At 42.6% G+C, this 48337-nt stretch carries 28 protein-coding genes and 1 pseudogene; 6 read left to right on the top strand and 23 right to left on the bottom strand.

All coding sequences use genetic code 11. The features are described 5' to 3' along the window. Positions 1-128 precede the first annotated feature (128 nt). The 6 genes from ACYVAA_RS11050 to gnd form a co-directional block, all read right to left on the bottom strand. Positions 129-1181 carry a hypothetical protein gene (locus ACYVAA_RS11050; RefSeq protein ID WP_460541550.1) on the bottom strand — a complete coding sequence of 351 codons (1053 nt, stop codon included), beginning with the start codon at positions 1179-1181 and terminating at the stop codon, positions 129-131. A 78-nt stretch (positions 1182-1259) separates the two neighbouring features. Then, on the bottom strand, positions 1260-2948 hold the full coding sequence (locus ACYVAA_RS11045) for a RagB/SusD family nutrient uptake outer membrane protein (RefSeq protein WP_460541548.1): 1689 nt from the start codon (positions 2946-2948) through the stop codon (positions 1260-1262). Between the two features lie 10 nt (positions 2949-2958). Then, the gene (locus tag ACYVAA_RS11040) at positions 2959-6327 is read right to left on the bottom strand and encodes a SusC/RagA family TonB-linked outer membrane protein (RefSeq protein ID WP_460541546.1); all 3369 of its coding nucleotides are present in this window, start codon (positions 6325-6327) and stop codon (positions 2959-2961) included. 163 nt (positions 6328-6490) lie between these two features. Then, positions 6491-7525 carry a FecR family protein gene (locus tag ACYVAA_RS11035; protein WP_460541544.1) on the bottom strand — a complete coding sequence of 345 codons (1035 nt, stop codon included), beginning with the start codon at positions 7523-7525 and terminating at the stop codon, positions 6491-6493. Positions 7526-7750: 225 nt separating this feature from the next. Continuing rightward, positions 7751-8359, bottom strand: coding sequence for an RNA polymerase sigma factor (locus ACYVAA_RS11030; RefSeq protein ID WP_460541542.1), 609 nt, complete (start codon positions 8357-8359; stop codon positions 7751-7753). Positions 8360-8842: 483 nt separating this feature from the next. Further along, entirely contained in the window at positions 8843-10297 is a 1455-nt protein-coding gene (gene gnd / locus ACYVAA_RS11025) for an NADP(+)-dependent, decarboxylating phosphogluconate dehydrogenase (protein WP_460541540.1), read from the bottom strand. A 1063-nt stretch (positions 10298-11360) separates the two neighbouring features. On the opposite strand from gnd, the gene ACYVAA_RS11020 reads away from it, so the two are divergent. Further along, a complete protein-coding gene (locus ACYVAA_RS11020) occupies positions 11361-12206 on the top strand; it encodes a sulfurtransferase (protein WP_460541538.1) in 846 nt (281 codons plus the stop codon). Between the two features lie 2 nt (positions 12207-12208). Further along, positions 12209-12412 (top strand): hypothetical protein, encoded by a 204-nt coding sequence (locus ACYVAA_RS11015; protein WP_460541536.1) that lies wholly within the window; start codon positions 12209-12211, stop codon positions 12410-12412. A 210-nt stretch (positions 12413-12622) separates the two neighbouring features. On the opposite strand, the gene ACYVAA_RS11010 is transcribed toward ACYVAA_RS11015, so the two are convergent. Beyond that, the gene (locus tag ACYVAA_RS11010) at positions 12623-14983 is read right to left on the bottom strand and encodes a TonB-dependent receptor (protein WP_460541534.1); all 2361 of its coding nucleotides are present in this window, start codon (positions 14981-14983) and stop codon (positions 12623-12625) included. A 362-nt stretch (positions 14984-15345) separates the two neighbouring features. Between ACYVAA_RS11010 and ACYVAA_RS11005 the strand changes: the two genes are divergently transcribed. Beyond that, positions 15346-19302, top strand: a complete 3957-nt coding sequence (locus ACYVAA_RS11005) for a PAS domain-containing hybrid sensor histidine kinase/response regulator (protein ID WP_460541532.1) — start codon at positions 15346-15348, stop codon at positions 19300-19302. A gap of 6 nt (positions 19303-19308) precedes the next feature. Here ACYVAA_RS11005 and ACYVAA_RS11000 read toward each other — a convergent pair whose 3' ends face one another. Then, positions 19309-20406, bottom strand: a complete 1098-nt coding sequence (locus ACYVAA_RS11000) for a mannose-1-phosphate guanylyltransferase (protein ID WP_460541529.1) — start codon at positions 20404-20406, stop codon at positions 19309-19311. Between the two features lie 411 nt (positions 20407-20817). Here ACYVAA_RS11000 and ACYVAA_RS10995 point away from each other — a divergent pair, with 411 nt between their 5' ends. Further along, complete coding sequence (locus ACYVAA_RS10995; protein ID WP_460541527.1) at positions 20818-22167, top strand: sigma-54-dependent transcriptional regulator; 1350 nt, start codon at positions 20818-20820, stop codon at positions 22165-22167. A gap of 93 nt (positions 22168-22260) precedes the next feature. Continuing rightward, positions 22261-22605 (top strand): Hpt domain-containing protein, encoded by a 345-nt coding sequence (locus tag ACYVAA_RS10990; protein ID WP_460541525.1) that lies wholly within the window; start codon positions 22261-22263, stop codon positions 22603-22605. Positions 22606-22704: 99 nt separating this feature from the next. On the opposite strand, the gene ACYVAA_RS10985 is transcribed toward ACYVAA_RS10990, so the two are convergent. The 5 genes from ACYVAA_RS10985 to ACYVAA_RS10965 all read right to left on the bottom strand — a co-directional run bounded on the left by ACYVAA_RS10985 (position 22705) and on the right by ACYVAA_RS10965 (position 26644). After that, positions 22705-23493 (bottom strand): YoaK family protein, encoded by a 789-nt coding sequence (locus tag ACYVAA_RS10985; RefSeq protein WP_460541523.1) that lies wholly within the window; start codon positions 23491-23493, stop codon positions 22705-22707. Then, positions 23493-23969: a hypothetical protein gene (locus tag ACYVAA_RS10980; RefSeq protein ID WP_460541521.1), complete on the bottom strand. Its 477-nt coding sequence runs from the start codon at positions 23967-23969 to the stop codon at positions 23493-23495. Before ACYVAA_RS10980 ends, ACYVAA_RS10985 begins: the two co-directional genes overlap by 1 nt. An 11-nt stretch (positions 23970-23980) precedes the next feature. Further along, the gene (locus ACYVAA_RS10975) at positions 23981-24484 is read right to left on the bottom strand and encodes a hypothetical protein (RefSeq protein WP_460541519.1); all 504 of its coding nucleotides are present in this window, start codon (positions 24482-24484) and stop codon (positions 23981-23983) included. A 91-nt stretch (positions 24485-24575) separates the two neighbouring features. Further along, entirely contained in the window at positions 24576-25952 is a 1377-nt protein-coding gene (locus ACYVAA_RS10970; RefSeq protein ID WP_460541517.1) for a sensor histidine kinase, read from the bottom strand. Continuing rightward, positions 25949-26644 carry a response regulator transcription factor gene (locus ACYVAA_RS10965; protein ID WP_460541515.1) on the bottom strand — a complete coding sequence of 232 codons (696 nt, stop codon included), beginning with the start codon at positions 26642-26644 and terminating at the stop codon, positions 25949-25951. Before ACYVAA_RS10965 ends, ACYVAA_RS10970 begins: the two co-directional genes overlap by 4 nt. Positions 26645-27021: 377 nt before the next feature. Between ACYVAA_RS10965 and ACYVAA_RS10960 the strand changes: the two genes are divergently transcribed. Then, positions 27022-27393, top strand: coding sequence for a hypothetical protein (locus ACYVAA_RS10960; protein ID WP_460541513.1), 372 nt, complete (start codon positions 27022-27024; stop codon positions 27391-27393). Between the two features lie 45 nt (positions 27394-27438). Here the strand turns inward: ACYVAA_RS10960 and ACYVAA_RS10955 are convergent, their stop codons facing one another. From ACYVAA_RS10955 to ACYVAA_RS10910, 10 genes and pseudogenes are all read right to left on the bottom strand, one after another. Continuing rightward, positions 27439-28917, bottom strand: coding sequence for an arylsulfatase (locus ACYVAA_RS10955; protein ID WP_460541511.1), 1479 nt, complete (start codon positions 28915-28917; stop codon positions 27439-27441). A 192-nt stretch (positions 28918-29109) separates the two neighbouring features. Then, positions 29110-30528: a sulfatase gene (locus ACYVAA_RS10950; protein ID WP_460541509.1), complete on the bottom strand. Its 1419-nt coding sequence runs from the start codon at positions 30526-30528 to the stop codon at positions 29110-29112. Positions 30529-30611: 83 nt separating this feature from the next. Beyond that, a complete protein-coding gene (locus ACYVAA_RS10945; protein WP_460541507.1) occupies positions 30612-31400 on the bottom strand; it encodes a gluconate 5-dehydrogenase in 789 nt (262 codons plus the stop codon). 58 nt (positions 31401-31458) lie between these two features. Next, positions 31459-34419, bottom strand: a pseudogene (locus tag ACYVAA_RS10940) (polysaccharide lyase family 8 super-sandwich domain-containing protein). Positions 34420-34579: 160 nt separating this feature from the next. Beyond that, positions 34580-35296, bottom strand: coding sequence for a hypothetical protein (locus ACYVAA_RS10935; protein WP_460541505.1), 717 nt, complete (start codon positions 35294-35296; stop codon positions 34580-34582). Between the two features lie 36 nt (positions 35297-35332). Further along, complete coding sequence (locus tag ACYVAA_RS10930; protein WP_460541503.1) at positions 35333-36823, bottom strand: sulfatase family protein; 1491 nt, start codon at positions 36821-36823, stop codon at positions 35333-35335. Positions 36824-36831: 8 nt separating this feature from the next. Then, positions 36832-38115, bottom strand: coding sequence for a glycoside hydrolase family protein (locus tag ACYVAA_RS10925; RefSeq protein ID WP_460541501.1), 1284 nt, complete (start codon positions 38113-38115; stop codon positions 36832-36834). A gap of 250 nt (positions 38116-38365) precedes the next feature. Then, positions 38366-39877, bottom strand: a complete 1512-nt coding sequence (locus tag ACYVAA_RS10920) for a RagB/SusD family nutrient uptake outer membrane protein (RefSeq protein WP_460541499.1) — start codon at positions 39875-39877, stop codon at positions 38366-38368. A 16-nt stretch (positions 39878-39893) separates the two neighbouring features. Continuing rightward, positions 39894-42884, bottom strand: a complete 2991-nt coding sequence (locus ACYVAA_RS10915; protein WP_460541497.1) for a SusC/RagA family TonB-linked outer membrane protein — start codon at positions 42882-42884, stop codon at positions 39894-39896. Between the two features lie 850 nt (positions 42885-43734). Further along, complete coding sequence (locus ACYVAA_RS10910; protein ID WP_460541495.1) at positions 43735-47625, bottom strand: chondroitinase family polysaccharide lyase; 3891 nt, start codon at positions 47623-47625, stop codon at positions 43735-43737. Positions 47626-48337 lie beyond the last annotated feature (712 nt).

Here is a 48337-nt window from a genome sequence, read left to right as displayed (position 1 = left end):
CTTTGGGTCAGCAGGATATTGCTTCCAATTATCGGCTGAAATGCAATTGCCCTCAGAACCCAGTAAAAAGGCTCCTGAACTCATTCCAAGAGTCTTTAAGAAATTTCTTCTTTTATTATTTCCTTTTTTCATTTATTGTCAAATTTTAAATTCAGTTTTTCGATTAGCCTGTATTCTTCAAGCTTCCATTCCTCTCTTATGGTAGTGAGATACTCTATAAGTTGTTCTAGAGTCGTAGGATTGAGGGATTCTTTGTTTTGAATAAGAATGGGATATACTTTAACTTTATTGATATCCTCCCCATTTTTCAAGAAAGAGATAAGCGTACCCAGATTTTCAGTACTGATCTCTACCTCCATTAGCCAATCCAGGACGGCATTCTTCACTGGTGTACCAAGGCTCAAAAAATGTGAAAAAACAGTGGCCACACCCAGGTCCTGACTCCAAAACGTCTTTCCCAAACGTTCTACCGCTTTTACCCCTAAGTAGTCATTTTCACTGAAAACCAACTTCAGCACCTCTTCCTTCTCTCTGTTGGAAAGAGGAGTACGTTGGGCAAGAAAAAACCGGTGATAATTTTCATTATCAGATCTAAGCATGGTCACCACAAGATCTTCGTCCAGCATACCCTGTGTGTATTGCTTCAATTGTTCTTTTATACCACCATTGACCACATGCCATAGGGCATAGCTAGTATAGACAGCACCACTTACCACTTCGGAGTGAAACGTTTTGTTGGTAGCACCTGTCATACCATTAACTTCCCTGGAATAAACCAGCTTAGTGGTATCAACTAAATCGGTCATTTTATAGTCCTGAAGAATAGAAGCATCATTTTGAATGATTGTCTTAAGCTTCCTATGATCCAAGGAATCAAAAGCTTGATGGTCGAACTTTGTCAATGGATTATGGGGAAATTCTTCGTAATCCTTGAAATTCCCAAGAAGGTCCCACTTCACGATTAAATCCATTGGGTTACATAAATCCTCCAAGCATATAGGCATGTGAAATTTAGCCCAATAATACGCTGGCTCTCCTTTAGTAGAATGCTTAAGATGAACAGTTGCCGCATATCCATCATAAAACTCGTACTCAAAAATAGGATTGGGATCATTTGACCTCGCGTTGCCTGCTAAAATGTCCATCAATAGAAAGGCAAATAAGCTGATTGAATTTGTCATAATTCGCAGCAAGAATACTCCCAACAGCGACTCATTTGCTGTTGGGAGTTGTACAATACATTATTGGTCAATCAGTAATTAATAACCTGAATTTTGGCTAAGGTTATTGTTAATCAAAACCTCCTTCGTCGGAACCGGCCATAAATATTGTTTGCTTGCATCGAATTGCCTATTGGTCAATTGTTTGATAAGCCCTTGATCAGCCATTGAGGAAAAATCAGGAATCCCATTTTCATCTATTTCGGGAGTTTCAGGAAAAAACCAGAGCCCTTTATCCACGATCTTTTCTTTTAGATCAGTAAGATCCAATAATCCATAGTCGGGCTTGTTCAAAGCTACTTCAGCTATTCTCCAGCGAATTAAGTCCATATAGCGCAAGCCCTCAAAAGCAAACTCCATCCTTCTTTCCATCCGAAGTATACTTCTTAATTCATCCTGGGACTTCATTTCTACAACAGGATAAGCGGAGACATTGTCAGGAGAAACCTTATAGGCCCGAGCTCTCACTTGATTCATTGCGTCAAGTACAGACTCATCAATCTCATTCAATTCAATGGCGGATTCGGCATACATCAACAGAACGTCCGCATACCTTATGACAATCGCGCTATTTTCAGCCCTAAAATCATCCACCCAGGTTTGGTCGATCCCCTTTTTCCAAATCAATCCATTGAAGGACGCATATTGCTGGTTGCCTTTCGTATCATTATTAGTCTGATAAGCCCCTGTATTGAAATTATAAACAGCAACAGAATCAGGGTGAGGCTGATACATCACCCCCAAAAACTCACTTTGGAACGGTACAATGGTATAACCGCATCGTGGATCCCTATTTTTAAAGGGCTGGTGTGGGTCAAATAAGCTAGATTCATCTACAGGCAGTCCGTCTGTACACAAGTAGGAAGCCAATAAATCCCAAGAAGGGTCGTATGCAGCATATCCTCCATTGTTTCTGGGAAGATATCCTCTTACGCTTAAGTCAAAATTCAATGCTGTAGATCTTGGAATGGAGAAAATAATCTCAGAAGCTGTGCGATTCTCCGCCAAAAACAAATCCCCATAATCAGCAAACAAGTCATAGACCTCCAAGTCAATACAACCCTTTGCTGCTTCTTTGGCTATTTCATAATCACCGTTATACAGAGCAGCACGTGCTTTAAAGGCCAATGCAGCCCCTTTGGTGCCCCTCTTAATTTCATCATTGGAGTAGGAAATCGGCAAGTGTTCGATAGCAAAATCAAAATCTTCATAAACCGCTGCCATCACTTCCTCCCTATCTGTTCTTTTAAGATGATATGCCTCACTCAATTCAATGATATTTTGATAAAAAACAACGTCACCAAAATGAGCAACCAACTTAGCATACAGATAAGCACGGGCAAATCTTGCCTCGGCAATATACTGATTCAATGATTCCTGGGATAAACCAATATCTGAAACTTCTAGGTTATGGATAATGGTATTGGCCCTCGTAATACCTTTATAAGAATTGGCCCACAATCCCTCGACCGTGCCCCATTCACCATTAATGGTAGCAGAGGTAATCGCCGTTAAAGTTTCACGATAGGTCCAATCGTCAGTCCAGTCCACTTGGTCATTCCCCCAAAACACCGGTTTGTAGAGATCATTGATGGACATATTGATTTCTATTTCATTATTGTACCAGTTATCAGTGGAACCTTCTGACAACGGGGATAAATCAAGCTCATTACAGGATAATGTTCCTATCATCACACTTGCAAAAAGGATATATATCAAGTTCTTCATCACCTCATTTTTAAAATTGAACATTCAGCCCCAGTAAAATCTGGGTAGTAATTGGATAACCTGTAGGTGCTACTTCCGGATCCCACCCATTCGGGTAGTTACTGATGGTCCAGAAATCCGAAGCACTCACATAAGTACTGAGACCTGACAGGCCTGTTTTAGATAGTAAGGTTTCCGGTAGGCTGTACCTGAGGGTAATATTCTTGATTCTGAAATATGCACCATTAAACAGCCAGTAATCTGACATCGTTAAATTTGAACTGTCATTAACTCTTGTCAATCTGGGATACCTCACCTCTAGGTTTTCTTGCTCACTGTTGTATTGACTCCAATAATTCCCATCAAGTATAGCAGGGATGTTTCCCCAATTGTTGGTAAGGGAAGTCACCATGATCGGGTCAATTCGTGAATTTTGTTTTCCTATACCTTGAAATGCCATGTTCAGGGAAAAGTTTTTATACCCAGCGGTTAGGTTTCCGCCATAATTGTACCTGGGCAAGGATCCCCCCAAAAGAACCCGGTCGTATTCAGGCGAAATATTACCATCTGGCACCCCATTGGGGCCACTGATATCCAGATATTTCACATCTCCTGGTTTGACAGTGGAATTAATGGTTGCGCTGTTATCTACCTCTTCCTGGGTCTGAAAAAGTCCATCTGACAAGTATCCGTACCACTCATTATATTCACTCCCTTCTTTTACGATTTGGCTTCCTAAAAACTGGGTTCCCTTTAGATCCCCCATAGTCGATTTTACATCCGACACATTAAAGGATATTCCATACTCAAACTCTCCTATCCTATCCCTCCATGAAGCTTGAAACTCCCAGCCTTTACTATTCATAAAGCCCGCATTTTGGTCAGGATTAGTATAACCCAGATAATCAGGGATCTCCAAAGCCAACAGCATGTCCTTAGTGGCCTTATAAAAATAATCTGCTGTCATTTGCAACTTGTCCTCCAAAAAATTAAAATCAACGCCTATATCATAAGATTCGGTAGTCTCCCAAGTGATGTTGCGAATAGCATATGCTGCTTGAGCTGCTGTGATCTCCGACACTACATTATTCCCTTTGATAAATAGGGCATTGCCAAATCCTATACTTGCCTGATAAGGATAATTTCCTATCCGCTCGTTACCCAACTTACCATAGGACACCCTTAATTTCAAGAAGGAAAGCACCTTATTATTTGCCAAAAAATCTTCATTGGAGACTACCCATCCTGCAGAAACTGAGGGGAAATTGCCCCATCTGTAATCTCTGTAAAAACGAGAGGAACCATCCCTTCGAAAATTCGCCTGCAAAAAGTACTTGCTTCCATAATTGTAAAGCACCCTTCCAAAAAAAGAGCGATAGGTACTTTCTGAGGCTCCACCGCCATTGTTTCTATATTCCAATGGCCCTTGATCCAAATAGGGAAAGGACGTCAGAAGATATTGATCCCTGGATGCAGTCAAGTAGTCACTTTTACTATAGTAATTTTCAAACCCGCCCAAAAGATCAAAGGAATGGGAACCAAATGACTTGTTATAATTGGCCAAAACTTGCCCCGTATATCTTTCCCCTTCATTCCTTGACTCCATTAGGTAAGTTGTTTCCGTTCCTTCCACATAACCTTCAAATTGTTGAGGATCATTCGCTGAATAATAGGGCACTTGTTTTCTGAAAAACTTCCCTTTATCATACCTTAAATTTGGGGAAAATACACCACTCAATTTAAGTCCTTCAATCGGAGTATAATCCAGTGCTAACCGGCCTCCTAAAGCGGTAAATTTATCTTCATCAAATCCCCCATACTTCATTTGTGCGTAAATGTTGGTTCCTGATTTTCCACTGGCGATCCTGTCGTCCTCCCAAAGGGCCGCATACACTGGAGAGGAAATTAACATTATATAGATTGGATCCACTGTTGGCTGAAGGGAACTTGATACCTTATAGTTTATATCTATCATTGCACTCAACTTATCACTGATTGTGATATTATTGTTGATCCTTGCTGTTACACGGTCATAATCCCGGCCATCGTATAAGGCGCCGATTTTATCATATCCAAAAGAAGCATTGGTCTGGATATTTTTGGATCCTCCTCGAATGTTCAAGGCATGGCTCTGTCTAGGAGCATTATTGTTCATAATCAACCCCACCCAATCGGTATTGGGATACATATTGGGATTATCACGGTGCAATTGGTCATAATTATCGATGACATCCTTGGGATAAACGGAATACTCATTGTCGTTTCCATTGTCATTCCAACGCAATTCGTTGGTCATTTCCATGTAACGTTTGACCCCCACATTTGCTGGAAGAGCCGTTGGCTTTTCCACCCCATAATTAAAATCATAAGTCATGCTAAAGGATCCTTCTTCAGCCCGCTTGGTAGTAATAAGTATCACTCCGGCTGCTGCTCTGGAGCCATAAATAGAAGCAGAGGCAGCATCTTTCAAAACGGACATGCTTTCTATGTCTCCAGGGTTAATGTCATTGATATTATCGATAGGCACTCCATCTACAATTACCAGTGGACTGCTATCACCAATAGTGGTAATCCCTCGGATTTTGATATCAGCTGTACTTCCCGGCGCATTGTTGCTTCTTGTAACAGTAACACCAGGAACTGCTCCTTGTAGGGCTTGGGAAACCTGTACGGTTTTTCTGGAGGTAATGTCTTCCCCGTCTATAGCTGCCACAGCTCCCGTTAAATCTGCTTTCTTCTGTGTACCATAACCAACCACTACTACCTCATCCAATTGTTTGGCATCTTCCTTCAAGCTTATCTTCAGGAAACTCTGGTTTCCAACCTCCACCTCTTGAGACAAGAAACCGACAAAGGAGACGATCAAGGTGTTACCTTCGGAAACATCCAATGAGAATTTACCATCGATATCCGCTGCAACCCCTACTGTGGTTCCTTTTACCAAAATAGTTGCACCCGGTATAGGTTCCCCATGTTCATTGACCACCTCGCCCCTAACAACTTCTTTTGGGGAAATTGCTTTAACAGCGGTGCTTTTTCCTGTTTTTTTGATATCAATGTCATGATTGATTTGGCGAAATGAGACCGACACCTGACGGGCAATTTGCATCAGGAATCCTTCTATGGTATCATTTGTTTTGCTAAAAGTAACCTTTTGGTGCTCATCCAAATCATTTCGGTCGTAGGCAAATTGAAAGGGAGTTTGGGCCTCTACCTTGTTTAAAAAATCTTCCAGGGACATGGTCTGATCCGGGAGGGTTATACTGATTTCATCTATGCTCTTAAACTGGGCATTCACCTCACCGGCAAAAACCAAATTCAGAAACACCAATTGAACCAAAAACCCATAAATAAAGAACTTGGACAACATATATATTGTCTTTTGTAGTTTTAATTTCATAATTTTATGGTGTTAGATTTTAATAATTTAATGGAAGTGATCTTTTCCAATTGCTCCCCATTCCCCAATGTGGCATTTGGATAAACATCACTTTAGGACCTACCAAAGAATGTTTTGGTAGGTTCTTTTTTAAGATGTGTCTGCTATCATTTTATTCATTAGATTAAAATTTAATTATTACACTTTTCCCTTTTATTTCAAATTCAAAATCTTCTATATAGGCCATTCGTTTTAAAACCCTTTCCAAACCTGTATTTTCAAATGATATGTCTATATTCCATTCTCTGCTTGGTGCCCCCAACACTTCTATCTCCACTCCGTACCATTTCTCTAATGAGTTCATGACATCGATAAAGCTCGCCTCTTTAAAAATCAAAACTCCTTTCTTCCAACCTGTAATCTCTCTGACCTCAAATGGACCAATGATCGTCTCCTGGCTTCCAGGTGAATAATCAAGCAGCTGTCCCGGAGTCAGGTTGTTTTTGGCCTTGGTCAACAGATTCTCTACCTCTACTTTACCTGTTATCAGTGCTATTTGGAGGTTTTCTTTTTTATAATTGTTTATATTAAAAGAGGTACCCAACGCCGTAGTTACCAGCTCCGAAGATTGTACTCTAAAGGGCTTTTGTGGATCATGGGCTACTTCAAAAAAACCTTCACCTTCTAAAACCACCCTTCTTTCATCGCCTAAAAACTGCTCTGGATATGAGAGCTCACTTCCACTGTTTAGCCAAACCACTGATCCATCAGGAAGCTTAAAGGTCATCCTTTCACCTTTATCAGCCACTTTATGAATAGGAGAATTTATTGCTTCGGGAATAATCAGTTTGGTAGCTGTTCCATAAAGAAAAGCTAAAAGCACACAAATGGAAATAATAGCCGCCACCCTATAATATTGACCAAACCATTGGGTGTTTTTCGAAACAAATTCCCCATCCGATAGCTTACCTTGAGTCTTATTTTCACTTACCCTATCTTCCTGAAGAATGTTATTGAGGACTTCATCCTTAAAATCAAATTCAGGCCGTTTTTCTTCTACCCGAATTCCTAAAATTATTTCTCGGGCCATTTTTAAATTGGGAACTTTTGATGGATTAGCCTTGATCCAAGTAGACCAATACAATTCCAGATCTTCATCCGGATCCTTTACCCATCTCACAAACTCGGGATTAGTTAAAAATTCTAATAGTTGATTCATTTAATAAATTTTCGACCCTATATCTGTATAAGACCTACAGGCTCTAAATGACATCACTATTTTTAATCTTTTTTGAGAAAAATATTTTTTTTTTGGAAAACAGGCTGTAAAAGATATACTTAGAAGGCGTGAATGCCGGTAAGTAGTCTATTTTAGCTATTCGAAAAAACACTCAATCGGTACTCCGTCAAAAAATAACAAGGGCAAGTTGGGACTGGAGGCCTGCTAGATAATATCCTTCAAAAATTTAATCGCTTTATACAATAAATTTCTCGCAGATTTAATATTGGACAAGCCCATTATCTGCCTGATTTGTTCATAATTTAGCCCCTCGTAGTAAAAGTAAAATATCACTTCTTTTTTTCTAGCATTTAACTGACTTAGAGCTCTGTTTAATTTTTCAATTTGCTCCAAATCAAGCTGCCTGTCTATCATTAACTTTTCTTGGGAATAGGAAACGGTAAAAGAGTAATCGTCCTTTAATTCAAGTATTTTATTGTACCATTTCTTGTGCTCTTTTAGAATTCTCCTTTTGAGGGATTTATAGAGGTAGAATTTAATGTTTGTTGTATCGCCAAGCTTACTTCGAGACTTTCTTAAATCTATAAACAATTCTTGGACAGCATCTTTCACCAAATTTTCATTTGAGCTAAACATCAGCCCATATTGTATCAAAGCATCAAAGTATTTTTTGTAAATAAAAATAAATGCGGACTCATTTCCTTCTTTAAACGATCTCCATAAAGTCAAATCATCTATTGGTTGATTTCGACCGTTTGAGACAAACTGTTCATTAACTTCAAATGAAAATGCTTTAGTTTTTTCTATCCCCATCTTGTCCATTCATTTTTAAGCCAATATTGCTTTTTCATTATATTCCCTATCTAAAATTTATTTTGGCTTTCTCCGAAACAACCTTAAAGATTATACTCAGCAGTTTAGAAAATATCAAAATTTAGAATAGAATACGGTACTTTTATAAGAGAATCTACAATTAAGTAATTACTTTTTTCAAAATCAAAACAATTCAAAACTTTACATCATCATAAAGAAAATTTAAAGAAATAAAAGAGTTATAAATCCTATGTTATTATTCCATTTAAGTGGCCTCCGATAAATAATATCCTAGACCTCCTTCCAATCCCATCAAAGGATTATTTGGAACTTAAATGGGAACAATGGTTTAACTGTTTTTAATTCTCCCCAAAACTAATCGGTGAATGAAATGCGAAGCCTAATAACAAATAGATTTTCAATTGAGCAATAACATAAAAAGCCGCTAAACGCGGCTTTTTATGTTATTGTATGACAGATGGATCAGCTATTATAGGCTGTTGACACCGTATCGGCACCTTCTCCGGTCCAGTTGGTATGGAAAAACTCTCCCCTGGCCTTGTCCACTCTTTCGTAGGTGTGCGCACCGAAGTAGTCGCGCTGGGCCTGAAGCAAGTTGGCCGGCAGCCTTTTACTTCTGAAGCCATCAAAATAGGCCAAGGCCGAACTTAAAGAAGGGACAGGAATACCATTGGTAATGGCCGTGGCGCAAACATTCCTCCAACCTTTCTGTGCTCCCTGAACTTTTTCTTTAAAGAAGGAATCCAACAGTAAATGGGGCAGCTTAGGATCTTTGTCAAATGCCTTTTTGATATCCCCCAAGAAGGCAGAACGGATGATACAGCCACCTCTCCACATCAAGGCTATATCGCCATAGTTCAGGTCCCAGTTATAGGCTTTCGATGCTTCCATCAACAAGTTATAGCCTTGGGCATAGGAAATGATCTTTGCCCCGTAAACGGCCATCTTCAAATCTTCCAGCATGGCCGCTTTGTCGCCATCAAAGCTGATCGCTGGTGCATCAAATACCTGTGAAGCTTTCTCTCTCAGTTCAAGCTGGGCACTCAGAAAACGGGAAAACACGGATTCAGCAATCAGGGTCAAGGGCACGCCCAAGTGCATCGCTCCTATCCCTGTCCACTTGCCGGTACCTTTCTGACCCGCTGTATCCAGGATTTTTTCCACCATTGGCTCACCATCCTCATCTTTATAGGCCATGATATCTGCAGTGATTTCAATCAGGTAACTGTCCAGCTCCTCATTGTTCCATTTTTTAAAGGTCTCATGCATTTCATCATAGCTCATGCCAAGCACATCCTTCATAAACTGGTAGGCTTCCGTGATGATCTGCATATCTCCATATTCGATGCCGTTATGGATCATTTTTACATAATGACCGGCACCGTCGCTTCCTACCCAGTCACAGCAGGGAGCACCGCCATCCACCTTGGCGGCTATAGATTGGAAGATATTCTTTACATGTGGCCAAGCATCTTTACTGCCTCCTGGCATCATGGAAGGGCCTCTCAAGGCACCGATCTCTCCTCCTGACACGCCAGTGCCGATAAACTTGAACCCTTTGCTCTCTACATACTCCGTTCTACGGATAGTATCTTCAAAGTTGGAATTTCCTCCATCGATAATGATATCTCCTTCTTCCAGGTGCGGAAGAAGCTGCTCAATAAAATCATCCACCGGATCGCCTGCCTTTACCAGCATCATCACCTTTCGGGGGCTTTCCAAGGAATCTACCAGCTCCTTGATGGAATGGGCGCCGATAAAATTCTTTCCTGCTCCCCTGCCATTGATAAATTTATCCACTTTTTCAGTGGTCCGATTATATACTGCCACGGTAAAGCCTTTGCTTTCCATATTGAGCACCAGGTTTTCACCCATTACTGCCAGACCGATCAATCCGATGTCCGCAACTTTTGTCATGATAATCTAATTTTATTAGGTAGTTGTTAATTGGCCACCCAAAAAAAGTGGCTAAAAGCTAATTTTACTCGAACAAAACTACTCATTAACACAAATAATCACTAGCATCCTTTGACAATATTTAATTTTGCCATTATAACCACTGACAGTCCCAGGATATTGCCTGCCCCATTTAAGAGCAACTGGTTAAGCTTTGAGTATAAAGCCTGATCTTTCCTTGTTTATTTTTTTCACAGGCAAAGCTATGGGACTGATGCGTTTGCGAAGAATCAAAAAAATTTATCTGTGTATCCGCAATGTTGCACGTAACCAAATCTTATAATGTTTTTATTGTTTTTCTGTTCTTTTATTCAGGTATTGTTTTGTTCTTGAAGGTCTTCATGAATGCTGCGCATTTCCATTGATGAAAAGAACCAAACCTCGCCTACCGGGAGGCAGGAATCTAGGCCATGGAGCATTCTTCAAATTGAGTGAATTGGTTTTCGATTACGATTAGTTTGTCTCAATTTGATTTTGTGCCATTTGCCGTAGGCTAAAAATGAGTGGATCTCGCTCGTCCACTTCGCGAGCTAACTCATTTTTTTAACGCCTCCATCAACCGTCCCAAAACCGAATGCTCCAAAGGCCTTTAGAAGGATTTCAGTTAAGTACTTTGTTTCATTTGTACTACGTGCAAAATCCCGGATAGTCAGAAAAATTTATCTGGTTATGCGCATTGTAACCACCAATGAAATTTTCAGATAATTCATCAAGTTTCAGTTAATCTATTTAAAATTAATTCGTGCCAACCTGTCTAGCGCCAGGTAGATCTTCCGTTATTCGCTGGGGCAGGCTGTGTAAACTTGTCGTGGCGGATTCGTGGACACCTGCTTGAGAATTTCATTTACTGGCACAATTGCGGTTAGACAAGAAAAATTTATTCAAACCGTCCCCAAAACAACCCTATTTAATTGATTGTCAGGCAAAAGAACAGTAAATTGAGGTACAGTTAGCAAGGATCTATCAGGCTTGCTAATTGGGCCAAACCGCATATCCAAAAACTAAAAGAAAGGAGAATTTAACCATGTCAGATTACGCTAATCCTAAAATGCTCGTTTCGACGGATTGGGTGGACAAACACCGTATGGATCCCAATGTGATCATTGCAGAGGTGGATGTAGATACCAAAGCCTTCGAAGAAGGACATGTACCTGGTGCCATAGGGTGGAACTGGCAAACCCAACTTTGTGATACTGTCGAACGGGACATTATCAAGAAACCCGATTTGGAAAAATTGTTGAGCGAAAGTGGCATCACCGAAGACAGCACACTTGTGCTGTATGGTGATAATAACAACTGGTTTGCTGCCTGGGCTTTTTGGCAGCTCAAAATTTATGGGCATGAGGATGTCCGCATCATGAATGGTGGCCGTAAAAAATGGTTGGCCGAAGGTCGCCCCTTGAGCAAAGCTGTCCCTGCCAATAACAGAAGCTCCTATAAAGCTAAAAACCCCAATATGGCCCTACGCGCTTTTATGCCCCAAGTACGGGAAGCCTTCAAGTCGTCAAATACGGCTCTAGTGGACGTACGCTCTGCTGACGAATTCAGTGGTAAAGTGCTTTCCCCTCCAGGACTACCTGAAACCTGTCAGCGGGGAGGACATATACCCGGAGCAAAAAACATCGGTTGGGCAATGGCCTGCAATGAAGACGGTACCTTCAAAAGTTTTGATGAACTCAAACACCTCTATGAAGATCAAGGGGTAACTTCGGACAAGGATGTCATTGCTTACTGCCGAATTGGGGAGCGATCCAGCCATTCTTGGTTTGTGCTAAAATACCTTCTGGGCTATCCAAATGTAAGGAACTATGACGGTTCCTGGACCGAATGGGGCAATACGGTAGGGGCCCCGATCCAGGTAGGCGCTTAACAATGGAAAAGGCCGAAAACTATCAGACAGAGAACGAAACTGTAAACGGTTTCGATCTAAAAATCATCACCTATAAGATTGGTAATCAATTTTACTGTCATATAGAGAACAAGGATCCGGGCGCTGTGATCGCCCGTGCTGAAGGCACCGACCGAAATACAGCCAAAGAGCTGGCTTTGACAAAAGCCTCCAAACGACTGCGGTAGGTAAGAATTACAGCATCACTATTTTATTTACAATTACTTTAAACCCAAGGTGCGGGAGACCGCACCTTTTTTCTTTTTCCTAGCATACAATACAAAATCCCCCTATTGATGGAGGCTAAAAGAGAGGCTTTTTTTTTACATCAAAAATTTTAAGAAAAATATGTCTGCTTGACTTAAAGCAGCCATACTTTGTGAGATCAATCCGATGGATTACAAATTGATCACCGCACTCAGGTTAAATGCTGCCCCCTTTCCTTTGGTATACAGGTTGGAACGGGTAAACCACTGGGAACGGGCCGGGAAATAGTCTTCATTAAAGATATTCTGGATGCCTAAATTCAGTGTTACCGTTGAGTTCATCTTATAGGAAGCCGCCAAATCAAACAAATGATACGCCTCAACGGGAGCCTTGTACACATCGTATGAACCCGCTTCATTTTTCTCAAAACGGTCCCTGTTTCCTACTCCACTGTATTGTAGTTTTAGTGAAAGTTTATCCTCCATTAGCAGGTACCTCAGATAGCCTCCCATTTTTGGGGCAGAAATCCTTTCTCCCCCCAGGTATTGATCCTCTGGATCATTAAAAGAACCATTGTCATTGCCATCCATCTTACCTTCAACATAGGCATAGTTTGCCCCAGCAGTCAGCTGCTCAGTAAGCGCTATGTCTACTACAAACTCAAAACCATGGATCTTTTCAGGGCTTCTCAACACTTCAAAAACACCATCCACAAACTTGCCGCTGGTCCCCAATTCAGAGGTACTGATATAACCAACCCCTTCAAAGCGGAACCGGCCAAACTCACTGACAAAGCCCGTTTCATAACTGTTTACCACCACGGCTTCGGTATTGATGGCATTGATATCATCCACCCTTGCCGCACGTAGCATGACACCAATATCCGCTACACTGAATCCTTGGGAAAAACTTACATAAGGAGAAAAATACGTCCACTTATTGTACCTCAGACCGGCATTGAACAGCCAGGTATTATAGGCCAACTCCCCACCTTTTACATCAAATGAGGGATTTACCACACCTGTAGAAGTATTGACGGTCTCCAAGGTCTTATAATCTTCCACCCCAATATTCACCTTCTCGAATCTCACTCCTCCTTTAAAAACCAACTCATCGAAGAAATCCAGTTTCAGTTGGGCAAATGGAGCAGTATTGAACATGTCCATCTCGGGAACCCATTGCCTTCCATCCACCAAAGGCTGGGAAGTAATGTCATTCATCAGGTCCAAACCATAAGAAACCTGCCCGTTTACAGCCCTTTCGGTCAGTATGGGGGTATTTAACTGGAACCTTAAACCTTTTTTGTCCGACGAAATCATGGACTGCCCACCATCAATAAACGTATCGGAAGTGAAAAACACATTATCCACGGATTGATAGTAAACATCTGCTTCATAATCCGTATTGGCAAACGCTTCCTTTCCGGAGAACCGAAGGGAAAGATTGTGGTTTCCTCTTACCCCTTGAGGCACTCCCTCAGGCGCTCCCAAAACGGCTTTCGTCTTTTCCCTATCATCATAATTCCCAAAATCGGAAACATAATTTGTTTTTTGCTCGCTACTATAGTAGTTATAGGAGAACTGCAGCCTGTGCTTAGGATCGATGGAATAGCCCAATTTCACAAAGGCATTATAGGAGTCTGTTTCACCCAGGCCATAAGTAGGTGGAAGTACATCCCCTTCAGCATCTTTCCATTCACCGGTCTGTTCGAAGACACCACTTACCGTATAATCCAACTTACCATGCTTGCCATAAAACAGTTGACTGATTCGAGAGCCCACACTATTGTCAATATTTGACAAAGAACCGGTAGTGGATACTGCAGTCCTGGAGTTAAAAGCTTTCGCGGTCCTAGGGGTCCGGGTGATATAATTGATCAAACCTCCCGCTGCGCCGTTTCCATACACCGCCGTAGCTCCTTTGATAACCTCTACCCGCTCTATCAGGTCAGGATCTAGTGATCGTAGATCCACTGCCCCGTTTCGTAACGGAGTGGACTGGGGCACCCCATCTATCATGATCAGTAGAGGCCGTCCCCGAAGGGTCTGTCCCCAATTACTACTGGTTGCCGTGCTTGGACCCAGGCCAGGTACATTATTGCTAAGGATGTCGATAATATTGGTCGTCACCACCATTGCTTCGTCCAAGGTCTTACGAGGAAGTAGGGTAAAAGACGAAGGCACTTCATCTATGGACTCTGGATTTCTACTGGCTGAAACCACCATTTCGGCCAGATCCAAGGATTCATTTTTCAAAGTAACCATCACTGATGCTGTCTCTCCCTCGGACAGGCGGAGACTAACAGAGGTACTTTTGTATCCAATGGAAGAAACTATTAAGGTATAGTTATCTGCTGACAAGCCCTCCAGAACAAAGTGGCCATGCTCATCAGAGGTGACTCCCTTTCTACTGCCCTTTATCAACACATTTGAAAAGGGAATGGATTGGCCAGATTCATCCTGCACCTCCCCTTTTATCACACCGGTATCTTGGGCAATAAGCGTACTACAGCAAATGGCAACCAGTATGACCAAGAGTAAATACTTCTTCATGATTTTTATTTAGATTTAATTTAATTAAGAAGTCGCAAAAGTAATATCCGGACCAGAATGACCAAAATAAATCCGTGAGATGTTTTATATAAAAAATCAATGTAAATTTTAATTCAATAGACAAAACAGATCAAAATGTATTGTAATTTTGAGATGAAGTGACTATCCTAAGACAAAAGGTAAATATACACTACCGTCAAGGCAAAAAAATGCTAATGAAACTAATTACACTATGCTTTTACAATGGCACCTAAATAATTATTCTATTATATTCCTTTTTAAATAAAATTAGAAGTATAAATTAGAATACTCTAATTGCAGTTGACAACTAAAAGCAGGTATAAAATAGATTTTTAAAACTGATGCCCGATAAAATTGACAATTCTTCCCCAGCTACCATCGATCTAAGTTCCGTTCACCAATGGATGGAAATGGCCCTACTTTCCACCGGTTTTTCCACAGTTGTTCTGACACGCTTTCTCAATGGCTCACAGGAATACCATACCGGCCTCGGCCTGTCTCAAAAAGAATGGAATGCCCATCAGGATGTTTTCAATCAACTTGATCCGGCAATTGGCTCTCAACAAAATAATCTTGAACTCCTTACCTTTTCTTTTTCGCTGGGGAAAAATAAATTTGCTCAGGCACTGATAAAAAACGTCCCTGCCAATGACGGTAAAATGTGGGGACGCCTCTATTTTCTATCCGAGAGTTCCATACAACTTGATGACAAGAGCGAAAAGCAGATTAATGTTATTATCAGTGGCATAAAAAAAGAAGTCAACAGGGAGTTGGCACTAAGCAATATTTCTTTTTCTGAAAAGCAGTTCAGACGTTTTTTTGAAAAATCCATGGGCTTGATGTGCTCCCATGATATGGAGGGGACATTTTTGATGATCAATGATGCCAGTGCCCAAAGCCTTGGCTATCAGAGGGAAGAAATTATCGGTAAAACACTTTATGACATTATTCCTGAAAAACACCATCAGTCAATTGCCATTTACTTAGAAGAGATCCAGACCAATGGAATTTCCAGTGGGATCATGCAAACCATGCATAAAGACGGTAGTCCGCGGTTTTGGCTTTATACCAATGTCCGTCAACAAAAGGAAAACGAACCTCCGTATGTATTGGGAAATGCGCTGGACATCACAGAAAGGCATCAGTTAGAGCGTGAATATAATAGGATAAAAGAAATGCTCCTTCAAACCAATAGCGTTGCACGGATTGGAGGATGGGAAGTAGATTTTATTTCCGACAACATCTATTGGTCCGAAATCACCCGTGAAATCCATGAGGTAGCTCCTGAATTCGTTCCCGACCTCAATAAAGCCCTGGGCTTTTATCCCGAAAAATCCCTAGAAAACCTCAACAAGGTAATTCATGAGGCGGTCAATAACGCTATTCCTTATGATATTGAACTCCAGCTTATTACCCACAAAGGCAACAAAAAATGGGTGAGGTCAATAGGAAAGCCCGAATTCCATAATGGCATTTGCACTCGCTTATATGGTACTTTTCAGGACATTACTGAGAAAAAAAGGACGGAATTAGAAATCGCTCGTTCCAAAAAGTTACTGGAAGATGTCCTTAACGCCTCCTCTGAAGTAAGTATAATATCCACCGACGTTAATGGAACCATCAGGGTTTTCAACAAAGGGGCTGAAAAGATGTTGGGGTACGATGCTGAAGAGATGATAGGGAAGCAAAGCCCCGTCATCATCCATGACCGCCTGGAAGTGGAAAACTATGGAAAAGAACTTACAGAGCAATACGGAATAAACATAGAAGGATTCCGTGCATTTGTCCACAAATCGGAAGTGGAAGGATCGGATGAGCGTGAATGGACCTATATCCGTAAAGATGGCTCCAGTTTGGATGTTTCTTTGACCATCACCTCCATGCGGGATGAAAAAGGTGAAATCACGGGTTATTTAGGGATAGCGACTGAAATCACCAAGAGGAAAATAGCTGAGCAGCAACTGATTGTTGAAAAAGCCAGACTCAATGCCTTTGTAACTTATGCTCCTGCTGCTGTGGCCATGTTTGACCGTGAGATCAGGTACATAGCCTATAGTAACAGGTGGCTGGAAGAATATAAACTGCAGGGACAAGACCTTACCAACCGGACCCATTACGAGGTATTTGGAAATATCTCTGAAGAGTGGAAAGAAATTCACCAACGGGTGCTTCAGGGAGAAGTCATCCGAAGTGAGGAAGATATCTGGCGCCCCGAAGGTTGGGACCATGACCAATACCTGCGCTGGGAAGTCAGGCCTTGGTACCAGTTTGACAACAGCATTGGCGGCATACTTATGCTCACCCAGGACATCACAGAAAGCTGCCTTCAACGGGAAGAACTGAAAAAGGCCAAAATAATGGCCGAACAGGCAAGCATTGCTAAGTCAGAGTTTTTGGCAAACATGAGCCACGAAATAAGAACACCTCTCAACGGGGTCATTGGATTTACAGACCTGGTACTAAAAACCAACCTTAGTGAAACCCAATTGCAATACCTATCCATTGTCAACCAATCTGCCAATACCCTCCTGAACATCATCAACGATATTCTGGATTTTTCTAAAATTGAAGCCGGCAAGCTTGAACTGGATATTGACAAATGCGACCTCTACGAGCTTTCGGACCAAGCCAGTGATATCATCACCTACGAAGTCCATAAGAAAGGGCTCGAGATGTTATTGAACATCTCCCCCAGCATACCCCGCTATGCCTGGGCAGACAGTGTCAGACTCAAACAGATTTTGGTCAACCTGCTCAGCAACGCCTCAAAATTCACAGAAACTGGAGAAATAGAGCTGGAGATCAGTGCATTGTCAGCAATCGATGAAAATCAGGAAATGCACATCCGCTTTTCTGTCAGGGATACCGGAATCGGTATCAAGCCGGAGAAACAGCAAAAGATCTTTGAAGCATTTTCCCAAGAAGATGTCAGTACCACCAAAAAATACGGGGGAACAGGACTTGGCCTGACCATTTCCAATAGCCTGCTCAACCTAATGGGCAGTCACCTGCAGCTGGAAAGTGAGCCGGGCAAAGGCAGTAACTTTTTCTTCGATCTGAAACTCAAATGTGAAGATGGGGATCCTCTGGCCTGGCAGTATGACCTGGATCTTCAAAAAATCCTTATTGTCGATGATAATGACAACAATAGGATTATCCTTGAAAGAATGTTTGAGCTTAAAGGTATCCAGACTGCCCAGGCAAAAAACGGATTTGAAGCCTTGCAGCAGCTAATTGACGGCGAACAATATGATGTGATCCTAATGGACTATCATATGCCGATCATGGACGGAATAGAAACCGCCAGGAAAATCAGGGAAGGATTTGAGCAACAGCCCATTATTTTCCTGCACAGCTCCTCAGACGACGACAAAATCCGAAAAGCCTGTAGGGACCTGAATATCCAGCACAGGTTGGTCAAACCTATCAAAATACAGGAAATGTATGAAGCGCTGCTGAGGGTTACCAGAAATACCGTACAAGTACACCAGGAAAGAAACCAGTCAAATGGAAAATCCACCAAAATGCTCCAGGATGGCACCAAAATTCTTATTGCGGAGGACAATTCCATCAATATGCTGTTGGCCAAAACAGTGATCAATAACCTTTCCAATGAAGTGACCATTTTTGAAGCAGTCAACGGAAAAGAGGCGCTGGAGCTTTGCCATCAAGAGGTCCCGGATATCATCTTCATGGATATTCAAATGCCCGTCATGAACGGATTGGAAACTACCATGCAGATCAGGGAAAAGTATGCCCAGGAAGATATCTTGATTATCGCTTTGACAGCAGGCAATATCAAAGGCGAGAAAGAAAAATGCATCAATGCCGGCATGAATGATTTCATCGCCAAACCCTTTGTGGAAGAAGACCTTCTTCAACTTCTGAAAAAGTGGGGAAATCATGAAAAGGTGGAATTGTCCCAATTAAAAGAGGACAACGGAAATAATATTGAAGGCTTCGATATTGAAGAATTACAGAACTTCCTTGGTTTTACCGACATCAATGACCCCATGTTCCAAAACATCCTCCAATCCGGTATCGAGGAACTTGAAAAATCGGCTAGGGAGATCAATAATTTGGTGCAGACCGGCAACACCTCTCTATCCCCTGCTGCCCACAAGCTCTATGGATCAGCCGCGACTTTAAAGACGGCAAAACTGTCTAAGCTTTCCTCTAGACTGGAAAAGCGGGAAAGTTACAATTTTCAAGACCAGGATCTCATGAGCCTTATCGGTGAGATCCTGGATGAAATCAAAACTGTCTCCTTATCAATCAAACAATATATATTGGGTTAATATCCTTCAAATACACGCTTGCTTTTCGACCAAGCCTGTGTAGGCTCTTAAACGCTCCTCGAGCTCTTTCTTACAGATCAAAAGGGCCTCTGGGCTATTGACAATGACCATGTCATTCAGCCCCCCTACGACCACTAATTTCTCTTCATGAGAATGTACTGTACAGTCGGAACTCTCCACCATCAAGGTTTTTGCCGGGTACGAAGAGCCGTCATAGGGCACTATGGAGACATACTCATAGGCACGGTTCCAGCTCCCTATATCCTTCCATTTAAATGAGGCCGGTAGAACATATACATTGCTTGCGTTTTCCATTACAGCAAAGTCTATGGAAATGGCTGCACATTTTTTATAGATAACCCTTACGGCCTTATCTTCTCCCGAGGTATTGAAATCCCTTCCATACTTTTCAAACAACCTATACATGGAAGGCTGATACTCTTTGAGAGCATCCAATATCACCCATGCCTTTCCGGATAAGATACCTGTATTCCACAGATAACCTCCGTCTGCCAGAAACAATTCAGCCGTTTCCCTGTCGGGTTTTTCAATGAATTCCTGTACTTCATTTACGTACGTATCTCCTACTATTTGACCGCCACAGTTAAGATAGCCAAAGTCTGAACTGGCATAGGTCGGTTCAACTCCCAGACTCAGCAAAACATCGTATTTATCCGTAAAACCCAATGCCTTCAAACAAGTGGTTTGAAACAGGGCTTCATCTTCAATCCAATGGTCTGACGGAGCGATGGTAAGATTGGCATCAGGATACTTCTTTGCCAGCTTATAACTGACATATGCGATGGATGCCGCTGTATTTTTACTTTCCGGTTCGGCGAGAACATTATCCAGTGGCAAATCCGGCAATTGTTTTAAGACCATCGGAAGATACTCCTGTGCGGTGACCACATAGATATTCTCCAGTCTAACCACTTTCTCAAACCTCTTCAGGGTAGCCTGAAGCAAAGATTCTCCCCTATCTTGGATATCCAAAAACTGTTTCGGGACACAATCGTTAATAACAGGCTTGAAAAAACTTTCCTTTCCTCCGGCCAAAATGGCTACAAAATGGTTATCGCTTTTAAAATTTATTTCTTTTTCCATCTTATCTAAAATATTTGGGGCCTATACCTTTTTTTCTTCTTCAACATAAAAGAAGCTTCCGGCAGGGATAGCCCTGACCGAAAGCTCTACTTAAAGTGTAAACAAGTTGGGATATTGGGTGATAAACAACTTTCTCATTTTACTACTCTAAGCACATGGGTGACAATCATGGGATTATTCAAGCAACCTTTTTCTCTTTAAGTGATTTCCTCGTCTAAGAAATTCCATTTATACTGTTTCTATAACCAAATCGCATACCATAAAGAAAAAACACTGTACAACAGTATTTTACGCATTTCGACCTATTCCAACTTTCCATATTTTGGAATTCATTCCATTTTATGACCCGATGAACACGCTTTTTTCTTATCTTCGTTTAGTAAAACTTTTAAGCATATTGTTTCATTAGAAATGACTGATTCTGGATTTCAAATTTTTATCGTAGAAGACGACCCTTGGTATGGAAAAATTATCGAGTACCATTTGGGACTAAATCCTGATTACCATGTCAGGCGGTTTGAAACGGGAAAGGACTTGCTTTCTCATCTGCATCTAAAGCCGGATCTGATCACTTTAGATCTTAAATTGCCGGATATGAAGGGGGATGAATTGTTTTTAAAGATCAGAGAATACGATGCTGATATCCCCGTGGTCGTGGTCAGCTCACAGGAAGACATTGCCCTGGCTGTCAAACTACTAAAAATGGGCATTAATGATTATTTGCTAAAAGATGATGCCACCAAAGACCTACTGTGGAACAGTATCATCCGCATAAGGGAAAACCAAAAGCTCAAAAAAGAAGTAGAAAGTCTCAAGGAGGAACTGGGAAAAAAATTTACGTTCCAAAATACCATTATCGGCAATAGCCAGGCCTTGCAAAAGGTTTTTGGGCTCATTGAAAAAGCCATCACAACCAATATTAATGTCTCCATAACCGGGGAGACCGGAACCGGTAAGGAAGTAGTTGCCAAGGCCATCCACTATAACAGCAAGCGGAAAAACAAAAACTTTGTGGCCGTAAATATGGCTGCAATTCCCAACGAACTGATCGAAAGTGAACTCTTTGGCCATGAAAAGGGGGCATTCACCGGAGCAGTAGCCCGAAAAACCGGTAAGTTTGAGGCGGCAAACGGAGGCACGCTTTTTTTGGATGAAATTGCCGAACTGGATCCAAACAATCAAAGTAAGTTGCTTAGAGTACTCCAGGAAAGGGAAGTAACCCGCGTAGGTGGTCATGACAAAATAAAGCTTGATGTCAGATTGGTGGTGGCCACCCACCAGAATTTGGCTGAGAAAGTCAAGAAAAATGAATTCCGGGAGGATCTTTTTTACAGGATAATGGGGCTTCCCATCGATTTGCCTCCTTTACGGGAAAGAGGAAATGATGTCCTTATTTTAGCCAAACACTTTATTGAGGGATTTACCCAGGACAACGGCATGCCCAACATCAGTCTCTCTAAATCTGCCAAAGAAAAATTAATGCGCTATCAGTATCCTGGCAACGTCAGGGAGCTGAGAGCAATCATTGAATTGGCCATTGTTATGTCCAATGGCAAAGAAATGGTGGCAGACGATATTATATTCAATAATATCAACAAAGAGGATGTGTTCATGCTGGAACATAAAACCCTTAAAGAGCACACCCGGGACATCATAAAATATTACCTTAAGAGGAACGAAAATGATGTCATGACCACTGCCCAGCAACTGGATATCGGTAAGAGTACCATATATAAAATGATGAAAGAGGGGGAACTGTAACACTTTTAAAATTTATCTTTTTGTTCCCCTCCGAATGATACAGTGAATTCATCCACTGGCAATAGGTATCATAAAACAAACTTGGAGCGCAGTATGGAAAACAAACTTTATGATCTGGAAAAACTTGACGAAATGTCCCCTGGCAATGCCAAGTTCAAAAATGACATGCTTCAACTTTTTATTACCGTTTCCACTTCCACCATGGAAGAGATAAAGGCCGCCCATGATAAAATGAACCTGGAGGAAATAAAAAGGCTCGCCCACCGGCTCAAACCGTCATTAAACAGTCTGGGCATCACTTCAATGTTGGATGAAGTCAAACGTATTGAAAAAGAAGAACTCTCCGAAAAAGCATTAAAAGCCGTCATCATGCGAATGGAGATCATTCTTGAAATCGTAAATCGAGAATTAAGAGAAGTGAAGTTCGAGCAAGAATGAAAGATTATTGGAAAACCGGATAATGAAGTTTTGGATACCCCATTGTCCAGATCGTTTTTATTCAAAATTCTTCATCGGCGTATTTACTAAGAAAACCACTCAAACTTTTTCCAATACTTCCCTTTTAGGTCTTGTACCCTGAAAATAATTTCTCCGGCCATTGAAATCCCTCCTAAGGACCAGCTCATAGAATTTCAGTTTATAGTAATCATAACCGATTACGATCAATAAAAACAGGCAAACGATGTAAAACACATTGTAGGAGATGGTCAGGTAAATATAGCCTGCCGTAACACCGCCAAGAAGATAGCTGAACATGATGGCCAATTGAATTTTCAATTTTCCCTTAAGGGCGCTGTTTTGACGGTATTCTCGTTTGGTAAACATAGAAAACAACATTCCCAGGTCAGTAGTAAGCCCGGTCAAATGTGTTGTCTTTACTGCTGAATTTGAAATACTTGCTGTCAGCCCATTCTGCACCCCCATGGCAAAAAGCATCAATCCCACCAATAGCTCCGTTTCAAGGAGTGTTTCGGCATAGTAAAACTGTACATACGTCCCCACTATGAGCAAACAGCAGATTTCAAGCACCACAGGCAGTGCATGTGCTAAATATGTAGAAGTTCTGTTCAGGTGGATGATGATAAAATTAGCGGCAAATCCTCCAAAAAAGAACAACATAATCCAAGCAGTCACTACTCCGGCCTGATACCAGTTTCCCTTGGCGATTTCTTCCGCCAATACAGCATAATGTCCTGTCACATTTGAAGTAAAGGCAAAAAACAACATGACCGAAACCACATTAACCATCCCTGCCGAAAAGGCAGTAAGGCTGCCCAATTTTATATTGTCACCCAGCGTCCTGCTATTACTGAATTTTCTAAGCATTATTTTCCGATTCCTTGTTTGACAAACTTCATTTTTATGATCCCACGCGCCTGAAGGTCTGAGTTAAAATGAATTTCCAACGTATCTGCTGTCAATTTCTGTATCTGATAATGTTCCAGGCAAGTGCCTTTTCCATACAGTTTTAGGACATGCCCCCTCCCTTTTAACCTCCACTGAAGTTCCTCCTGATCCCCACCTGTTTTATGCAATAAGAGCTTCCCGTCAGGCATGATCTCCCAGGTTTCCGCCTTGTGGATGACCAGTCCCTTACTGATTTCTTTTTTTAGCTGATCGCTGATTAGCAAGGATAGTTCCGAATTTACCTTATCCTTAGGATCCAGTTTCTCATAGCTCCACATCACTTCTTTCCATTGCCCCAGCAGCTTGGAGTCGGGGCTGGAATCATTGGCCAGCAGTGTTGCCACAGCAGCCCACATGAGAAACACCACAGCCAAGTACATTGCTTTTATGCGCATAGGAAGGACGATTAGGAGGGACTAAAATAGCCAAAGAACAAGGAGGCCAGCTGAATCTGGTCTGCCTCTTTTTTCTTTCCGTGGCCTATCCACTTCACCCTCATCAAATTGATACTGGCTTTTTCAATAAATGGCATCAGGTCAAAGCTTCTTTTGTGCCGTGGCTGGAAAGTATAATCAGAAAAAGCGTAAATCTCCTCCACCCTGTTACCCTCTATATAGTTTTCAAAGGCACTTTGATTGAATCCCATAAAAAGATCGGCACTAAGGCTCTCTATCCTGGAACCGTACTTGTTTTGAAGCAACTGGCAGGCTGATTGAAACTCGGCACTTTCCATTTTTCGAATGGTTTCCCGCTTTTCAAAAAAAAGCAACTCCGAAATTGAATCCGGTTGATGCATGCCGTGCAGAAGAATGATTTCTAGCGAACACTCTTCATTAGCGTTCAATACCGATTTCACAAGGTTCAATGATTTAACCGTAAAATCAGTTGGAATTACCACTGTTTTTCTCATCAAATACAAAATTTATTTCGATCGAAGGTAAAACTACACCCCAACCATTAAAAAAGTATAAGAATAAAATTAAGATGAGATTAGAATTTTCTTAGTTCATTTGATGCATTTTTAAAATCACCTGAACCGTGGTTCCTTCGTTTTCCTTTGAACTTACCAGCAGTTCACCTTGGTGCATTTTAATAATGTTTCTGGCCAAAGGCAATCCAATGCCGTACCCTTCATGTTTTTTGGTATTGGAAGCCCTGAAATAGGGATCGTAAATAAATTTCAGTTCTTCCTCAGGAATCCCTATCCCATCATCTTTGACGATGATAAACACCTTTTTATCTGCCACGCCCAAGGCTACATGAACAGGACGGTAATCGGAGTATTTGCAGCCGTTAAGCAAAATATTGGAAAGTGCCAGATGGAGCAAGGCTTCATTGGCGTGGATCTTCAGCAGGTAGGGATTTTCAGGTAATAAGCTGAAGTCCAGCACTATTTTACTACCCGGATTGATTTTTTCCACGGTGTCCTTTACATCCAAAATCAACTGGTCAGTCCGCAACCGGACAAATTTCTGTCTTTTACCATCAAAGCCCGTTTGGGCCAGCATCAAAAGGGCCTTGGTCTTTTTATCCAACTTCTCCGCTTCCTCTAAAATGGTCTGCAGTGAAATAATATATTCCTCCGGCTTTCTGATCTTGCTTAAGGTCACATCTGCCTCCCCTATTATTGAGGTGAGGGGAGTGTTAAGCTCATGGCTGGCATTGCTGATAAAGTTCTTTTGGGTTTCGAATGAGGTCTCCAACCTATTAAGCATATCATTAAAAGTATGGGTAAGCTGTGAGATGGTATCGTCATTGTCGGATTTCTTGGTCAGCCTTAAATGGAGATTTTCCGAGCTGATTTCCTTTACTTTTTCGATGATATCATTGATAGGTTGGATGATTTTTCTGGAAAAAAGAAATGAAACCAATAAAATGATCACAAAGGCAATAACCAATGAAGTGAAAAGCAGATTCCTTAAATACCTGATATGGTGGGTAATGAAATAGTTCTCAGCAGAAATGAGTACCAAGTACTTTTCTTGGTCCACAGTGGTATACAAGGTCCCATAATAGAATGTGCGGCTATCGTTATAAGTACTTTTCCCCTCCCTGAGCACCTCCTCAATAAAATCGGCATGGTATTGCTGCAGGCCATCCGTGTCCCATAACTCCCCGGAATCCTGGTGAGGGAATATCTTAATGCTTTCATCCGGCAGCTTCTCCAGGTACTCCTGCCTCAATTCCCGAATTACATTGCCTCCTTCTTCCTTTTCCAGCTGGGATTTTGCAGTAGTAATTGCCCTAATCTCCAACCTTTTATAAAAATCCGTAAAGGCATAATTGGAAATGGAATAATAAATCAACCCGCTGAACAGCAGGGTATAGCTGAAAAATATAATCAATAAGACGTAAATGATTTTATTTTGGATTTTCATTCTGCTTCCTTTAGGACATACCCCATGCCGATCACTGTCTGGATCAGCCTCACCCCTCCATATTTCTCCAACTTTTTTCTTAAATAATTGACGTACACATCCACCACGTTGGTCCCCATATCAAAATCTATCCCCCATACTTCTTCCAAAATATCCACCCTGCTCAATACCCTACGCTTGTTTTTCATAAACATGAGCAACAGCCTGTACTCGGTGGAAGTCAGCGCTATCTCCATACCGTCCCTCAATACCGTCTTGGTATCATCGTCCATCTGGAGATCATCAAAACTGAAGATGTTTTCCCTTAGTCCCTCAGCAGTAGTGCTGTATTCCGAACGTCTCAGTAAAGTCCGTATACGTGCCAAAAGCTCGATAAACTTAAAAGGCTTGGCCAGGTAGTCATCTGCCCCTGAGTCCAGTCCCATCACCACATTTTCCGTACTTCCCAAAGCTGTAAGAAAAAGAATAGGCACTGTTGGCTGCTGAACCCGAATTTCTTTGCATACATCCAGCCCATTAATTTCAGGGAGCATAATATCCAAAACGATCAAGTCATAACTATTGGCATTGGCGAGCTGCAGGCCGATTTTCCCATCCATCGCCAGTGCTACTTCATAGCCTTCTTCTTTAAGCCCTTTATTGATAAACGCGCTTACGTGGCTATCATCTTCTACGAGGAGTATTTTCTTCACCAGTCTGTATTGGGGTTACTTTTACAATATCTACAAACATGTATAAACCAAAATTGGAGGAAAAAGTTTAAAAATAAAGCCTTTCTAATGGAATTCTAATGTAGTGACGACACTTAATGAAAGAGAGTTGCTTTTGGTAACCATCAGCCACCAGGACATCAATGAAAAGGTATCCGATCACCAATGAGCCGTCATAGCCCAGCTCTTTTAAACCCTGCTGTTTTCTCACCAAAGTCTTAGCTAATTTTCACTTGACTGAAAAAATACTCTGACGGGAAAACCCTAAAAAATACCATGAATACAGTATTTTTTTCCTCCCTTACTTTGGATACTTTTATGTTAATTTTTGAAGGTGATCGAATCCAAATAACTTAACCATGACTTTTACAAAAAACCAAGCAACAGGTAATCCATCAGATAAATTAGACCAAAAAACGATCATTACCAAAGTCATCGTTTTACTGCTTATTGCATTTGCCTTTGTATATACGGCCATGGAATTAAACCTTTTTTACCTCAAGCTGGTACTTGCTCCTGTTTTTCTGGGTTGGATACTGGATATCCATTTCTCTTATCATGAAAATCTTTTGAAGATTACCGACAAAGAATTTTTCGGGTCAACCCCCACTCCAACATCCTTGACTAATAAAGATGATTCTAAAGCAATTTTCAAAGGCACCCTATTCTCTACCACCTCATTGTTTTACTCAACCATTATCCTTTCCATTTGTATGATCCTGGCTGTATAGCCTCCCTCAGCCCCTTCCTAGGCTTGAAATGCAGTTGACTCATTCCTAAGGTATATCATCCAAATAGCCCAGTTCAAAGGTTGATGATGGAGTATGGGCCTCGGAAAAAACAGCTTCCATTTTGCTCACCATCTCCGGATAAATTTCAGCCAGATCGTTTTCTTCACCAAGGTCATTTTCCAGATCATAGATTTCGACGGCCTTATTTCCTTCCCGGATATTCCTTCTCACCCCTTTCCATTTGCCTATCCTAGCAGCTTGCTTTCCCGCCTCACCATGATATTCCCAATAGAGGTATTCGTGTTTCTCCTGATTATCACTGTTACCCAGCAAGGTTGGCAAAAAGGAAATCCCGTCCCAATCTTTGCTTGGCGCTATCCTCACCAATTCGGCAAAGGTCGGCATAAAGTCCCAAAATGCTGAAACATGGCCGCTGGTACTGTTTGCCGGAACCTGACCCGGCCAGCTGATAATCAAAGGCACCCTGATTCCTCCCTCGTACAAATCCCTTTTGATCCCCTTCAGTGGCCCATTGCTATTAAAAAAATATGGATCCCCTCCCCCTTCTTGGTGCGGGCCATTATCAGAAGTAAATATGATCAGTGTATTTTCTTCCAAGCCAAGTTCCTTTACCTTATCGATGATCGCACCTACTTGTTTGTCCAAGATGTTTACCATGGCAGCAAAGGCCACATGGGGCTTATCTTGGGATGCCAAAGCTCCCTGTCTAAATGCCGGTCCTTCATCAATGCCTTTGAATGGCTTGCCTTCCTCCAATTTACCCTCCCAACTTTTCATCTCTGCCTCAGGAGCGATGAGTTCAGCATGGGGCAAGGGGCTAGGAACAAAAAGAAAAAATGGCTTGGAACGGTTGTCTTCAATGAATTTCAAGGTCTGCTCCTGTATCAGCGCCGGGGCATAAGCACCGAACTTTCCATTATCATTGCCTGCTAAGCTAACTTCTTTCTTGTTATGCCATAAGTGGTCGGGAAAATAGTTGTGCGCCAAAGACTGACAGACATAGCCATAAAATTCATCAAAACCCTGTTGGTTAGGCTCACCGGGAGTTTCAGGACCTCCTAAACCCCACTTACCAAATGCCCCGGTGACGTATCCTTTGGACTTGAGTACTTCCGGTAGGGTGCGGATGGAATCTGCCAGTGGAAACTGTCCCTCCCTTTCGCGAAAGCCGTAAGGCGATGGATCTAAACTACGATTATCACGAATGGCCACATGCCCAGTATGGTGGCCAGTAAGGAGACTTGCCCGGGAAGGGGCACACACACTGCTTCCCGCATAATGGTTGGTAAAAAGCATTCCTCCCGCCGCAAGGCGGTCTATATTGGGCGTCTTAAATTTTTGTTGGCCATAGCAGCTCAGATCACCATATCCCAGATCATCAGCCAAGATAAAGATGATGTTGGGATATTTCGAATCCTCACTTTCGCTCTTTTCTTGGCCATTACAGCTTAAAAGGAAAAGGATATGTGTCAAAAAACAGGTAGTGAAAATCCAGCTTCTCATTGGCGCTAATTATTGGGTCAACATTAATTTACGGTTTCACACCCAATTTACTTTTTCCAAATGAGGACTTTATAGGGTACTATCCTGATTTATGCCTTCTTAATAATTTATCTGGCCCCATCGGGGAGATCTGCTGGAGACTACCAACTACCTTGTTCCTATTGGTTGAATTTCAGATTATAATATATCTATTCAATACTGATCGGATATCTTTTGAAAATAGTCATTAAAATTATACCGGCTGTAAGGGGACAAATCAGCCTGCTCCCTTGGTATTAACCTATCCAGTTCATTGAGCCGATCGGTATAGGTGGGATCTGAGGACAGATTGTGCCATTCAAAAGGATCAGTTTTAAGGTTATAAAACTCTTTCGAACCATCAGCATACCGGATCAACCTGAAATCCCCATAGCTCACAGCCATATTGCCTTTTCCGTAAGAAGTTAAAGCTGGGTAATCCCAAACCTTCATGGGGTCTTTGATCAGTGGAACCAATGACCTGCCATCAATTCCTTTTTTCTGCTTTAAACCTGCAAGTTCAACCAAGGTCGGATACATGTCCAATAATTGAACGGCCCTTCCGCAAACCTGACCTGAATTTTTTCCCGGTTCTTTGATCATTAAAACAGAATGGGTATCCCTCTCCCAAAGGGATTGCTTTGCCATCCTATTCTTTTCACCCAAATGATAGCCGTGGTCTGACCACAAGACGATGATAGTATTATCTACATAATCACTTCTTTTTAATGCCTGAAGTAATCTTCCTATTTGGCTATCAGCAAAACTTATGCAAGCAAGGTAAGCCTGAACAGCGTACTTCCATTGTCCGGATGCTATTAACCATTCCGTTGTAGGCATCATTGGGGCATCGGCTACCGATCTCCCACTTTCGGGAATATCTTCCATATCCTGTTCCATATAAGGAGGCATTTTCAAAGAATCCACGGGATACAAGTCAAAATATTCCTGAGGCACATACCATGGGACATGGGGTCTGTTTAATCCCACCGCGAGAAAAAACGGCTTGTCATGCCGGGCTTTCAAAATATGGGAGGCCCAGCTCACCGATTTAAAATCGGGCATCTCCTGAACATCTGCCGGATATGCTCCCCAGTCAGTTTGTGTTTTCCCCTTTTTTTCAGGAAACCAGACAGGATCATAATTGAAGCGCTTAACAGGCTTTGGCCCGGTCACCCCATTATCACCTCCATACATATCAAAAACCTTAGCCGCATCGCCCTGATGAAAAATCTTTCCCACGCCGAATGAAACATAACCGTTTTGCTCAAAATAGTCCGGTAAAAACACCGACCCGGCGGTCAACTCATTGGATTTCTTGATATCCCCGTCCTGCAGCTGCAGGTAATTTCCGGATCGGTGCGGATAAAGCCCCGTCAATACAGATGCTCTTGAAGGGCCGCAAATAGGCGCCTGGCAATGCGCATTGGTAAACAAAGTAGATATGGATACCAAGCTATCCAAATAGGGAGTCTTTGCCTGATCATTCCCCATGCAGCCAATCCAATCATTCAGATCATCCACCGCTATAAGCAATACATTGGGTTTATTTTGGCAAATACCATTAAAAGCTGTAAAGCTTAATAGAAGCATCAGTAACCATCTTGGCATCACTTATAATCATATTAATTGTAGAAAATAAATCCTTATGACCTTCCACAGGTCCCAAATACTGCTCAATTCTCCCCTATAGGCTTGCCTATGGTGGCCAATATCCCTCCATCAACGTAAACTACCTGTCCATTGACAAAATCACTCGCTTTGGATGCCAAGAAAACAGTAGTCCCTTGCAGGTCCTCAGGATCGCCCCATCTTCCGGCAGGGGTTCTGTTGATGATAAAGTCATTAAAAGGATGCCCGTCCACCCTGATAGGGGCCGTCTGTGAAGTCGCAAAATACCCAGGTCCTATGCCATTGACCTGAATATTGTATTTGGCCCATTCTGTGGCCAGGTTTCTGGTCAACATCTTCAGCCCGCCCTTACCAGCGGCATAGGCAGCTACCGAATCTCTTCCAAGCTCACTCATCATCGAACAAATATTGATGATTTTGCCACCTCCATTTTCCTTCATACTCCTGGCGACTCTTTGGGACACAATAAAAGGCGAAATCAAATCCACTTCCACCACCTTTTTAAAATCAGACGGTTCCATTTCCAATGCTGGCACCCGCATGATGATCCCCGCATTATTCACCAAAATATCGATCGGACCGAATTCCCGTTCCATTTCAGTGATTTTGTGATCCACCGCGAGTGCATCGGTCACATCAAAAAGGAATCCATGGGCACTGATACCATTAACGGCATATTCCTTCTTTGCCCTGTCGATTTTTTCTTGACTGATATCATTAAACAAAAGCGTAGCTCCGCTTTTGGCCAATGCGCTTGCCATGGCCATTCCCAGACCGTGCGTTGCCCCAGTCACCAAGGCCACTTTTCCCGATAAATCAAATAGTTCTTTCATGAATTTGTCTCTATACTATCTTTTGATGTTGATTATCCTTTTTTCTTTACGAGCAGTTTTAATTTTTCTTTAAGGTGAGGTTTTGGGGAAATCCATCGACACATTCCAGTTTAATTACCGTCGTCTCGGATTGTCCGTCCCAATTTACCACTGCCTCTCCTTCTTCCAGTTCCCATCTTCCTTCAATCGTTAGGTGCAGCGGAACAGGCCGGCTGAAATTGTTATATCCATTTTTCTTTTTGGGATTTTCTGGAAAGTTAAGATCAGGGTTCACCCCGCTTATCTTTAGGTACCTGCCCCTTTCTTCCTTTACCATGAACAAAGATGGCGCTGAAACTTTATGGAGTACTCCTTCTTGGAGGACCGCATCAGCATCGAAAATAACATAGGCCGTAGTCAGGGAGGTCATATCCTTTACAATATGAGCCGCTTTATCTGCCCTTAGTACTTTAAAGTCAGGCTTATTACTTATCCTTCTGGCAAATTCCAGTTGCTCCTTTTCTGCAAGGAAGGGATAAATAACATATTGATAGGAAGCTTCTTCTGGTTCCAGTCCGTGATCCAACCAGGCAGTGGCAAATTCACCTTCGGTGGATTTTGTTCCATTCCCCCATGGAGGCCCGTGTAAGGCTCCTGTATTGATAGAATACTTGTTGTGATAGGACTGTTGTTTTTCTTTCTTAAAATGGATGCTTTGCCCATTCAGGATATGATAACCATTTCCATAGGGATCAATGATCCAAGAATAGGTATTCCCTTCAATCGGAAAATCATCAAGTTGTTTTCTTGGAATTTTGAGTGTTTGATGCTCCTTGGTCAAAGCAGTCTGGAAAAGATTGGTTTGCACGGGATGATCCTTGTCCTCACTGGAAATGCCCGTTCCAATGCAAACCAACTTATCCCCAAAAGAAAATACTGATTTAAATGCCTTGAGCTTTCCAGGAAAAGCCACCTCATTGTCAGCCACCAGTCCGTCAGCATTCCGTCCTTTGCTTTCATTGAGCTTCATTCCAAAAACCCCATTTCCATCCATATATGTTGCCCCCGCAAAGCTTTCTTGAGAAAGAAACATCAGCAATGCACGGTCTGTCTCCAGCTCTTCCAATGGGAAATAAATTATGGTGGCTCCCGGGAACCTGTTCCAATCCCATCCCTCCTGTACAAATCCGCTCCCTTCTTCTCCGCCTTCACTCAATAGCTGTACGGTGCCATTGGCAGGATACCTCCCATAACGGTTGCTGTTGGCATAGATCTCTGAAGACCATACATATTTGCTGTAACCTTTGATGATGGCAGCCCAGTCTTTTCTTCGATGGATGGCTGTGGCTCCATAAGGCAGGGATTTGTACTCAGGTAAGTTGATTTCTTGGATTCCTAAACGCCTCAGAGTAGCTGTAAAATCACTTTTATCATCACCCCACAAATGCAAATAGGCAGCCGCCACTTCCCAGTCAATACTATCTTTGCCATCTGGACTTCCCCCTTTTGCCATTAGCTCATAGGGACGCTTGAGCGATCGAATATTATTACCCTGAAAAGGATGCCTACCAGAATCCCCAATCATATCGCTGGCTGTACTCAGCGGTGGTCAAAAATGCCTTTTTGAAATTCACATGCCCTTCCTTTCCCACTTGAAAAGGAGTTCCTGACAAGCTGTACACTATCTTTGGCACCTGGGAAAATGCCCCTATCGCATAGGCTGGATAATGCCCACTATGGTGCCAGGCCGTACCATCTGCCTTGAACCCCCATTCCTTATCCTGCTGGCCGAGAATAACATTCAGATAATTCGAATAGGCTTTCAAAAGGGCCACTCTTTTTTCAGGGCTTTCGGCCAAAAATAGCTGCAGTAAATGATAATAAGATTGAGTATTGAGGTAGTCAATATTGACAAGAAAATCTTTCTCCTCACCCAATATCATCCCTAGATTGGTCAGCCACTGTAAGCTTTCCCCAACAGGCTCAAGCAAACCTTCCTCAGCCAATGGCCCTCTCATCAGGTAAAAAGCCTCCGTCAGCTCACGGGTAGCATAGCCGACATGGTGGCGGGATCCGCCTGAACTCCCTTTTTGCCAACCTTGGTCCAAATAATACCTGGAAGCCAACAAGAACATTTGCTTGTATTTTTTACTATGTCCATTCTGGACATCTGAGGTCAAAAGGTAATCCTCTGCTAGGTGCTTGATCACCTTTCCAAAATCACTGATATCATGGTGGATTTTTGGACCTTGCTGAAGGCTATCATAATAATATTCCCTTTGCAAGTAAGTCAATGGAGGTCCCAAAACATTCCCGTTACGGTCTATTATACCCAAGCGGGCAAACTCTTTCTCCACCAAATCATCGTCTACCGTTTTCTTTTTGGGGAACACTTCTTCGTTGATCCTTTGCTGAATGACCTCTAAACTTTTCATTTCCCCTTCACTCAGCTCTTCGACTTTCAGGGATTCCATCATTTCCAAGTTGGCCATCAAAGGCATCCAGTGATCTACGCTGTGGTCTTGGTCACTTTTAATAAAAGGAACCATCACATCTGGGTATTGGAACCGGTCATCCTGGTATTGCGAAAAGATAACATCATCGAAATATAAGGTACCGCTTGGAGCATCACTGATGAGCTCTACAGAATCATAATCCACCTGCACCACCTTTTCGGGAGCATCTCCCTCCATCTCATAAAAGGGCACCCTCATGGTCCGCCATCCAGAAAAATCTAGACCCACACTAAACCAAACACACGCTTCATCCTCCTTAAAAAAAGCTATTTTCAAATTCCCTTCCTGTGGCTGTTCATTGTAAATGGAAAAAATAAAGGTGGGACTGCTTGGAAATAAGGAGTTATAGGTCAGGTTTTCCGTGTCGCTTTTCAACTCTTCAAAATAGGCTGTTCGAAAACTACTTCCTGCTTTACTCCATTTCCATTTCAGGGACTTATGCCCAAACCTTCGGTGTTCATCACTCAGCTGAAGTTCAGAACTTTCTGAAGAATGATAATTCTCCAGAACAATACCGGACTCAAATGACTCTACAAATGGTTTAGCTTCTTGCGCCAAAGCATTTGAGGCCAGCATCCACATAAAGCATACTGTTAAAAAGGCAATTTTATTACTCATTGAAAACAATATTAATCTTGTGACATTTAACATTTGATGACAGCTTATTCCCCTCACAAACTCTATTTAATCTTTAAGGGTCTCACCTGAAATCTCCCAATCAGTGAAATAGACACTTTTGAAGTTTTCAAGCGCTTGATGATGATCAAAATCACTGACCAGGCCGATCATTCCTTCCAACTCCCTTGAGCTAATATCCCTTTTGGAAATATGGGCAAGGGTTTTTCCACTGCTAGCTGCCATCACTTTTAAACTCACAGCGTTGGTGATACCATCTGAACTTACGTTCATCTCCAGCCCCAACTCCTGGTCCATGTTACTGAGCAAAGCCGTGGTGACATGATCAGCACTTGGTTCTCCTATGAACACTGAACCATTTGTACTAATGCCTGCCTTTAAGCCTATAGGGTTGAAAGGAACATCTCCCTCATTTCCACAACCAATGCAGAACCCCACCCAGTTTCCTCCGCTTTTCGCAATGGAACGGTTGTAAAAGCCCAGTTTGGTACTTATCACTATTTTCCTCTTTTGCTCTCTCATTTGGAAGTTTTTCATCATTAAATACTGATTGTTCTTGCTCACCAAACAGATTAATTTTCCACCCTTCACCTTCCAAACACTCAAATCACCTGAGTAAAACGAATCATTTTCCTCAAGGAAATTTTCATGGTCAAAGCTGACCTTGAACCCTTCTTGCTCTCTTCCGTTTGATGAACAGCCTATCAAAAGCCATAACAGTAGAACCCAACAGTTTTTTATCGGGCCGTACCACCTTTTAGGCATAATCCACCCTCTTATAGCCATGTCCATAGTGAATGTTTACAAAAATGAGCGATAGTTTTCTAACCAAGGATCCTTCTTTTCCTTCAAAGCAGCAAACAGCTGTTCCCTTAAGGCAGTCGCCAGTTTTTGATCTGCCTGGACCATATTGTTCATCTGAAACGGATCATTGACATTGTCAAATAAAAATTCCCGTACCTTATTGGTATCATCTACGGTAACCACATAGGTATTTTTAGGGGTTTTGATCCCCCTGTGACCAGAACCGGGTGCTCCCTCCTTGATAAAATAGTAAAGGGCATAATCTGCTCCTCCACTGGAATTGTCAATAAGCTGTTTTGAGAGATCCCTCCCATCCAAATCATTGGGAAGGCCATCTTTTGCCCCCATCATGTTCAAGAGTGTCGGCATCACATCGGTCACACTGACAAACAGGTCGCTTTGCTGGCCTTGCTTTATTTTCCCCGGCCATTTGATAATAAAGGGAACATTGATGGCCTCATCATACCAAATATTCTTAGACATCAAACCATGACTGCCCATCATCTCTCCATGATCAGAGGTAATCACCACAATCGTATTTTCTTCCAGTCCTTGGGCTTTCAATGCCTTCAAAACCCTTCCTATCTGATCATCCACACCGGTTACCATGGCAAAATAGTCCCGCACATGGTCTCTGGCCAATTCGGCTTTGCCCCTGGTGGCACCACAATGAAAGGCCAAAGAACTGTCCAAATCATCCAAGTTTACATTTGCCCGCACCAAAAGGTCCTCCAATGATTTATCCCGGTAAGGTTCCAAATACTTGTCCGGAACCAAAGGGTATGGAGGATGCGGGGGATTGACCGACCAAAACATGGCAAAGGGCTTGTCCTCATCTCTTTGATTCTTTCCTTTATTATTGATGTAGTCGATGATGACGTCGGCTTCATGCTTTGCCGACCATTCATCCACATATTTCAGGTCTTCTTTGGGGGCATCATTTACCCAATAGTGAGGCTTAAAGTGCTGGTCAAAAGTCCCATAACTGTACCAAAAATTGAAACCATGGCGCTCTTCTACCGGAGTATAAGCATCCCAAATAACCGAGTCCGATCCCTCCAATGGAGGTGGAGAGGTCAAATGGAGCTTTCCCACATAACCTGCATCATAGCCATTGGCTACCAAAACATCCGAAAAACTGATGTCCTCCTTCCTCCATGAGTTCCCATATTGGTACCTTTTGGAATTACAGTTGGTAAGTACGGCGTTATGATAGGGCAGCTTGCCGGTCATCAGCATGGCCCGGTAAGGACTGCACAGAGGAAAATTGCTGATGGCATTTTGGATCACCATACCCTCTCGTGCCAGCTGATCCATATGGGGAGTAATCACCGGGTCTTGATTGTTTATCCCGATGGAAGCATTTCGCAGTTGATCAGGAAAAATAAAGAGCAGGTTGGGCTTTTTGACCACCTCCTGCTCCTTTTCTGAACAGGAAAACCATCCAAAGGTTAAAAAGAAAACAATCATCCAAAGATGTTGAGCCATCAGGTTTTTCATATCGTATTATCCCCCTTAATTTTCTTCAACCGATCCAGTGCTTCGATATAATAGTAATCAGCATAGATCAACGCGACATCGATCTCATGTCCCAAAGATTTGGCCCCGGTGGAATGAACCAAAAACGAATCCGCTTTTCCCGCTCCAGAATACTTGTCAGAACTTAAGGAGGCCAGCATTTTGACCGCAGCACGGTAATATTTTTCCTTCAATTCAGGATTTTCTACCAAAGTACTCAATTCCAAAATTCCAGATGCCGCCACCGCGGCAGCGGAAGCATCCCTTTCTTCCTTGTCCTTATTGGGCACATCAAAGTCCCAGTGAGGCACCATATCTTCAGGTAACAACTCCAGGTATTTGTCAGTGATCTTTATTGCAAAGTCCAAAAACTTATCGTCCATGGTTTCCCGATATACCATGGTATACCCATATACTCCCCAGGCCTGTCCGCGGGACCAGCGGCTATCATCACTGTAGCCCTGTTTGGTGTGCCGGTGCATTACTTCTCCCGTCAGCGAATCATATTCCAATACATGCCATGAGGTATAGTCTTCCCTAAAATGGTTTTCCATGGTGGTCTCGGCATGCTTTACAGCGATATCGTAGAACTTTTGATCTCCTCCATGCTTTGCAGCCCAAAACAACAGTTCCAAATTGAGCATATTGTCAATTATGGTAATATGCTGTTTCCATCGCGGATGCATTTTGTTTGACCAGGATTTAATGGCCCCTACCTTAGGGTTATACCTTGAAGCCAATGAGGCCGCAGATGTCAGTAAAATGTCCTTATATTCTTTTTTATTCCCCAATTCATAACCGTTTCCATAGGCTGGAAACATCATAAACCCTATATCATGGTGCTCGGTGATGTATTGGAAATCCTCAAAAACCTCTGTCCTTTTGATGGCTTCCTGCTTCCATTTATCTTCCTTTGTAAGGTCATACATGTACCAAAGTATTCCAGGGTAAAATCCTGAAGTCCACACCAACTCATTATTGGCTATCTGCTTCCATTCCTTTTCACCGGTTTCTATCAGCCTGGGATGTTTGCTGAGATCGGTCAGTTTGGTGATGGTAACATCCAATTGATCCCTACAAGCCTTTATGGCCTGCTTTTCATCAAAGCTCACTTCCTCTAAAAAGTGTACAGGCTGGACCATGGATTCTTTTTCATTGGTCCTTTGCTTACAGGAAGCACTTGTTATCAAAAGTACGAATAAAACTATCTTCGTTGATTTTGCAACAAAAACAGTAGGCAGTTGATTTGTTATAAATTTCATACACAACAATAAATTATCTTTTCTTATCTTTTCAGAAGGCTTGGGAACACCTTCGTTGACCTAGGCATGTCCATGGTAAAAAACCACATCACAATCAAGCATCCCCCTATAAACCTAGAGAAAACCATGTCCTAGAACCTTCCCTCATCAATGCCTCCTTTGCCAAATAAGAGGGGAAAGAAGCCAAGGGCCTCCTCCCTCCTCTTTGAGCAACTAGAGATTATCTTGATGGGGCATTTGTATTTTTCTTTTATTCCCTTAACTGCGGCGCCTTTGTCAGTTCAGCCTCTGGAATCTCAGCAAAGTAGTTGGCAGGACTGGTATCGCCTGTTACAGGACCGACCAGTTCTTCAGAAGACCTACTGGCCAGAGCATCAGCAACCCTTTCCATTCTGGTCAGGTCATCCCATCGCTTAAATTCACCGGCCAGTTCCCACTTCCTCTCGGTATATGCCAGTTCGGCTAAATCCCCTGCGGCCAAATCAACTGTGGGTTCCGGCTGGTCCACTTGCAGGTCATTAGCCCTTCGTCTTACCATATTGAGTGCCTCCCAGGCCTCTGCGCTGTTTCCGCCGGACCTTCCTTCTGCTTCCGCATACATCAGAAGTAAATCTGCATACCGCATAAAATAGGTGGTCATCATGGTCACCGAATTGGTGGTGGAAATTTCATCCTGATACCCGGTCACTTTTAGGAACATGGGGTGCCTCTCGTCTTGAAAATCCTCCCAGTGAATGGTATTTCCCCTGAATTCCACTTCAGTTCGATAGGTTTTTTCCTTTCTAGGTCCTTCTGGAAATTCCCTAAAAAAGCCGATCTCGGCGAAGAGTTCATTCCATCCATTGACATCCCCCGGATATCCGCCCCTGCCGGTATACCTGTTTGAATACGCCCCAACATTAAGGTCTGCAGCATGTCCCAATCCAAACACGATTTCCGTATTAAACCTATTTTCATTTTTGATGGACCAAAGGGTTCCCATATCCGGCACCAACGCAAATCCGTGGGCTTCCGCATTATCGATAACCTGCTTGGCACTGCTGGCCGCCATGGCGTACTTTGCATTGTCTTTCAAAGGCCATCCTGCCCAATGCATATACACTTTGGCCAGATAGGCACGGGCAGAGCCACTGTTTGGTCGGATGGCAGCCTCCACACCGGGGTATTTAACAGGCAGCATGCTCTCGGCTTTCAGAAAATCATTTTCTATTTGCTGGTAAATTTCCAAGATCTCAGACCTTCCTTTTTTGGCGTTTTCGGTAATATCCGTATCAATCACCAAGGGAACCCTCCCAAAAGTCCTTACCAAGTGGAAGTAGCAAAATGCTCTCAGAAAATAAGCCTCACCGATCAAGGCATCAAGCGTCTCACGATCCCCTGTAGCGATGTTCACTTCATTTTCGATGATATTATTGGCCTCTTTGATGGTCGCATAATACGGGTCATAGGCCAACTGAACCCCAGGGGTCAAAGAAGTCATTTCCATTCTATCTGCCTCCCTGAACCCTTGTTTGTTTTTCCCGCTATGGGTGGTGATATCATCCGCTCCATAATACCTCATCCAAGAATGGGCCCACTGGGCTCCTGTTGTAAACGTACGGTACATTCCCACTACCGCGGCCTCCAAAGCTTCCTGAGAGTTGAGGGATCCGGGATCCAGCCTTGCTTCAGAAGGGTCTTCTTCTAGTGTACATCCTGGACTGATGGCCAGGTTGGATAGCAACATCAGTAATGCAGCTAGCTTTATTGTTATATTTTTCATCGTCCTCTTCATTTAATTAAAATCCAATATTGACACCGAAAGTATAGGTCCGTGCATTGGGGTTGGCACCATAATCTATGGAAGATGCCGCGCCACTGCCCGCACCTATCGAACTGGCCTCTGGGTCATAACCGCTATAATCGGTGATGGTAAACAGGTTTTGCGCACTGGCATAAATCCGGAAGCTCCTGAATAGGTTGGTGTTGTTCAATGTGTATCCGAGGGACAGGTTACTTAACCTTACAAAATCACCCTTCTCCATAAACCGGGTTGAATTGATCAACAGATTTCCGGATACGGGAACTTCCGTTTCATTTTCTGCAGTCCACCTATTTCTGTATTCCCCATAGGTAGGCAGGGATTGCACTCCTCCTCCCATAGAGATTTTGGCTCTGGTAAAGTTCATCACATCAAAGCCATGTACACCCCGAATCAGGAAGTTGAGGTCAAAGTTGCCCCATGTCATGGTATTATTGATGGCCCAGTTATGCTTTGGTGTACCATTCCCTATTACATCCAATACCACATCCCCATTCTCATCCTCGAGGTATTTGGCGTCACCGGGGGTACCACCGGTTTCACCTGTTTTGTAGGTTCCCAAGAAAGTGGCCCCATAAAACTGTCCCATAGGCATCCCTTCTCGAAGCAGCACATAGGCACCAGTGGTATTGGAAACTCCCCCAACCGGGCTGATCAGGATCTGATGCTGTTCAGAAGTAAGACTTTTTATTTCATTGGTATTGAAGAAGTAATTGGTATTGACATCCCACTGAAACTTGGGCGTATTGACCAAGTGGGTCTGAAGGTTAAATTCCCATCCTCCATTAAACACCTCTCCCACATTGCGCGTGATGGAACCACCTCCTACAAATCCAGGGATCGGCACAGCCAACAATAGGTCCACTGTGTTTTTCCAGTACTTATTGATGCTTAGGTTAAACTTGCCATATAGGAAGGTAAGGTCTGCCCCTATATTACTTTGTTTGGTCGTTTCCCAGGTCAGATCAGGATTGGCCAAAGGTCCCAGCACCAAACCACTGGCAATGGATGTACCATTGATCGGATAATCCTGCCCCGTATTCAGCGTATTATAGGTGGAATACGGAGCAATGGCCTGGTTACCGGTTTCCCCGTAACCTGCTCTTAGTTTTAGTGTTTCGATCACCTCCCCTGCCACATTTTCAAACTGGTAAGCAACAGAGCCGGAAGGGAATACACCGACTTGATTTTCTGGACGGAACCGGGAGGAAATATCTGTTCTGAGTGTAGCCGTCACAAACAACTTTCTCAGGTAATTATACTCCGCCCTTCCCATATAAGAAACAATCTGGCTCTTACTATAGGTGGCATTGACTCTTTGATTGGTTCCCAAGTCCAGGGAATAAAAATTGGCGGGGATAGAATACTGTCCAGCACTTGCATTGAACCCCTTATTGACAAACTGTTGGAATTCAAACAGACCGGTCAGCTTCAAATTATGATCGTTAAAACTTTTGTCCCAGGTCAGGATATTGCTGTTTTGAAGGGTGGTGTTTTGTCGGATTGATCCGCCACCGGTAGGTGGACTAAGCACCGTACCTGCAGGTACGCCATAATAAGATTCCCCCAACACATTTCTATGGATCAAACCACCTAATACAGTAAGTTTTAAATTATCGTTGAATTGATAAGACAAGTTCAGATTGGTATTGACCGTTCCGATAGTGGACTGTGCTTGCGATTCCAATCTTTGCGCTATCGGATTGATCAGCCCTGAACCATTCGTAGAAAGCAGGTTATAATTGCCGTTTTCATCCCTGAGCGGTAAGGTAGGATCCCATCCCAAAACCGCTACAATACCTGCCCTTTCATCCGGGGATGAAGAACTTCCTCCATCTACCAAGTTTAAAGTCTTTTCGCTGCTTCCATACATGTTTAGCTGGACGGAAAACTTATCCGTAATCTCCGTATCGATATTGGCCCTTAAAGAGTACCTGGAATAATCAGAATTCAGGGCAATGCCACTTTGGTCCAGCACGTTTCCCGAAATAAAGTAACCTACCTTGTCATTTTTCCCACTGACGGATAGCTGAACATTATTGGCTACACCCTGTTGGAAATATTCTTCTTGGCAGTCTGTGCCTCCATTGATTACAGGAAGATTATGAATGCTTCCAAACTCCTCTGGGGAGAGAATATCAATTTTATTGGCTACTGATGATACTGAGGTAAATGCACTCAGGTCAACCTTGGCTTTTCCATCTCCTCTTTTGGTAGTGACCAAAATCACCCCATTTGCACCACGAGAACCATAAATGGCTGTAGCTGAAGCATCCTTAAGTACTTCCATCGAGGCAATGTCATTGGTATTGATCGATCGAAGATCAGCTCCAATTACCCCATCGATCACGACCAAAGGTTGGTTGTTGCCATTGATGGAGTTGGCACCCCGAATCCTGATCTGTACATCCGAACCGGGAACCCCGGAACCTTTGATCACCTGTACACCTGCAGCCCTTCCTTGCAGGGCATCTTCTACCCTGGTTACCGGCTGCTTTTCAAAATCCTTGGAATTTACACTGGAAACGGCCCCCGTCAGGTCACTCTTACGAGTAGTTCCATAACCGATGACTACTTGTTCTTCAATAGAAAAAACATCTTCTTCCATCACCACTTTCATGTCCCCATTTGTCTGGATGGGCAGCTCAAGCGTTTTCATTCCGATAAATGAAAATATCAGGGATTCCGCATCGTCAGGCACATTGTTTAAGTTAAAGTTCCCGTCCAAATCCGTCACCACACCTACACTGGTTCCTTTGACAAGTACAGCGACCCCCATAAGCGGCTCCCCAAACTCATTACTTACCATACCCTTTACTTCCTTTTGATAAGGAACTTCCTCTACGCTACTAAGAGGAAGTACGCTTGCATTGGCAGGGGTAAGCGAAGCACCTAATGATAAGTTTAAGGCCGCACCCACTCCCAAATACAGCAAGGGTTTATTAAATATTTTTAAAGCTGTAATCATATGAAGTTGTTTTATTGGTTATCTCTTACAAATCTGGAAAATTCCCCATGGAAGCTAGAGGGGTATGTGTTCAATCTGGAGGGGGTAATGGTTCAAAAAAGCCCCTGAAGGGCTATTTTGGACTATTTCTGTACAAAAACACATTATCCCCCCTACATTGATCTTATTTTGTTTTGCTATTATTTAATAAGTGCAGGAAAATCGTCTTAAGGGTAAAAACCCTTCGAGGGTTTAAATAGAAAATATTAGCCCTAGAAGGGTTCCTTTCATTGGGATTGTTAAATGCGATTTTCCTGATACGTTGTATCGTACTTAAGTATTCATCATAATTGAGATAGCTTGTCTTTCAGCTTCTTTTCTATGGAGCTGGGAAAAATTCATGTGAAAGAATAAGAAAAATTACTAAGGGATGGGTCTGACACCATGCAATTATACCAGACCAAACAGAGAATATGGTTTCATTAATTATCCGCATCTATCAGGGTGGGCAAAAAAGAGCCTGTCTCATAAGTGGATTTCTATGGGGCCTACACAAATAGTATTTCGTTGTAGTGTGTGCGTCAGTGGAGAAAGGGCCCGCCCCAAAGGGGCGAACTTATAATAGCCTGGGGTGGCAGCCCCAGGCTAAAGTACCCGAAAGGGTCATGTTTTGGCCGGATTAATAGCAATAGAGCATACAACTTGCCGCCAAAACCCGTAGATTTCAATTAAGAAACCTAACCAAGATAATTTCTATAATCACGTCATCGCAAGCGATCAGAAATCCTATACCCCTAGAATATTTGGCAGCAGATTCCGATCATGACTTATGAGACAGCCTCTTGACTCTTTGGTTAATAGGTTACTTTCTTTACCTTTTAAAAAGCAGGGAGGTATTTAAGCTATTGGACTGATCCATTACTTTCAATACATACACCCCTCTGCTAAGTCCATGCAAGGACACTTCTATCTGATCACTACTCACCTTATCTTCGGATAATTTCAGATTTCCAAAATAATCATAAATGTAGTAGGCTTTCATCCCCTCTAGTTTGATGGTTATGTTTGTTCTGGCCGGATTCGGGTAGAAAACTAACTGATTTTTTTTCTTTCGAACGATCACCTTGACTTTGTCAAACTCTCCTGTCAGCACATCCTCTGCATATACATAACCGCTTCCTTCTGATAAGGCCATTATTTGACCTTTGTCATCAACAGAAACGATGGTGGTATCACTGGAACTCCATAACAGTTGCCTATTTTTAATGATTGAAGGAAAAACCTTTGCTTGCAGCGTTTTGCTTTGTCCTTCCATTAAATTTTGTAAGCCTTGTGGTAATATTTTCACCTTAGTTTTAAACCGGTTCAGGAAAACGGTATTTACCAATTCAATTTCGACTGGCATAGCATCCACGACATGAAATTGGTAAGTGGTGGTGCTGTCCGAAGCCTCTACCAAATTAACAGAAGCATTGGGAGCGGCCAATGACCATTGACCGTTCAGTGTCAGTTGAATGTCCTTTTCTATATTTACGGTGCTTCCGTTCAAATCAAATCCAAGATCAGGATGGGTAATTGACAGCTTTGCAAAATTATCATCACGCTTTTCATACATCACCAAACATGCTTCATCATTGCCTTTCACCAAAGCACCTGGAATTCCCATATCAGCAGATGGCGTAAACAAAGCCATGCCCCACAGACTGTCTGCATGGAATTTTACCACATGCCTATCTGGGCCCATTTCCATTACCGAATAGGGTTTCTCATTGGCGATATCCTGCATATCCCCGGCGGACGCATTGGGTTTGATAAGGTATTCATAACTCAAATCCTGCGGGGCTGTCCCATGATCAAGGTAACCTATGATGTAATCACCAATGGGATTATCAGTATAAGCCGTTGGATCAATTTCGTTATAGTTAGGTGTTTGCTGGCTTCCCTTCCATACTTTCAAGTCACCACTGCCTTCATAAATATAAAATCCGGTATTGTAGGTATTGAGCAGCCAGTTGTCTTGATTGCCACTAAAAGTACTTTCCCCGTTTAAATCTAGAGAAATCTCGTTCACCGCTGCCCCGCTTTGGCTGTCCGCCATTCTTTGATAGAGCGTGGTCACGGTTGGATGGATACTGTCATTATTGCTGATTCCTGTAGCCAGACATACGATGATGTCCTGAAAGGCAAAATTTGATTTTTTCCATTTGAAAGTATCATTATGGGTATTGGGGCCATAGACTAAACCAAAGCCCTGAGGTGCCACTTCCTGAAAATCCATTGCAAAGAGGCCATAGGTCCCATAATTATTTTCCAGTACACCAAGCTCTTCTCCTTTATTTCCAAAAGCCAATGAACCAGCAAAACGGTAAGCCTGTTTTTCATCAATACGGCTTCTTTCCCCATGAAGCTTATCCCAAGGAAGAACAATGGTGGTGGTGCCGGGATTGTAATTCCAGTTCCAAGTGGATACATCATAGCCATTTTCATTTAGCGAAGTACCTCCGGTATAAAGAATTTCCAAAGCCCCATAAGACTGGTACCTTCCGTAGCGGTTGGTGGTTTCATATAGTTCAGCCCCCCACATATTATCGCTAAAGCCTCGGATTACAGCGGTCCAGTCATTATGCCTGTAGGCTCCTGCATGGGCGTGGTTGAATTGGATGAAGCCATTTTCATAAGGGGCCTCGGAGTTATAGTTAAATTCCGGTTCTGGGCCATAATTACGGTTATAGAAACCTGCCAGCAAAGGGTCTGCAGTATTCAATCCCAAAATCTTCCCTCCACTGATCGCCAGGCGCTTGATATCTGCTTGACCGGTGGACATGTACCTCGATTGAGGGTTACGGCCCACCAGTGACAGAGCCCGCATGTTTCCATCATTGGAAACCATTCTCTGAAGGTACATGGCATTTCTCAGCACCTTGTAGTGTTCCTCACCAATCTGAAAGGAAGTATCATCCATAAAGGACACCAAAAGTGCGGCTCTTCCAAAAGCATACAAGTAGCCATCGTAAGCCGATTTGTGGTGGAAGCCCGTTCCATCCGCTTTGATACCACCTTCTTTCCCGTCCGTAACAGTCAGAAAACGCTCCAAATACCTGCTTGCCCCTTTCATATAGCGGACCTTTTCCTGATCATCATCGGGATATCTCCATTCGGCATACATAAATAGACTTGGGGATAGATTGGAAATCCAATCTATATTGTAATTATCACCCAACTCGTAATCTCCCCAGAAATGCTGGAAATATTCTGTTTGGACAAACAAGACATAAGCGAATTGGTCCTTTACGGCGTCTGACAAATAATCCCTCAGGGTCATTACCGGTTGGGAAAAATCCCTAAAAGCATACGAATTATAGTCCCTGCTGATCAGTCCCCGGCAATAATACTGCGAAACCATAGTGATCAGACGGGAAGCCCTCGCCATAGTGGTACTGTCATTTCCATCTACAAAGTGTAAGTACTTGGAAAACTGCTTGATTATTTCCCCTGCTGCGCCAAAATCAATTTGTTCTCCAAACACTTCACCATTTTCCTCTGTGAGGTTTAGTGACAGATAAGCTTGGGTTGCCGCATCGTATTGATCCTGAAAATTGTCAGCCAAAGCAGTACCCAAAACATAATCCTGTAATTTTCCATAAATCTGCTCTACTTCCTGAACCTGTGCCGCTGAAACGGATTCCAAGGGTATATCCGGTTCGATATTTACCCCCAGTGCGCAATCAGGGCTCAACGGAGGAGGAATAATATCGATATTAAGTACCCCTTGGTTAATGGTCACATAGTCTATATTGAAAAAGCGCACTGTATTGCCATCGTCATTTCTTACCAATCTCAATTCAAGTTCGTCACCTTCATCAGATGCCCGGGTAAAATAATTCAAGCTCAATACATCATTAGGATTTTGGGTAGGAACCAGCGTCTTGGTAACAGCATTTAAAAGTACACTATCGGTTTTATTGAACAATTCGAGTTTTACTTTCACATAGGAACTGGCCGAATTGTACAGAAATGCTTTCACTTCCAGTTTTTGACCGTTGGGCATCAAACAGTCAAATGGATAATATACCCCTTGATAGGGCTCATTGGCGGCAGACTTTACAGACAGGGCTCCATCTCCCGGACCGTCTCCATTATCGGGATCGTTGCTTACATGAGCCAGGTTAATGCTTCCTATAACTCCCCAGCCTTTTTCTTGCCCTGCCTGGTCAAAACAACTGGGTTCCGGAGCTGCCTCGGGATATAAATACGCCCCGTTTAAGCGGGCATTATCAATCGCAAAAGTACGGGCAGAATTGCCATCATCTGTCCTGATATACCTTACCTGTAGAGTATCTCCCTCATCAGAAGCTAAGGGCGTATAATCCAGCGCAAACTGATGAACCACCCCGGAGGTAAGCGAAACGGGCCCTGCTGTAACCAAAGCAGTACCATCCGTGAGGTTATAGAGTTCCACTTTTAACCTTACGTAGGATACATTTGGATTGTAAACATAACTTTCGAAACTCAAGCTTTGTCCCTGCTGCATACTGCCCCCAAAGGTATAGGAAAGTCCATTTCCTGCCGTTGAGGATAGATTTTGACATTGCTGGGCCCCATCGCCCAGCCCATCTCCGTTGTCTCCGTCAGAATTGACCGTCGCAATGGAGCAGTTCCCAATGGGCTCCCAGTAATTTGCCCCTAGTTGCCCTATCTGTGCATACAGCGCATTAAAGGACAAGCACCAAAATAAGAATAATAATAGTGTAAAGTTTTTCATCGGGTAGATTTTAGGTTAACTGATTGGCTCAAAAAACACTCATTTTTAAGCCTTTAGACATCCCTATAAATTTCCTGATCTAATGATAACATTGGGAGGGTTATTATTTTTATTTCAGGGGGGAAATAGTTCAAAATGCCTAATAAGGGCCTATCTCCTCTAAAAAGTGAAAAACAAAAGACTTCTATTTATAAATAAAGCACCTGCGGTCATCTGCGAAATCAGCGGAATAACATTCAGGACTTTTAATTAAACGCCGCTATACCATTGGACTTCATTATAAAAGTACCCTGAAATGCTGCCAGTTCAATATCAAAGAGTCCACGGAGATCTGCGAGATTTGCGGGGAACACTTTGTGAATTCTGATGCTACTGGTATAATCGCGTACAATCCTGTTAGTATTTTTTATGTATATCCCCAAAGACACCAGTAGCTTTAAATTAGCAAACCATCTCTCACAGAATGCACAGAAGCCCACAGAAAAGATTTTTAATTCCGTGTAATCCTGTCTGACGCCAGGTAGATCTGTGGAATCCGTGAGAAATAAATTTACTGATGTAATTACGGATAATCGCAGTATTTTTTAATCTACTGACATAATTCGGTGAAACCAGCATATTTCCTTATTCCTTTTCTGCCCCTTCGTCTTTCCGGTTTCTGTACTCTGAGGGCAGGCAATCAAACAGCGCTTTAAAAGATTCCCTAAAGTAC

Source organism: Echinicola sediminis, assembly GCF_054777495.1.
The sequence above is the reverse complement of the archived record's forward strand: the minus strand, read 5'-3'. Positions and strand labels throughout refer to the sequence as shown.

Bases quoted from the DNA above. Each gene is read 5' to 3' on its own strand.
- ACYVAA_RS11045 (WP_460541548.1), bottom strand. From the start codon at position 2,948: ATGAAGAACTTGATATATATCCTTTTTGCAAGTGTGATGATAGGAACA.
- ACYVAA_RS10990 (WP_460541525.1), top strand. From the start codon at position 22,261: ATGGAAAACAAACTTTATGATCTGGAAAAACTTGACGAAATGTCCCCT.
- ACYVAA_RS10935 (WP_460541505.1), bottom strand. From the start codon at position 35,296: ATGCCTAAAAGGTGGTACGGCCCGATAAAAAACTGTTGGGTTCTACTG.
- ACYVAA_RS10960 (WP_460541513.1), top strand. From the start codon at position 27,022: ATGACTTTTACAAAAAACCAAGCAACAGGTAATCCATCAGATAAATTA.
- ACYVAA_RS10970 (WP_460541517.1), bottom strand. From the start codon at position 25,952: ATGAAAATCCAAAATAAAATCATTTACGTCTTATTGATTATATTTTTC.
- ACYVAA_RS11030 (WP_460541542.1), bottom strand. From the start codon at position 8,359: ATGGGGATAGAAAAAACTAAAGCATTTTCATTTGAAGTTAATGAACAG.
- ACYVAA_RS11035 (WP_460541544.1), bottom strand. From the start codon at position 7,525: ATGAATCAACTATTAGAATTTTTAACTAATCCCGAGTTTGTGAGATGG.
- ACYVAA_RS11000 (WP_460541529.1), bottom strand. From the start codon at position 20,406: ATGGAAAAAGAAATAAATTTTAAAAGCGATAACCATTTTGTAGCCATT.
- ACYVAA_RS10925 (WP_460541501.1), bottom strand. From the start codon at position 38,115: ATGAAATTTATAACAAATCAACTGCCTACTGTTTTTGTTGCAAAATCA.
- ACYVAA_RS10955 (WP_460541511.1), bottom strand. From the start codon at position 28,917: ATGAGAAGCTGGATTTTCACTACCTGTTTTTTGACACATATCCTTTTC.
- ACYVAA_RS10980 (WP_460541521.1), bottom strand. From the start codon at position 23,969: ATGCGCATAAAAGCAATGTACTTGGCTGTGGTGTTTCTCATGTGGGCT.
- gnd (WP_460541540.1), bottom strand. From the start codon at position 10,297: ATGACAAAAGTTGCGGACATCGGATTGATCGGTCTGGCAGTAATGGGT.
- ACYVAA_RS11050 (WP_460541550.1), bottom strand. From the start codon at position 1,181: ATGACAAATTCAATCAGCTTATTTGCCTTTCTATTGATGGACATTTTA.
- ACYVAA_RS10910 (WP_460541495.1), bottom strand. From the start codon at position 47,625: ATGAAAAACTTTACACTATTATTATTCTTATTTTGGTGCTTGTCCTTT.
- ACYVAA_RS10995 (WP_460541527.1), top strand. From the start codon at position 20,818: ATGACTGATTCTGGATTTCAAATTTTTATCGTAGAAGACGACCCTTGG.
- ACYVAA_RS10930 (WP_460541503.1), bottom strand. From the start codon at position 36,823: ATGGCTCAACATCTTTGGATGATTGTTTTCTTTTTAACCTTTGGATGG.
- ACYVAA_RS10975 (WP_460541519.1), bottom strand. From the start codon at position 24,484: ATGAGAAAAACAGTGGTAATTCCAACTGATTTTACGGTTAAATCATTG.
- ACYVAA_RS11020 (WP_460541538.1), top strand. From the start codon at position 11,361: ATGTCAGATTACGCTAATCCTAAAATGCTCGTTTCGACGGATTGGGTG.
- ACYVAA_RS11015 (WP_460541536.1), top strand. From the start codon at position 12,209: ATGGAAAAGGCCGAAAACTATCAGACAGAGAACGAAACTGTAAACGGT.
- ACYVAA_RS10950 (WP_460541509.1), bottom strand. From the start codon at position 30,528: ATGCTTCTATTAAGCTTTACAGCTTTTAATGGTATTTGCCAAAATAAA.
- ACYVAA_RS11005 (WP_460541532.1), top strand. From the start codon at position 15,346: ATGCCCGATAAAATTGACAATTCTTCCCCAGCTACCATCGATCTAAGT.
- ACYVAA_RS10945 (WP_460541507.1), bottom strand. From the start codon at position 31,400: ATGAAAGAACTATTTGATTTATCGGGAAAAGTGGCCTTGGTGACTGGG.
- ACYVAA_RS10985 (WP_460541523.1), bottom strand. From the start codon at position 23,493: ATGCTTAGAAAATTCAGTAATAGCAGGACGCTGGGTGACAATATAAAA.
- ACYVAA_RS10915 (WP_460541497.1), bottom strand. From the start codon at position 42,884: ATGATTACAGCTTTAAAAATATTTAATAAACCCTTGCTGTATTTGGGA.
- ACYVAA_RS10920 (WP_460541499.1), bottom strand. From the start codon at position 39,877: ATGAAAAATATAACAATAAAGCTAGCTGCATTACTGATGTTGCTATCC.
- ACYVAA_RS11040 (WP_460541546.1), bottom strand. From the start codon at position 6,327: ATGAAATTAAAACTACAAAAGACAATATATATGTTGTCCAAGTTCTTT.
- ACYVAA_RS11010 (WP_460541534.1), bottom strand. From the start codon at position 14,983: ATGAAGAAGTATTTACTCTTGGTCATACTGGTTGCCATTTGCTGTAGT.